The sequence below is a fragment of the Pelagibius sp. 7325 genome (genome assembly GCF_037652055.1).
Taxonomy (GTDB): Bacteria; Pseudomonadota; Alphaproteobacteria; order Kiloniellales; family Kiloniellaceae; genus Pelagibius.
This window is the reverse complement of the sequence record NZ_JBBKAH010000009.1, coordinates 113,547-169,119: the sequence shown is the minus strand read 5'-3', so window position 1 is coordinate 169,119 and position 55,573 is coordinate 113,547. Positions and strand designations below refer to the sequence as shown.

At 66.5% G+C, this 55,573-nt stretch carries 52 protein-coding genes and 1 tRNA gene (2 of these 53 only partly in view); 24 read left to right on the top strand and 29 right to left on the bottom strand.

Features of this window, described 5'->3' with window-relative positions; all coding sequences use genetic code 11:
- The 5 genes in view from WDC82_RS19185 to WDC82_RS19165 are tightly spaced (at most 50 nt apart) and all read right to left on the bottom strand, a layout consistent with a single transcriptional unit that may run on beyond the window.
- Window positions 1–211, bottom strand: partial view of a branched-chain amino acid ABC transporter permease gene (locus WDC82_RS19185; protein ID WP_340118999.1) — the beginning only. Its footprint begins 647 nt before the window's first position; 211 of the gene's 858 nt are visible here — the first part of the coding sequence; the start codon lies at window positions 209–211; its stop codon lies beyond the left edge, outside the window.
- A gap of 15 nt (window positions 212–226) precedes the next feature.
- Window positions 227–934, bottom strand: coding sequence for an ABC transporter ATP-binding protein (locus WDC82_RS19180; RefSeq protein ID WP_340118998.1), 708 nt, complete (start codon window positions 932–934; stop codon window positions 227–229).
- Window positions 931–1,650 (bottom strand): ATP-binding cassette domain-containing protein, encoded by a 720-nt coding sequence (locus tag WDC82_RS19175; protein ID WP_340118997.1) that lies wholly within the window; start codon window positions 1,648–1,650, stop codon window positions 931–933. Before WDC82_RS19175 ends, WDC82_RS19180 begins: the two co-directional genes overlap by 4 nt.
- 17 nt (window positions 1,651–1,667) lie before the next feature.
- On the bottom strand, window positions 1,668–2,414 hold the full coding sequence (locus WDC82_RS19170; RefSeq protein ID WP_340118996.1) for an isochorismatase family protein: 747 nt from the start codon (window positions 2,412–2,414) through the stop codon (window positions 1,668–1,670).
- Window positions 2,415–2,464: 50 nt separating this feature from the next.
- Window positions 2,465–3,649 (bottom strand): substrate-binding protein, encoded by a 1,185-nt coding sequence (locus tag WDC82_RS19165; protein WP_340118995.1) that lies wholly within the window; start codon window positions 3,647–3,649, stop codon window positions 2,465–2,467.
- Between the two features lie 214 nt (window positions 3,650–3,863).
- Between WDC82_RS19165 and WDC82_RS19160 the strand changes: the two genes are divergently transcribed.
- Both WDC82_RS19160 and WDC82_RS19155 read left to right on the top strand, forming a co-directional pair.
- Window positions 3,864–3,953: transfer RNA gene (locus WDC82_RS19160), tRNA-Ser, on the top strand.
- A 336-nt stretch (window positions 3,954–4,289) separates the two neighbouring features.
- Window positions 4,290–4,631, top strand: coding sequence for a hypothetical protein (locus tag WDC82_RS19155; protein WP_340118994.1), 342 nt, complete (start codon window positions 4,290–4,292; stop codon window positions 4,629–4,631).
- A gap of 37 nt (window positions 4,632–4,668) precedes the next feature.
- Here the strand turns inward: WDC82_RS19155 and WDC82_RS19150 are convergent, their stop codons facing one another.
- The 3 genes from WDC82_RS19150 to WDC82_RS19140 all read right to left on the bottom strand — a co-directional run bounded on the left by WDC82_RS19150 (window position 4,669) and on the right by WDC82_RS19140 (window position 8,509).
- A complete protein-coding gene (locus WDC82_RS19150) occupies window positions 4,669–6,210 on the bottom strand; it encodes a phospholipase D family protein (protein ID WP_340118993.1) in 1,542 nt (513 codons plus the stop codon).
- A 127-nt stretch (window positions 6,211–6,337) separates the two neighbouring features.
- Window positions 6,338–7,312, bottom strand: a complete 975-nt coding sequence (locus WDC82_RS19145; RefSeq protein WP_340118992.1) for a hypothetical protein — start codon at window positions 7,310–7,312, stop codon at window positions 6,338–6,340.
- A gap of 36 nt (window positions 7,313–7,348) precedes the next feature.
- On the bottom strand, window positions 7,349–8,509 hold the full coding sequence (locus WDC82_RS19140; protein ID WP_340118991.1) for a hypothetical protein: 1,161 nt from the start codon (window positions 8,507–8,509) through the stop codon (window positions 7,349–7,351).
- 351 nt (window positions 8,510–8,860) lie between these two features.
- On the opposite strand from WDC82_RS19140, the gene WDC82_RS19135 reads away from it, so the two are divergent.
- Window positions 8,861–9,649, top strand: coding sequence for a class I SAM-dependent methyltransferase (locus WDC82_RS19135; RefSeq protein WP_340118990.1), 789 nt, complete (start codon window positions 8,861–8,863; stop codon window positions 9,647–9,649).
- 47 nt (window positions 9,650–9,696) lie between these two features.
- Here WDC82_RS19135 and WDC82_RS19130 read toward each other — a convergent pair whose 3' ends face one another.
- Window positions 9,697–10,206 carry a PAS domain-containing protein gene (locus WDC82_RS19130; protein ID WP_340118989.1) on the bottom strand — a complete coding sequence of 170 codons (510 nt, stop codon included), beginning with the start codon at window positions 10,204–10,206 and terminating at the stop codon, window positions 9,697–9,699.
- Window positions 10,207–10,495: 289 nt separating this feature from the next.
- Here WDC82_RS19130 and doeA point away from each other — a divergent pair, with 289 nt between their 5' ends.
- On the top strand, window positions 10,496–11,674 hold the full coding sequence (gene doeA / locus WDC82_RS19125) for an ectoine hydrolase DoeA (protein WP_340118988.1): 1,179 nt from the start codon (window positions 10,496–10,498) through the stop codon (window positions 11,672–11,674).
- Between the two features lie 2 nt (window positions 11,675–11,676).
- On the top strand, window positions 11,677–12,672 hold the full coding sequence (gene doeB, locus WDC82_RS19120; RefSeq protein ID WP_340118987.1) for a N(2)-acetyl-L-2,4-diaminobutanoate deacetylase DoeB: 996 nt from the start codon (window positions 11,677–11,679) through the stop codon (window positions 12,670–12,672).
- 126 nt (window positions 12,673–12,798) lie between these two features.
- On the opposite strand, the gene WDC82_RS19115 is transcribed toward doeB, so the two are convergent.
- From WDC82_RS19115 to WDC82_RS19105, 3 genes are all read right to left on the bottom strand, one after another.
- A complete protein-coding gene (locus WDC82_RS19115) occupies window positions 12,799–14,592 on the bottom strand; it encodes a radical SAM protein (RefSeq protein WP_340118986.1) in 1,794 nt (597 codons plus the stop codon).
- 220 nt (window positions 14,593–14,812) lie between these two features.
- Window positions 14,813–15,253 carry a DUF4399 domain-containing protein gene (locus WDC82_RS19110; protein ID WP_340118985.1) on the bottom strand — a complete coding sequence of 147 codons (441 nt, stop codon included), beginning with the start codon at window positions 15,251–15,253 and terminating at the stop codon, window positions 14,813–14,815.
- Between the two features lie 89 nt (window positions 15,254–15,342).
- Window positions 15,343–16,206, bottom strand: coding sequence for a nitrilase-related carbon-nitrogen hydrolase (locus WDC82_RS19105; RefSeq protein ID WP_340118984.1), 864 nt, complete (start codon window positions 16,204–16,206; stop codon window positions 15,343–15,345).
- Between the two features lie 252 nt (window positions 16,207–16,458).
- Here WDC82_RS19105 and hydA point away from each other — a divergent pair, with 252 nt between their 5' ends.
- From hydA to WDC82_RS19060, 9 genes are all read left to right on the top strand, one after another.
- Complete coding sequence (gene hydA / locus WDC82_RS19100) at window positions 16,459–17,901, top strand: dihydropyrimidinase (protein WP_340118983.1); 1,443 nt, start codon at window positions 16,459–16,461, stop codon at window positions 17,899–17,901.
- Window positions 17,902–17,937: 36 nt separating this feature from the next.
- A complete protein-coding gene (locus tag WDC82_RS19095) occupies window positions 17,938–18,978 on the top strand; it encodes a BMP family protein (protein ID WP_340118982.1) in 1,041 nt (346 codons plus the stop codon).
- A 208-nt stretch (window positions 18,979–19,186) separates the two neighbouring features.
- Complete coding sequence (locus tag WDC82_RS19090; RefSeq protein ID WP_340118981.1) at window positions 19,187–20,767, top strand: ABC transporter ATP-binding protein; 1,581 nt, start codon at window positions 19,187–19,189, stop codon at window positions 20,765–20,767.
- Window positions 20,757–21,806, top strand: coding sequence for an ABC transporter permease (locus WDC82_RS19085; RefSeq protein WP_340118980.1), 1,050 nt, complete (start codon window positions 20,757–20,759; stop codon window positions 21,804–21,806). The genes WDC82_RS19090 and WDC82_RS19085 overlap by 11 nt, the downstream gene beginning before the upstream one ends.
- Before the next feature lie 23 nt (window positions 21,807–21,829).
- Window positions 21,830–22,771, top strand: coding sequence for an ABC transporter permease (locus tag WDC82_RS19080; RefSeq protein WP_340118979.1), 942 nt, complete (start codon window positions 21,830–21,832; stop codon window positions 22,769–22,771).
- 152 nt (window positions 22,772–22,923) lie between these two features.
- Complete coding sequence (locus WDC82_RS19075; RefSeq protein WP_340118978.1) at window positions 22,924–24,192, top strand: amidohydrolase family protein; 1,269 nt, start codon at window positions 22,924–22,926, stop codon at window positions 24,190–24,192.
- Between the two features lie 22 nt (window positions 24,193–24,214).
- Complete coding sequence (locus WDC82_RS19070) at window positions 24,215–25,456, top strand: aminotransferase class V-fold PLP-dependent enzyme (RefSeq protein ID WP_340118977.1); 1,242 nt, start codon at window positions 24,215–24,217, stop codon at window positions 25,454–25,456.
- A gap of 295 nt (window positions 25,457–25,751) precedes the next feature.
- On the top strand, window positions 25,752–26,525 hold the full coding sequence (locus tag WDC82_RS19065; protein ID WP_340118976.1) for a fumarylacetoacetate hydrolase family protein: 774 nt from the start codon (window positions 25,752–25,754) through the stop codon (window positions 26,523–26,525).
- A gap of 11 nt (window positions 26,526–26,536) precedes the next feature.
- A complete protein-coding gene (locus tag WDC82_RS19060; RefSeq protein ID WP_340118975.1) occupies window positions 26,537–27,544 on the top strand; it encodes a 2-dehydropantoate 2-reductase in 1,008 nt (335 codons plus the stop codon).
- Window positions 27,545–27,556: 12 nt separating this feature from the next.
- Here the strand turns inward: WDC82_RS19060 and WDC82_RS19055 are convergent, their stop codons facing one another.
- The 9 genes from WDC82_RS19055 to WDC82_RS19015 all read right to left on the bottom strand — a co-directional run bounded on the left by WDC82_RS19055 (window position 27,557) and on the right by WDC82_RS19015 (window position 38,838).
- Window positions 27,557–28,438 (bottom strand): transporter substrate-binding domain-containing protein, encoded by an 882-nt coding sequence (locus WDC82_RS19055; protein ID WP_340118974.1) that lies wholly within the window; start codon window positions 28,436–28,438, stop codon window positions 27,557–27,559.
- On the bottom strand, window positions 28,435–30,108 hold the full coding sequence (locus WDC82_RS19050; RefSeq protein ID WP_340118973.1) for a hypothetical protein: 1,674 nt from the start codon (window positions 30,106–30,108) through the stop codon (window positions 28,435–28,437). The genes WDC82_RS19055 and WDC82_RS19050 overlap by 4 nt, the downstream gene beginning before the upstream one ends.
- Before the next feature lie 444 nt (window positions 30,109–30,552).
- Window positions 30,553–31,572 carry an ABC transporter substrate-binding protein gene (locus tag WDC82_RS19045; protein ID WP_340118972.1) on the bottom strand — a complete coding sequence of 340 codons (1,020 nt, stop codon included), beginning with the start codon at window positions 31,570–31,572 and terminating at the stop codon, window positions 30,553–30,555.
- A gap of 50 nt (window positions 31,573–31,622) precedes the next feature.
- Window positions 31,623–32,672 (bottom strand): ABC transporter permease, encoded by a 1,050-nt coding sequence (locus WDC82_RS19040; protein ID WP_340118971.1) that lies wholly within the window; start codon window positions 32,670–32,672, stop codon window positions 31,623–31,625.
- Window positions 32,673–32,833: 161 nt separating this feature from the next.
- A complete protein-coding gene (locus tag WDC82_RS19035; RefSeq protein WP_340118970.1) occupies window positions 32,834–33,760 on the bottom strand; it encodes an ABC transporter permease in 927 nt (308 codons plus the stop codon).
- Window positions 33,750–34,589, bottom strand: coding sequence for an ABC transporter ATP-binding protein (locus tag WDC82_RS19030; RefSeq protein ID WP_370661566.1), 840 nt, complete (start codon window positions 34,587–34,589; stop codon window positions 33,750–33,752). Before WDC82_RS19030 ends, WDC82_RS19035 begins: the two co-directional genes overlap by 11 nt.
- Before the next feature lie 90 nt (window positions 34,590–34,679).
- Window positions 34,680–35,927, bottom strand: a complete 1,248-nt coding sequence (locus tag WDC82_RS19025) for a Zn-dependent hydrolase (RefSeq protein ID WP_340118969.1) — start codon at window positions 35,925–35,927, stop codon at window positions 34,680–34,682.
- Window positions 35,928–35,958: 31 nt separating this feature from the next.
- Complete coding sequence (preA, locus tag WDC82_RS19020; RefSeq protein ID WP_340118968.1) at window positions 35,959–37,236, bottom strand: NAD-dependent dihydropyrimidine dehydrogenase subunit PreA; 1,278 nt, start codon at window positions 37,234–37,236, stop codon at window positions 35,959–35,961.
- A gap of 243 nt (window positions 37,237–37,479) precedes the next feature.
- On the bottom strand, window positions 37,480–38,838 hold the full coding sequence (locus WDC82_RS19015) for an NAD(P)-dependent oxidoreductase (RefSeq protein WP_340118967.1): 1,359 nt from the start codon (window positions 38,836–38,838) through the stop codon (window positions 37,480–37,482).
- 204 nt (window positions 38,839–39,042) lie between these two features.
- Between WDC82_RS19015 and WDC82_RS19010 the strand changes: the two genes are divergently transcribed.
- The 5 genes from WDC82_RS19010 to WDC82_RS18990 all read left to right on the top strand — a co-directional run bounded on the left by WDC82_RS19010 (window position 39,043) and on the right by WDC82_RS18990 (window position 42,992).
- Window positions 39,043–39,756 (top strand): TetR/AcrR family transcriptional regulator, encoded by a 714-nt coding sequence (locus WDC82_RS19010; RefSeq protein ID WP_340118966.1) that lies wholly within the window; start codon window positions 39,043–39,045, stop codon window positions 39,754–39,756.
- Window positions 39,757–39,774: 18 nt separating this feature from the next.
- Window positions 39,775–40,089 carry an EthD family reductase gene (locus WDC82_RS19005; RefSeq protein WP_340118965.1) on the top strand — a complete coding sequence of 105 codons (315 nt, stop codon included), beginning with the start codon at window positions 39,775–39,777 and terminating at the stop codon, window positions 40,087–40,089.
- Window positions 40,090–40,093: 4 nt separating this feature from the next.
- Window positions 40,094–41,023: a glyoxylate/hydroxypyruvate reductase A gene (locus tag WDC82_RS19000; protein ID WP_340118964.1), complete on the top strand. Its 930-nt coding sequence runs from the start codon at window positions 40,094–40,096 to the stop codon at window positions 41,021–41,023.
- Between the two features lie 121 nt (window positions 41,024–41,144).
- The gene (locus WDC82_RS18995) at window positions 41,145–42,392 is read left to right on the top strand and encodes a D-alanyl-D-alanine carboxypeptidase family protein (RefSeq protein ID WP_340118963.1); all 1,248 of its coding nucleotides are present in this window, start codon (window positions 41,145–41,147) and stop codon (window positions 42,390–42,392) included.
- Window positions 42,393–42,422: 30 nt separating this feature from the next.
- On the top strand, window positions 42,423–42,992 hold the full coding sequence (locus WDC82_RS18990) for a sugar O-acetyltransferase (RefSeq protein WP_340118962.1): 570 nt from the start codon (window positions 42,423–42,425) through the stop codon (window positions 42,990–42,992).
- 324 nt (window positions 42,993–43,316) lie between these two features.
- Here the strand turns inward: WDC82_RS18990 and WDC82_RS18985 are convergent, their stop codons facing one another.
- Window positions 43,317–43,751, bottom strand: coding sequence for a DUF3574 domain-containing protein (locus WDC82_RS18985; protein ID WP_340118961.1), 435 nt, complete (start codon window positions 43,749–43,751; stop codon window positions 43,317–43,319).
- A 177-nt stretch (window positions 43,752–43,928) separates the two neighbouring features.
- Here WDC82_RS18985 and WDC82_RS18980 point away from each other — a divergent pair, with 177 nt between their 5' ends.
- The 3 genes from WDC82_RS18980 to WDC82_RS18970 all read left to right on the top strand — a co-directional run bounded on the left by WDC82_RS18980 (window position 43,929) and on the right by WDC82_RS18970 (window position 47,408).
- The gene (locus tag WDC82_RS18980) at window positions 43,929–45,206 is read left to right on the top strand and encodes a hypothetical protein (RefSeq protein ID WP_340118960.1); all 1,278 of its coding nucleotides are present in this window, start codon (window positions 43,929–43,931) and stop codon (window positions 45,204–45,206) included.
- Between the two features lie 169 nt (window positions 45,207–45,375).
- A complete protein-coding gene (locus WDC82_RS18975; RefSeq protein ID WP_340118959.1) occupies window positions 45,376–46,716 on the top strand; it encodes a selenium-binding protein SBP56-related protein in 1,341 nt (446 codons plus the stop codon).
- 2 nt (window positions 46,717–46,718) lie between these two features.
- On the top strand, window positions 46,719–47,408 hold the full coding sequence (locus WDC82_RS18970) for an SCO family protein (protein WP_340118958.1): 690 nt from the start codon (window positions 46,719–46,721) through the stop codon (window positions 47,406–47,408).
- 5 nt (window positions 47,409–47,413) lie between these two features.
- Here WDC82_RS18970 and WDC82_RS18965 read toward each other — a convergent pair whose 3' ends face one another.
- Window positions 47,414–49,036: a gamma-glutamyltransferase gene (locus tag WDC82_RS18965; RefSeq protein WP_340118956.1), complete on the bottom strand. Its 1,623-nt coding sequence runs from the start codon at window positions 49,034–49,036 to the stop codon at window positions 47,414–47,416.
- A gap of 110 nt (window positions 49,037–49,146) precedes the next feature.
- Here WDC82_RS18965 and WDC82_RS18960 point away from each other — a divergent pair, with 110 nt between their 5' ends.
- Window positions 49,147–49,815, top strand: coding sequence for an RraA family protein (locus WDC82_RS18960; protein ID WP_340118954.1), 669 nt, complete (start codon window positions 49,147–49,149; stop codon window positions 49,813–49,815).
- Window positions 49,816–49,820: 5 nt separating this feature from the next.
- Here the strand turns inward: WDC82_RS18960 and WDC82_RS18955 are convergent, their stop codons facing one another.
- The 3 genes from WDC82_RS18955 to WDC82_RS18945 are packed head-to-tail and all read right to left on the bottom strand — an operon-like array spanning window position 49,821 to window position 52,723.
- Window positions 49,821–51,122: a TRAP transporter large permease gene (locus WDC82_RS18955; RefSeq protein ID WP_340118952.1), complete on the bottom strand. Its 1,302-nt coding sequence runs from the start codon at window positions 51,120–51,122 to the stop codon at window positions 49,821–49,823.
- Between the two features lie 13 nt (window positions 51,123–51,135).
- A complete protein-coding gene (locus WDC82_RS18950; RefSeq protein ID WP_340118951.1) occupies window positions 51,136–51,651 on the bottom strand; it encodes a TRAP transporter small permease subunit in 516 nt (171 codons plus the stop codon).
- Between the two features lie 46 nt (window positions 51,652–51,697).
- A complete protein-coding gene (locus WDC82_RS18945) occupies window positions 51,698–52,723 on the bottom strand; it encodes a TRAP transporter substrate-binding protein (RefSeq protein WP_340118950.1) in 1,026 nt (341 codons plus the stop codon).
- Window positions 52,724–53,072: 349 nt separating this feature from the next.
- Between WDC82_RS18945 and WDC82_RS18940 the strand changes: the two genes are divergently transcribed.
- A complete protein-coding gene (locus WDC82_RS18940; protein ID WP_340118949.1) occupies window positions 53,073–53,186 on the top strand; it encodes a DUF2783 domain-containing protein in 114 nt (37 codons plus the stop codon).
- Here WDC82_RS18940 and WDC82_RS18935 read toward each other — a convergent pair.
- The 3 genes in view from WDC82_RS18935 to WDC82_RS18925 are tightly spaced (at most 34 nt apart) and all read right to left on the bottom strand, a layout consistent with a single transcriptional unit that may run on beyond the window.
- Window positions 53,183–54,409 carry an outer membrane beta-barrel protein gene (locus tag WDC82_RS18935; RefSeq protein WP_340118948.1) on the bottom strand — a complete coding sequence of 409 codons (1,227 nt, stop codon included), beginning with the start codon at window positions 54,407–54,409 and terminating at the stop codon, window positions 53,183–53,185. The two genes, WDC82_RS18940 and WDC82_RS18935, sit on opposite strands and share 4 nt — an antisense overlap.
- A gap of 34 nt (window positions 54,410–54,443) precedes the next feature.
- Window positions 54,444–55,016 (bottom strand): polysaccharide biosynthesis/export family protein, encoded by a 573-nt coding sequence (locus WDC82_RS18930; protein WP_340118947.1) that lies wholly within the window; start codon window positions 55,014–55,016, stop codon window positions 54,444–54,446.
- A protein-coding gene (locus WDC82_RS18925) for a hypothetical protein (protein WP_340118946.1) crosses the window boundary here: on the bottom strand, window positions 55,013–55,573 show its 3' portion. 195 nt of this gene lie beyond the right edge of the window; only the last 561 of its 756 coding nucleotides appear in the window; the start codon falls outside the window, past its right edge — the gene reads right to left on this strand; its stop codon occupies window positions 55,013–55,015. The genes WDC82_RS18930 and WDC82_RS18925 overlap by 4 nt, the downstream gene beginning before the upstream one ends.

The window sequence follows — 55,573 nt, the reverse complement described above, 5'->3', positions numbered from 1 at the left end:
CCAGCAGCGGCGCGGCGATCAGCCCGACCCAGTATGAGACGCCCGCCTGCTGCAGCATCACCAGGGTGTAGGCGCCGAGCAGGAAGAGCTCGCCGTGCGCCATGTTGATGACACGCATGAGTCCGAAAACGATGACCAGCCCCATGGCGACCAGCACGATGACCAGCACGTAGTTGGCGGCGTCGAGCAGCAGGAGCAGCGCCTCGTTCATCGTCGGATCGACCCCTCAGATTGCCAGGTGCCGGTGGAGGACGGAAGCATCGCGGCGCAGTTCGGCACTCGCGGCTTCGGCGACGATGCCGCCATTCTCGATGAAAAGACAGCGCGTGGCGACGCGCAGGGCGAGATCGACGTTCTGCTCCACGGTGATGAGGGTGAGCCCCTCCTCCGCCGCCTCGCGCTTCAGTGCCTCGGCCACCTCGATGACGATGGAGGGCTGCAAGCCCTCGGAAGGCTCGTCCAGCAGCAGCAGGCGCGGCTTGCCGGCGAGCGCGCGGCCGATCGCCAATTGCTGCTGCTGCCCGCCGGAGAGCGTGCCGCCGCGCTGATGCCGCCGCTCCGCCAGGATGGGAAAGCGCGCGTAGATCGCCTGCGGCACCGCGGCGCCGAGTCCGCCGCGCCCCATGGCGCCCAGCAGCAGATTCTCTTCGACGCTGAGGTCGGCGAAGATCTCGCGGCCCTGCGGCACGAAGGCAATGCCCGCGCGGGCGATCTGCTCCGGCCGCCGACCGTCGAGGCGGCGCCCCGCAAAACGAATCTCGCCCTTGGTCGCCGGCAGCAGGCCCATGAGAGTCTTCAGCAGGGTGGTCTTGCCCATCCCGTTGCGCCCCAGGAGCGCGACGCTTTCGCCTTCGGCCACCGCCAGGTCGATGCCGCGCAGGACGCGGCTGCCGCCGTAGCCGCTCTCCAGGCCGCGTACGTCAAGCATGCTCATGCCGGCTCCACCGCTCCGAGATAGACTTCGCGCACCAGCGGGTCGGCCTGCAGTTCCTCGTAGGAGCCGCGCCGCTCGATGCGCCCGCGGACCATGAGGGCGACCGGGCAGCCGAGCTCGCGCACGAATCCCATGTCGTGTTCGATGACCAGCACCGCACAGCCGAAGCGCCGGTGGAGGTCGCGGATCAGCGCGACGGTGGCCGCCGTCTCCGCTGCGGTCATGCCGTTGGTCGGTTCGTCGAGCAGCAGCAGGCGCGGTCGCCGCGCCAGCACCATGGCGATCTCCAGCCACTGCTTTTCGCCGTGCGCCAGGCGGCCGGCCTCTTGGCCGCGCTTGCCCTCAAGGCGCGCCAGTGCCAGCAGGTCGGCAAGGCGCGCGTCGCCCGCCTCCTCACTGCCGACGAGAGCAACGGTGAGATTCTCGGCGACCGAAAGCTCGGGATAGATGCCGGGCACCTGGAACTTGCGCAGGATGCCGAGGCGCGCGACCTGATAGGGCTCCAGGCCGATCAGGTCCTTGCCGGCAAAGCGCAGGCTGCCGCTGTCCGGCTTCAGCGCGCCGGTGACGAGGTTGAACAGCGTGGTCTTGCCGCAGCCGTTGGGACCGATGAGGCAGAGCATCTCGCCTTCGGCAAGGGTCAGCGAGAGGCCGGCGGCGGCGCGGACACCGCCGAAATCCTTCTCGACTTCGGCGACCTCCAGCAGCTGCGTCATGGAAGCTGTTCTGACGCTCAGCCGGGCAGCACGACGTCGCCGACGATCTCGGCGCCGCGCGAAGCCATGAAGTAGAGTCCCAGGTGGTGGGTGAGATCCTGCGGATGCGCCGCCGTCTCCGGCAGCCCGAGATGCGCCGTCACCTCTTTCGGCAGGTCGTAGGTGGCGCAGGCGCCGGCATGCACCGAGATGTCCTTCAATCTCGGCATGAGGTCGTGGTTGCGCGCCGACAGCAGCGTGAGGACGAAGTCCATGACGCAGATGTCGGTGCAGATGCCGACCACCAGCAGGCGCTCCAGCTTGTGGGCCTTCACCCAGTCGACCACGGCATTGCTGCCGTCCGGGCGGATGGCGCCGACGAAGCCGTTGATGCAGTCCTTGCGCACCAGGGTGGCGTTGGGGTCCTGCCCCAGCCAGGTCAGTTCAGGCACCAGGTCCTCCTCCCCGGTGCCGGCCTCGCAGTGCGGCGGATAGGGCGGCTCCGGCTTGCCCGGCACGTGGGTGTCGAGAAAGGCCAGGATCGGCCAGCCCTGCCCGCTGAAGGCGCGGGCCAGGCGCTCGGTCTCGGCCACCATGGCGGAGACCTGCGGATTGTGGACCGGCGGCGCCAGGTTGCCCGCACCGACCGTGGCGAAGCCGTTCACCTCGTCAACGATGACCAGGCCGACGGCCTGCGCGCCGGCCAATGTGAGGCGCGACGGCGCCACCGGCAGGGCGGCGGCCACCTGGCGGGTCAATTGCGGCAGATCGAAGCTGTCCGGCATATCGGGCCTCCTCCGACGGGGGTCGCGGGGTCAGTCTAACTGCAACCGGCCTAGCTGCAACCGGCCTCGGGCGCGATGCGGCCGAGATCCTGCACCGTCACCAGGCCCGCGCCCTCGGTCTTGGCGAGGAACATCGGCAGGGTGACGTGGTGGTCCACGCCGCCGATGCTCACCGGGCCGGTGGGCGTCGACACGGTGAGGCCCTCCAGCCCGTCGACCACGGCCTCGGCGCTCACGGCATCCTTACGGGTGAGCGCGTCGCGCAGTGCATTCATGGCGTTGTAGTGGGTCATCACGTAGTGGGAGATCGGCACGTCGTTGCCGGCCTGTGCGCGGATGCGGGCCACGAAGTCCTGCACGCCCGGCTGCTGGCCGGAGGCGACGAAGGGCACGGTCACCCACATATTCTGACCGCCGCCCGGCCCGAAGGCGCCGAGGTAGGTTTCGGCGAAGCCGAGGAACGCCACGGTCACGTTGTCGAACAGGCCGAAGGCCTCGGCCTGCTTGATGAAGGTGATGCCGTCGCCGCCGGGCAGCGCGAAGAGCAGCACCTTGGCGCCGCTGTCGGCGATGCGGCGGATGACCGGTGCGAACTCCTTCACCCCCCAGGGCGTGAACTCCTTGCCGGCCACGCTGCCGCCCAGTTGCCCGACGATGCCCTCGGCGGCGGCGAACATCTGCTGCGGCCAGACATAGTCCGCGCCGAACATGTAGGTGCTGCCGCCGAAATTCTCGTGCATGTAGGGCAGCAGTTTCGCCAGTTCCTGGTTCGGCACGGTGTTGAACGAGAAGATGTAGCGGCTGCAGGCGCCGCCCTCGTAGTTCGTCGCGTAGAGCAGCGGCACCTTGGAGCGCTCCACCGTCGCCGCCATGGCGTCGCGCGACGACGAGAGGATCGGCCCGGTCAGCGCGATGGCACCGTCGCGCCCGATCAGGCTGCGGGCCTTTTCCACCGAGGTCTTGGGGTCGGTCTTGTTGTCCTCGTAGAGGACCTCCAGCGGGCGGCCGAGGATGCCGCCGGCCGCGTTGATCTCCTGCATCGCCAGGTCGAGACCGAGCTTCGCCTGGTTGCCGAAGAGCTCCAGCCCGCCGGAGAACGGCAGCACCGCGCCGACCCGGATGGGATCGGCCGCCCAGCCGCGCGTCGCCAGGCCGGGCAATGCCGTCATGCCTGCCGCCACGCCGGCCGCCGCCGCACCGGACGCCAGAACCCGGCGCCGAGAAACCTTCACCATGACCGCACCCCCTGTTTTTTGGCGAATTTCGTTGCCCGAGTTTGGCCCGGTTCGTGTTGCGCTGCAACACCCTGACCGCGCTCCGCGGGCTTGGGGCGGCGATTCAGGGTTTGCAGCCGGCGGCGGCTTTGCTAACTCTCCGCCGTCTCTCGGCCCCTGCCCCAAGATCGGCGGCGGGCACTTGAGAGTCTTCAGGGCCCGTTCGGGCCCCGGAGGAGGGGTGGCCGAGCGGTTTAAGGCACCAGTCTTGAAAACTGGCATGGGTGGAAGCCCATCGTGGGTTCGAATCCCACCCCCTCCGCCAAATCAAAAGGCCCCGGCATGGTCCGGGGCTTTTTGATTTGGGTGAGCGGGTGCGGTGAACGGACCCAGGTTCGTGTCGGCGTCAGCAGGACGCCGGCGACGCGGAGCGCAGCGAAGCGCCCGCCGAGTTGGCGAGGCGGGCGGCGGTCAGCAGACCGCCGTCTAACCCACCCCCTCCGCCACATCAGAAAGCCCAGGCATTTCCCATTGCAAGATCAGCCAGCCGGCTTTTTCACCTTGCCGACAGACTGGAGTGAACGAAAACCCTCGGAAGACCTTGGGAACGTTGCAGGGAACACTAAGTCTTGCCTGTAGAGGTCACCGAGAGGGTTTCGCTATGAGATATGCTCTTCTGCAGCACTGCATCGGGCCCGCCGTCCTTGCCCTGGCCATCGCCGCGCTTCCTGCCACCTCGGCAGCCCAAACGGAGAAGTTCGCGGAGGCGACGGCGGAACGCCTCGCGGAACTGCGGATCAGCGATTCCGAGGTGCGGTCGATCGACTACAAGATCAAACGGAACATGACCGACAAGGCCGGGCCGCCCATTCGCGGCGCAAGGGCCTGGATCCGCCTCAACGGCTGCAGCGGGTGGCTGGTGATTGATATGAACCGTGCCGCCTACGTCAATCAGACCTATACCCGCGGCGACTGCCGGGTGGACGGCGTCCCCGCCTATTAGGCGTTTCGATAGGAACGCTCCATAGAGGCAGCGCCCCTCAATACAGCTCCTTCGGCATCGCCATGAAGATGAAGTCTTCGACACGCTGCCAGAAGCTGCGGGCCGGCTGCCAGCGCCAAACCTCGTCGTCGATGGTCCACAGCATTTGGCCGTCGGGCGCCAGGCTCACCTGCCAGGCGTTCTCCGGCTGCATGTCGCGCGCGATGGCGCTCTGCAGGTCGGCGGCGAGGCCGGTGCTCTCGACGATGACGCCCATCTCGCTGTTGATCCGCCACGAGCGCGGATCGAAGTTCATCGAGCCGATGAAGGCGCGTTTGCCGTCCACCACCACGGCCTTGGTGTGCAGCCCCATAAACTCGGCGGTCACCGGCGGCGTGTCGACCAGCAGCGGCTGGATGGCGGCATCGGGCCGCATCTCGTAGAGCTCGACACCGGCCTGCAGCAGGTCGCGGCGCCACAGCTTGTAATGCGCGTTCACGGCAGGCACATCGTGCGAGGCCAGGGAGTTCGTGAGGATGCGATAGCGCACGCCGCGCGCCGTCTGCGACTTCAGCCATTCGATCGTCGGTTCGCCCGGAATGATGTAGGCGTTGGTGATGAGGACCTCGTGCTCAGCGCTCTCCAGCAGCTCGCGGATCGCGTGCGGCATCAGGTGGTCGACGCCGTCCTCCTCCGGGCTGTCGGTGTAAACGCGGCTGGTGCCCGTGCGCAGCGCGTCCGGCAGCTCGGCGAGCTCGACCTGCCAGTCACGCGCTTCGATCGCGAAGTGCGACAGTACGGGTGAGGCGTCGAGCCGCCGCGTGACCAGCGCAACGCCCGCCTCCAGGTCCTCAGGTGTCGCCTCCAGGCCGAGGGCCCCGGCCGGGGCGACCAGTTCGCTGTTCCAGAAGCGGTCGAACACGCCCGAGGCCTGGCGAGCCACCGGGCCGATCCCGAGGGTATCCAAATCGTGGAAATTGAACTCGGGCGACAGCCCGAAGTACTCATTGCCGATGTTGCGCCCGCCGATCACCGCGGCGCGGTTGTCGGCGATCATCAGCTTGTTGTGCATGCGCTGGTTGACGCGTTCGATGTGAAGCACGGACTCGAAAACCCGCCCCACAAGACTGCGCGCGCGCCAGGGATTGAACAACCGGATCTCGATGTTCGGATGGGCGTCGATGACCGCGGCGGCACCGTCGCGCAGCTTCGGGTTTGTCGCATCGGCCAGCATGGTGCTTAGGTCGTCAACGATGATGCGCACCCGCACACCGCGGTCCGCCGCCATGATGACGCGCTTGATCAAAAGCGCGCCGGCCTCGTCGCCCCACCAGACGTAGTATTGCAGGTCGAGGCTGTGGCGCGCGGAATCGATCAGCGCCAGGCGCCAGCGCAGGCCTTCTTCGTTGGATGCGAGCAGGCGGAAACCGGAGACGTCGGGGCCGACGGGCATCGCGAAGGACTTTTCAACCGATGCGAGCAGTCCGTCCGGCTGCGGTGCCAGCGCGAATTCCTCCGGTCCCTGCGGCAGTTCTGCCGGCAGGGTGGCGCAGGCGGCCAGAAAAAGCACCAGCCCACAGGCCGAAAGCAGCCGCAACATGACGAAATCGCCCCCGCGATTGATTTCCAGCCGCAAGTGTTCGGCGACGGCCGGCGAGAATCAACCCTGCAAGTGCGTCCGCGTTCCGCAAACCGCCAAACTTCAGGGATGGCGGCAGAGGCGCAGGTCAGCTGGACGGGCACTCCAGCGCCTTCACCAGCTCGCCGTTCTGGTAGCAGTCGCGGCGTCCGGGGATCTGGGTGCCGTCGTAGACCGTCGGATGGATGATCATCCAGCCATGCAGCTGGCCGTCCTTCATCCGGTTTTCCTGCAGCAACTCAGTTCCTTGCCAGGTTCGCGTGTAAGTAAGCCGGGTGTCGAGATGCTCGGCGACCGTCGTCGTATAGGTGCCGATCGTGGGGTTGCGCCCGAAGCTCACCGTGTAGCGCGGCGTTCCATCCGCCTTGGGCACGAGGTACGTGTAGTTCGCGGAGGGCGCGTCGCGGATCTCGTTGAGGTAGTCCCAGTCCTGGATGTTCTCGGCCAGCTGCCCATCGCCGGTCTCCTTGAACTGGGCGGAACGGATGATGCTGATGATCGTCTGCTCACCGCGCCGCTGCCCCTCGGCCCAGGTCGCTTCGATCCGACTGACCGTGTCGGAGACCGTCACGGTGCTGTAACCCTCGCCGCGGTAGCGCGAGATGTCGCGGGTGGTGCCGACGATGACCGCCGGGCCTTGCGGCCCGTTCTCCCCGCAGAAGCCGGACAGCGACACCACCCGAACCGCGTCCGGATCGGAGATGCCTGTGTAGCCGGGGACCTTTGCGGCAATATCCAGCTGTATCTTCTGATAGGCCTCGTAACTCATGCCCTTCATCACCGTGAACGCGGTCGCCTTGCTGACCGGACAGGGCCGACCCTGGTCCAGGCCCAGCCGGTCGGCATCGACACCGATGACCGCGTAGCGGGCCTCGAAGTCCTTCACCACGGCCTGCAGCTGCGGGTCCGAGAACTGCGGGTTGCCCTGGGCGGCATAGCGTTCGGCGCGCGCCCGCGCAGCGCTTTCGGCCATGCCCTCACCCATCGACTGACAGGCGCCCAGAACGAAGACGGCGCAAAGCAGGGCGCTGCCCGCGAGCAAGGCGCGGCATCGGGTATTCATGTTTTCACTCCGTAGGAAAGCATCGATGTCTTGGGATTACTTCTCGGCACATTGGGCGTTGCCGCAGGCCTGCTGGCAGCGCTGGCCCGCCGCGGCGAAGTCGCCGATCAGGTTGCAGGAATAAACCCTGGCGAAATTCTTCATCGCCTCACCGCAAGCGGCCTGGCGGTAGCTGATCGGGATGGAATAGCTGGCTCCGCTGGGACAGGAAAAGCTGTAGCTCTCGCTCCTGGCCGGTCCGGCGCCGCCGGCGGAAGCGGACACCCCAGGGGATGCGGGAGCGGGCGTGGGTGCCGGGACAGCGGCACCCCCACCTCCACTCCCACTATTGCCGGCAGCGCCGACAGTGCCGCCAGCGCCGGCGCCGTTGCCCTGCATCAGGTTCGCGAGCATGCCGTTGAGGCCCGGCGCCTGGAAGTCCATGCCGCCGGAGAACAGCGACTCGCCGCCGGTCGCCCCCTGCATCGCGCCCATGAAGCTGCTCATCAGGGCGGTGCCGTCGCCGCCGCCCATCACATCACTGACGAAAGCCTGGCCGAGTTGCATCTTGTCGAGGCCCGGCAGGTCGGCGCCGCCGATAACCGCCGCGCCCAGGCCGAGGGCCAGGGCCTGGCCGAAGCTGAAGCCACCGTTTGCGGCCGCCTCGGCTTGCTGGCGACGGTAGGCGTCGGCGGCGCGGGCGTGGTGCCGCTCGAAGTCCGCCAGGTACTCCGGCGTCGCCTTGACGAAGCGCAGGGCAAAGCCGGCCACGGCGTCCTCGGCGATATAGATGCCGGTCTCCGCCTTGCCGTCCGGCGTCAGCTTCTTGCCGACCACGACGAAGCTGCCCTTGGGGAAGACGAAGGCGACGTCGGTCTGCGTCGGCTGGCCGAAATAGGTGAAGGTGCCGACGTAGGCCGCCTGGCCCGGCATCGCGTAGACGCCCTTGTCGTAGGTCACCAGGTCTTCGCCGATGTAGACATGGTGCGTGCGCTTGAAGCTGCCCTCGAAGTAGGGGTCCAGTGCGGCGGGGGCTACGGGGTCGTCGCGCACCTGGATGCCCTGGAGGGGGATGCCGGAGCGCAGCACGCGCGCGTAGTCTTCGTCGGCGATGGTCGCGGCGGGCGTCGGCGACAGGAAGCCAGCGGCTGGGTCGGCCGGTGCAGCGGCCTTCAGCCCGTCGGCCTGGTTCAGCAGGCGCAGGGCGTCCGCCGCCATCCCTGCCTTCTTGCCGTCATCCGGCGAGTCGGCTCGCGCTAACGAGGAAACAGAAAGAAAGACAATCGCAATGAGACAGCCGGCGCAACGCGCGGCGCGGCGAGACAAAAACACCCCTGAAAGCCCCTTCCGGTATTCAGCCCGCGGCTGGCCCGGCCGCGGCAATTCCCACACTGCAGGTTATGCCGCACGGCGCGCGATACGTCGACCCCCAGATGGGGACAGGATCGCCGGTCCGTTACTTGCGCACAAACAACATTCCGAACCGGCCGGCCCCTCTCTTTAAGTCGCCTTAATGACACTTGACCTCAACCCCCGGTTCGGTGCGCCTGTTGGGAGGCGGTGCAACCGATGGGGCGCAGGATGGATCAGACATTTTCGCAATCTGAGAGTGACCTGTCGCGGGTGGCGCGCGAGCGGGATTTTCATAACTCCCGTTTCGAGCATGACGACCGCGATGCCCAGCTGAAGTACTATGACGCCATCGGTGACTGTTTCCGCGCCTACGGGGCGCGGGTGCACGAACTCGCTGCCGATGCCGACATCCTGGAATACGGGTGTGGCTATGGCGACAACGCCCTGCGTCTTGCGCCGCGTGCCCGCACTGCCTGTGGAATCGATATCTCCGATGTCGCGATCGGGCGCGGCCGCCTTCGGGCGGCGGACAACGGCCTCAGCAATGTCCGTCTCGAAGCCATGAACGCGGAGGCGATGACCTTCCCGGACGACACCTTCGATCTGGTCTTCGGCAGCGGTATCCTGCACCACCTCGACGTCGAGCGCGCCTTTGGGGAAATCAATCGCGTCCTGCGGCCGGGCGGGCGCGCCGTGTTTGTCGAACCGCTGGGACACAACCCCGCCATCGGACTGTACCGGCGCCTGACCCCCGGGGCCCGCACCCCCGACGAGCACCCTCTGCTGAAATCGGATTTTGACCGCTTCGATGCGGCCTTCGGCGCGAGCGACTGCCGCTTCTACGGGCTGACGACCCTGGCGGCCGTTCCCTTCCGAAACAGCCGGGCGAAGGGTCCGTTACTCGCCGTGACGCGCAGCATCGACAAAGCGCTCTTCACCCTGCCCGCTTGCCGCTGGTGGGCTTGGTACGCCCTGATGGAGGCAACCAAGGTCGCCAAGGCCTGAAGCCGCAGCACCCGTCTGCAAGCGGGGGCCGGAAGCGGTGAGGCTCCTTAACCCGCCGGCGCGTGGGCGATGCCGATCAGCATGGTGACGTCGCCCGCCTCGTCCTGGAGCGGCGCCAGGATCACCTCGTAGTGCAGGTGGTCGCGGCCCTGCCAGTGCAGGGTCTCGTGGCGCACCCAGACTTTGCCGGCCGCCGCGTCATGGTATTGCTGCCACAGCACCCGGTAGGCCTCACGGTCGGGGAACATCTCGCTGAGCCGGCGTCCGGTATGCTCGCCCTCGATCTCCACGATCGCGGTCCCGACCAGGCGGAATCGGAAGTCCTGCGTCCCCCCCTCTTCCACCACGTCCAGCATGAAAATGTAGGGCAGCAGCCTGAGGATGTCCTCCGGCGCGATGTCGGCACGCGCGGGAAAGCCGCCGCCCGCCTCCGGCAGCGGACACTTGTCGTGCCAATAAGCTAGAAACTCGCGGCCGAGAGGCGAAATCGGCGCCTCCGCCTCAAGCCAGGCCCGCGCGTCAGTGCGCCGCATTTCCTCGCCGGGCACCTCAGCCATGCGGGTGGGCCCTTCGGGGGCGTTTGGCCAAGACAGACTCCCACAGCTTCACTAAAGACCTGCTCGTCGGCTTGTTTAGTCCCGCTTCGGCAAAGTATCACAGCCGCGCCCCAGGCTTGGCAAGAGGACCAAAGAACGGCGCTTTCCGCCCTCTTGCCGGCGCATACCGCCCGAAATCGACCCTACAGATTGTGGTAAGAGGCTTTAAAGCCGGCTACAGGTTCCCCTACAGTTGGCCTTTCGGCGGCCGCGTCGGCAGCAGCACGGCGGCGCCTTTGCAGGAGCAGGCATGACACCGACTTTGCATTTCAGCCGTGAGGAGTTCGCGGCCCGCGCCGACAAGACCCGCCAGGCCATGGAGAAGGCCGGCCTGGACGCCCTGATCGTCAGCGACCCTTCCAACATGGCGTGGCTGACCGGCTATGACGGCTGGTCGTTCTACGTCCACCAGGCCGTGGTCCTGCCGAGCGACGACGCACCGGTCTGGTTTGGCCGCCAGCAGGACGCCAACGGGGCCAAGCGCACCGCCTGGATCCCGCCCGAGCGCATCGAGAGCTACCCCGACCACTACGTGCAGTCCACCGAGCGCCACCCCATGCAGGTGCTGGCCGAAATCATCCGCCGGCGCGGCTGGGACAAGCGGCGCATCGGCGTCGAAATGGACAACTACTATTTCAGCGCCAAGGCTTTCGCGGTGCTGCAGCAGGAACTGCCCAACGCCAGCTTCCACGACGCCACTGCCCTGGTGAACTGGCAGCGCGCGGTGAAGTCGCCGCAGGAACTGGCCTACATGGAGAAGGCCGCGCGCATCGTCGAGCGCATGCACGACCGCATCTTCGAAACCATCGAACCGGGCATGCGCAAGAACGCCCTGGTGGCGGAGATTCTGCATGCCGGCGCCCTGGGCACCGAGGACGCCGGCGGCGACTACGCCGCCATCGTGCCGCTGCTCCCCTCGGGCTCCGATGCAGCCGCCCCTCACCTGACCTGGGACGACCGCCCGATGAAGTCCGGTGAGGGCACCTTCTTCGAAATCGCCGGCTGCTACCGGCGCTACCACTGTCCGCTGTCGCGTACCGTCTTCCTGGGCAAGCCGTCACAGCAGTTCGTCGAGGCCGAGAAGGCGGTGCTGGAGGGCATGGAGGCGGGCCTTGCCGAGGCGCGCCCCGGCCGGGCCTGCGAGGATATCGCCAAGGCGTTCTTCGCCGTCCTGGCCCGCTACGGTATCGCCAAGGACAACCGCACCGGCTACTCCATCGGGCTCAGCTATCCGCCGGACTGGGGCGAACGCACCATGAGCCTGCGCGGCGGTGATACCACCGAACTGCGGCCGGGCATGACCTTCCACTTCATGACCGGCCTGTGGCTCGACGACTGGGGTTTCGAGACCACCGAGAGCATCGTCATCACTGAAAACGGCGCCCGCTGCCTTGCCGAGGTGCCGCGCAAACTCTTCGTCAAGGACTAGCAATGGCCGTCAATCCGATCTCCTGCGCCCTCGATTTCGACCAGGACGGCGTCCAGCACGGCCACCTGAAGCTGCCCTACTCGCGCGACGATTCCGCCTGGGGCGCCATCCTCATCCCGATCACCGTGATCAAGAACGGCGACGGGCCGACGGCGCTGTTCGCCGGCGGCAACCACGGCGACGAGTACGAAGGGCCGATCGCCCTGCTCGACCTGGCCCGCACCCTGGAGCCCTCCGAGATCACCGGCCGCGTCATCCTGCTGCCGATGATGAATTATCCGGCGGTGCGCGCGGGACGGCGTACCTCGCCCATCGACGGCGGCAACCTGAACCGCCTGTTTCCCGGCAAGCCGGACGGCACCATCACCCAGAAGATCGCCGACTACGTCACCGCGACCCTGCTGCCGCAGGCCGACGTCGTGGTCGACCTGCATTCCGGCGGCAAGACCCTGGAGTTCGTGCCCTACGCGGCCTGCCACCGCCTGCCGCAGGATCCGGCGCTGGAGACACGCTGCGCGGCGGCCATGCAGGCCTTCAACGCGCCCTACTCGATGGTGATGCTGGAACTGGATGCCGTCGGCATGTTCGACACCGAGGCGGAAGCGCGCGGCAAGCTGTTCGTCACCACCGAGTTGGGCGGCGGCGGCAGCACGACGCCGCACACCGTCGAGGTCGCCAAGCGCGGCCTGCGCAACGTGCTGCACCACGTCGGCATCCTGCCGGGCGCCGTGGAGATGCGGCCGAGCGTGCAGCTCGACATGCCGGACGAGCGCTGCTTCGTCACCTCCGAGCATGCCGGTATCCTGGAATTCATGGTGGATCTGGGCGACAGCGTCACCGAGGGCGACCTCATCGCCCGCGTCTACGACACCGAGCGCAGCGGCTGGCGGCCAGTTGAGTACACCGCCTACCGCGACGGCGTGGTGGCGGGCCGGCACTATCCCGGCCTGGTGCAGAGCGGCGACACTCTCGCGGTGATCGCAGTATCGGGGGCGTAGTCGGTTGCCCTTTGAGAACGCTTTGCCTCGCCCTTCGAGACGGCCCCTCCGGGGCCTCCTCAGGGTGAAGCAATACTAGAGCCTCATGGTGAGGAGAAGCGCAGCGCCGTCTCGAACCATGACTGCCTACTCCGCCGCCGTCACCGCCTTGGCGTGTTTCTCTCGTGCGGCGGCCTCGCGCTGGGCCTTGGCGACGGCGGCCTTGGCGGACTCGGTGAGGGCGAACATTTCCAGTTCCTCCGCCTCGCCGTGGTCGACGACGGGGGTCAGCGCCTGGTCGGTGTAGCGCTGCGTTGCCGGATCGCGCTTGATGATCTGGCACTTCACCCAAAGCCTGAGCGCGAACCAGGCGAAGGGACCGTAGGTGGCGGCGATCTCCCACAGCCGGCGTGCATAGAACGGCAGTGGCGCTTCCAGCGGCAGGCCCGACCGGCGCTGGGTCCGCACCTTGCGGCGGAAATAGCCGCCCTGCAGCGGATGCACCTTCTCGTAACGGATACAGCCGGCGAACTGCAGCGCGTGCGCCCAGATGCGCTCCGGCTTGTTGCCGCTCACCACCATGCGCCTCATCAGCGTCTCGAGGTGATCTTCGGAATAGTAGAGCTCCCAGGCCGCGTCGTAGATTCCCTGCCACTCCGCCTTCGACATCAGCGCATGACCGGTGCAGACGTGCTCCAGGTCGTAGATGTTCATATCCGGGTCCATCGGCACCTGCTTCAAGGTGAGGTTCTTGTGGTCCTCCGAGCCCGGCAAGGGTGTCAGACAGAAGAACTCAAGGATGTCGATGGGCAGTTCCCTTTTGATCACCTCGATGTCGTGGGCGATCTTCTCCGGCGTGTCGGCCGGAAAGCCCAGGATGTAGCCGGCATAGGTGAGGATCTGGTGATTGCGCCACTCCTGCAGCATGGCGCGGTACTCGGTGATGCGGTTCTGCCGCTTCTTGGCGGCCATCAGGTTGTCGGGATTGATGTTCTCCAGGCCGATGAAGACCCGCGCCACACCGGCCCGCTTGGCCTTGGGGATGAAGTTTTGGATTTTGTGACAGAGGGTGTCGACCTGGATGATGATGGAGAACGGCCGGCCGGTCTCCTCCTTCAGGTCCCCCAGACGATCGAAGATCGCCTCCCAGTTCTTGTTGCGGGCGAAGTTGTCGTCGGTGATGAAGAAGCGGTTGATGCCCTGGGCGATGTTGGCGCGCACCAGGCGTTCGACATCGTCGGCGGTGCGGAAACGCGACTTCCGGCCCTGCACGTTGATGATGGTGCAGAAGCTGCACTGGAACGGGCAGCCGCGCCCGGCATCGAAGCAGGCGACCGAGCCGCCGTAGCGCCGCACCATCGCTTCGGGCAGGTAGGGCGTCGGCTGGTCGTCGAGCCCAGGCAGATCGCTCATGTAATTGTAGAGGGGCTTCAGGCGGCCGTAGAGGGCGTCGTGGTAGAACTCGTGCAACCGCCCCTCGCCCTCCCCGGCATAGAGGGTAATGCCGAGATCGAGCGCCTCCTGCAGGTCGGGCGGCAACTCCGGCAGCATGGCGATGCAGCCGCTGGCGTGGAAGCCGCCGATGGCAACCTGCAGGCCCGCAGCGCGGAACCGGCGGGCCAGGTCCATGGCGCGCGGGAACTGGTTCGATTGCACGCCGACCAGGCAGACCACCCCGGTGGTCCCGGGCGCCTGCAGGCGGGCGATGATGTCCTCGACCGGAATGATGGTGTTGGTCTCGTCGTAGCCGTTCAGCACGACCTCGACGTCCTCGCCCAGCAGCTTCCGGTCGATGACGTCCAGGGTGATGCCGTAAAGGCTGGAGAGCGTGTTCGACGGAACCCAGGCCTTGGCCCACTGAATCACGTAGCCGTCGTCGTCATAGTGCGACGGCTTGATAAGCTCGATCCCGAACCGCTTTTTGCGCCCGTTGGCCGTCATTGACGTCCCCCCAAGCAGGCCATAATCAAAAAGCGTAGCGGCTTTGGCGCCGCGGTGCCAAGAGAAACCGGGGAATCAGCGCAGAATCGCGCTTAATCGCGGTTGAATAACCCCCAAGAGGGCCATCACAGCGGCAATTTAGATAGAGAACGAACGAGAATGGGCCCCGGCGGCGGGATTCCGACGCCCGAGGCCCTTCAAGTTCCGGCCGCGCCGGGGGTTACTTCACGGTAATGGTGATTTTCGGCGACATGACCGGCGGATTGTGCGGGATATGGCTCCAGTCGCCCAACACCAGCTGCAAGGTGTGGGTCCCCGGCGTCAGCTCGATGGTGGTCTCGGTCTGGCCGCCGCCGAAGTGCTTGTGGTGGTCGTCGGCGGGGATCGGCTCGTCCAGCGCCGCGCCGGAGAGCACTTCGGTGTCGATCAGCAGGTGGTGGTGGCCGGTGTTCGCCTTGTCCTCCACCCCGGCCGGCGCGACGCCCATGCCCTTGAGGCCGAAGCGCACGGTGACCGGCGAAGTGACCGTCGCACCGTCCTGCGGCGAAATGAAATAGAGCTCAGCGCCGGCCGGTGCCGGGGTCTCACCGGCCAGGGCGGCACCGGCCAGGGTGGCACCGGCAACGAGCACGAAACCGGCGGCCAGAATTGCTGCACGCATCTTTGTACGCTCCCTCGATCTTCTTGAATTAATTCGATCTTCACTTAGACCAAAGATCCGGGAATGCAAGCTGCCGTGCACCGGCTCCCCTAAATCGCGGTCAACGGCCCATAGGTCTCAGGCCGGCGGTCACGGAAGAACTGCCAGAGATTGCGGACCTCGCGCACCTTGTCCATGTCCATGTCGGCGGTCACCAACTCGTCCTTGTCCGCGCTGGCCTCGACCAGGAACTCGCCGCGCGGACTCACCACATAGCTGGAGCCGTAGAACTTGCCGATGTTCCACGGCGCCTCCGTGCCGACCCGGTTCACCGCCCCGATGTAACAGCCGTTCGCCACCGCCGAGGCCGGCTGCTCCAGCTTCCAGAGATACTGGCTGAGGCCCGCCACCGTGGCCGAGGGATTGACGATATACTCGGCGCCGTTCAAGGCCAGCGCGCGCCAGCCCTCGGGAAAGTGTCGGTCGTAGCAGATGTAGACGCCGAGGCGGCAATAGGCCGTCTCGAACACCGGCCAGCCGGAGTTGCCGGGCTTGAAGAAAAACTTCTCGTAGAAGCCGGCGACCTGCGGGATGTGGGTCTTGCGGTACTTGCCCATGTAGGACCCGTCGGCGTCGATCACCGCGCAGGTGTTGTAGTAGACGCCGGTGATGTCCTCCTCGTAGATCGGCACCACGATGACCATGGAATACTTCCTGGCGTAGTCCTGCATCAGCTTCACCGTCGGCCCGTCGGGGATCTTCTCGGCGGCGGCGTACCACTTGGCGTCCTGGCTGGGGCAGAAGTAGGGCTGGTTGAAGACCTCCTGCAGGCACAGCACCTGCACGCCCTTCTTGCCGGCTTCGTCGATCAGCGGCAGGTGCGCCGCGTTCATCTTGTCGCGGATCGCCTGCGGCTTGTCGCCGGTGTCCGCCTTCAACGCCATCTGGATGAGTCCCGCCCTGACCGTCGCCATGTGTCGTCTCCCCTGTCGGAAGCGTTGTCGGACGCGTTTCGCGTGCTTGCCGAGATTTGACCATTTGGTCAGGATCGCTGGCAAGGGGCTTGTCCCGCCGAAGTCGTTCGTTGGCGTGTAACGCCCGGCGGAAAAGGGCTTCGCGCCCGAAAAGCGGACTCGCTTCGCTCCGCGACATCGTGCAAAATTGACCAAATGGACAAGTTTCAGATCCGAAAAGCGTGTAACAGGGAAGCAGGAGGGACAGGCATCATGGCGATCCTCATCAGGGGCGGCACCGTCGTCACCGCGGACCATTCCTTTCGGGCCGACGTGCTGACGCAGGACGACAAGATCGTCGCCATCGGCGAGTCCCTGGAGGCGCCGGCGGGCGCGGAGGTCGTCGACGCCGGCGGCGCCTACGTGCTGCCGGGCGGCATCGATCCGCACACCCACATGGAGTTGCCCTTCATGGGCACCGTCGCCTCGGAAGACTTCTACTCCGGCACCTCGGCGGGCATGGTCGGCGGCACCACCATGATCATCGACTTCGTCATCCCGAGCCCCAAGCAGGACGTCATGGAGGCCTACCGCACCTGGCGCGGCTGGGCCGAGAAGGCCGCCGGCGACTATTCCTTCCACGTCGCCATCACCTGGTGGGACGAGACGGTGAAAGCCGCCATGGAGACGCTGACGACGGAATGCGGCGTCAACTCCTTCAAGCACTTCATGGCCTACAAGGGCGCCATCATGTGCGACGACGAGGTGCTGGTGAACTCCTTCACCCGCGCGCGCGAGTTGGGCGCCATCTGCACGGTACACGCCGAGAACGGCGAGCTGGTGTTCCACCTGCAGAACGAGATCCTGAAGCGCGGTATCACCGGGCCCGAAGGCCATCCCCTCTCCCGCCCGCCGGAAGTCGAAGGCGAGGCCGCCAACCGCGCGATCCGGGTCGCCCAGGTCTTGGACGTGCCGCTCTACATCGTCCACAACTCCTGCATGGAATCGCTGCAGGCGATCACCCGCGCGCGCAACGAGGGCCAGCGCGTCTTCGGCGAGGTGCTGGCCGGCCACCTGCTGGTGAACGACGAAGTCTACCGCAGCAAGGACTGGGACTACGCGGCGGCCCACGTGATGAGCCCGCCGTTCCGCTCCAAGGAGCACCAGGAGGCGCTGTGGCGCGGCCTGCAGGCGGGCATGCTGCAGACCACGGCGACCGATCACTGCTGCTTCTGCGCGCCGCAGAAGCGCATGGGCCACAACAACTTCACGCAGATTCCCAACGGCACGGGCGGGGTCGAGGACCGCATGCACGTCCTCTGGCACCACGGCGTCAACTCCGGGCGTCTGACGATGAACGAGTTCGTCGCCATCACCTCAACCAACGCGGCCAAGATCTTCAATATCTATCCGCGCAAGGGCTCCATCTCGATCGGCGCCGATGCCGACATCGCGATCTGGGATCCGGAGAAAGAACGCACGATCTCCAAGGACACGCACCATCAGAACGTGGACTTCAACATCTTCGAGGGAATGACCGTCAAGGGCATCAACACCATCACGATCAGCCAGGGCAAGGTGGTCTACCAGGACGGCGACGTCCGCACCGTGAAGGGCGCCGGCCGCTACGTCGACCGTCCGACCTTCCCGTCCTACTACCAGGCCATAAACCGCCAGCACGAGGCCAAAGCCCCGGTGGCGGTCGATCGGATGTAGCTGAAACAACCAGTCAGAACAGGGAGTACAGGGGGCATGACGTCTCTCAACGAGGGGAATGGGTTCGCTTTGCGCCGCCGCGGCATGCTGAAGGCGGCCGCGCTGGCGCTCGCCGCATGCGCTTTCGTCGGACTCTCCGGCGAAGCGGCTGTCGCGCAGCAGAAGATCAAGGTCGCCGGCATCTACACCGTGCCGATCCAGCAGAAATGGGTCGGCACGCTGCACCGGGCGCTGACCGCGGCCGAGGAGCGCGGCGAGATCGAGTACAGCTTCTCCGAGAAGGTCTCCAACACCGACTACGTCCGCGTCATGCGCGAGTACGCCGAAGGCGGCGTCGACCTGGTCGTCGGCGAAGCCTTCGGCGTCGCCCGCGAAGCCCGCAAGGTGGCCGACGACTACCCGGAGGTCGCCTTCCTGATGGGCGATTCCGGTGGTCCGCACGGCTCCAACTTCGCGGTCTTCGACAATTGGATCCACGAGCCCTGCTACCTGATGGGCGTCGTCGCCGGCTCGATGACCAAGACCAACAAGATCGGCATGGTCGGCGGTCACGCCATCGGCGAGGTGAACCGCCTGTTCCACGCCTTCATGGCGGGCGCCAAGTCAGTGAACCCCGATGTCGAGTTCAAGGTGGCCTTCATCGGCTCCTGGTACGACCCGCCGAAGGCCAAGGAGTTCGCCTTCGCGCAGATCGAGTCCGGCGTCGACGTGATCTACGCCGAGCGCGCCGGCGTGGTCGATGCCGCCCGTGAGAAGGGCATCCTCGCCTTCGGCAACGTGAACGACATGAACAAGCTGGAGAACGGCACAGACGTGGTGGTCGCCTCCGCGCTCTGGCACATGGAGCCGGCGATCGACTACGCCATCGAACAGGTCAAGGCCGGCACCTTCAAGGCCGAGGACTACAAGGAATGGACGATGATGAAGGCCGGCGGCGCCTCGCTGTCGCCCTTCTATGAGTTCGACGGCAAGATCCCGGCGGAGACCAAGGCCAAGATCGAGGCCCTCGGTCAGCAGATCAAGGCCGGCGACCTGGTGGTCGAGATCAACGACGAAGAGCCGAAGTCGACATTCTGATCGCATAGGTTTCCGGACCCCCGGTTGTCATCCCGGACAAGCGAGCGTCCCAGAAGCGTTACCGGGAGAGCGCGATCCGGGATCCATGGCAGGGCTTGGCGCCCGCCCCCTGCCATGGACCCTCGGGTCCAGCCCGAGGGTGACAGTTGAGGGGTGGCGCCGTCGGTGCGATGATCCGGCCGTCTATGCCTGCGGGGGAACACTGGCGATGCCAGAAGTCGATGAACCAGCGCGTGCCGGCGGCGGCGCACCGGTCGTGCTGCGTCTGGACGGGATCACCAAGCGCTTCGGCGGGCTGACCGCCAACGACGCCATCTCGCTGGCGCTGAAGTCCGGCGAGATCCTCGCCCTGCTGGGAGAGAACGGTGCCGGCAAGACCACCCTGATGTCGATTCTCTTCGGCCACTACGTCGCCGACGAAGGGACCATCGAGGCCTTCGGCAGGCGCCTGCCGGCCGGCTCGCCCAAGGCGGCGATCACCGCCGGCATCGGCATGGTCCACCAGCACTTCACTCTCGGCGAGAACCTCTCCGTGCTCGACAATATCGTGCTCGGCACCGAATCGCTGTGGAAGCCGACGCAGGGCCGCGCCGAGGCGCGCGAGAAGGTTGAACACCTCGCCCGACACTTCGGCCTCGCCGTCGATCCCCGGAAGCTGGTGCGGGACCTCTCGGTCGGCGAGCGCCAGCGGGTCGAGATCCTGAAGGCGCTCTATCGCGGCGCCCGCATCCTGATCCTCGACGAGCCGACCGCGGTGCTGGCGCCCAAGGAGGTCGAATCCCTCTTTGCCACCCTCAAGGCCATGGTGGCCGAGGGACTTTCCATCATCTTCATCTCCCACAAGCTGAACGAGGTGATGGCGGTCGCCGACCGCGTCGCCGTGCTGCGCCAGGGCAGGCTGGTGGCCGGGATGCCGATCGCCGAGGCGAGCAACGAGAGCCTCGCCCACGCGATGGTCGGCCGCGCCATCGCGCTGCCCCAGCGCGAGCCGCTGGCGCCCGGCGAGATCGTCATGCAGCTGGCCGGGGTGTCGATGGCGGGAGGCGGCGGCCGGACCCCGCTGCAGGACCTTCACCTGCTGCTTTACGGACGCGAGATCCTGGGCATCGCCGGTGTCTCGGGCAACGGCCAGGGCGCGCTGGCGGCGCTGCTCTGCGGCCTGGCGCTGCCCGACGAGGGCAGCTTCGAGCTGCTGGGCGAAACCGTGACGACCACCTCGCCCGCCGGCATGCAGCGCCGCGGTGTCGGCCGCATCCCGGAGGACCGCCACGCCGTGGGCGTGGTCGGCGATCTGCCGGTCGAGGAAAACTTCATCCTGGAAGCCTCCGGCGACCGCCGCTTTTGCGGTCTCGGCATCCTCAAGGGCCGCGTCATCCGCCGCCACGCGCGTGCGCTCATCGAGCGCTTCGACATCCGCGGTGCCGACCCGACGACAACCACCCGGGCGCTGTCCGGCGGCAACATGCAGAAAGTGATCCTCGCCCGCGTGCTGAGCGCCAAGCCCCGCGTGATCCTGGCCAATCAGCCGACCCGCGGCCTCGACGTCGGCGCCGCCGCCAAGGTGCAGCAGCTGCTGTTCGAGGCGCGCGCCGAGGGTGCCGGCATCATCCTGATCTCCGAGGACCTGGAAGAGCTGCTGCAGGTCTCCGACCGCATCGCCGTGCTGTACCAGGGCCGCCTCTCGCAGCCGGTGCCGGCCGAGGAGGCCGACCTCACGGCGCTCGGTCTGCTGATGTCCGGCCACGGCGAGTTCGAGCGTTACCGCCGGGAGGCCGGCCATGCGGCTTGAACCGCGCGCTCACGCTCCCTTCTGGCTGAACCTCACCGCTCCCATCGCCGCCATCGGACTCGCGTTTGCTTTCTGCGCCCTGCTGATCCTGTGGAGCGGCGCACCGATCATCGACTCTTACGCAGCCCTGCTGAGGGGCGCCTTCGGGTCGACCTTCGCGCTCACCGAGACATTGACCCGCGCGGCCCCGCTGATCTTCACCGGCCTCGCCGCCGCGGTCGCCTTCCGCGCCAAGCTGTGGAACATCGGCGGCGAGGGCCAGCTCTACGCCGGCGCGCTGGCCGCCACCTGGGTGGGAACCGGCATGGTCCATCTGCCGCCTTTTCTCATGGTGCCGTTCCTGTTTCTCGTCGGTGCCGTCGCCGGGGGCCTGCTGCTGCTGCTGCCGGTCATTCTGAAGCTGAAACTGCGCGTCGACGAGGTGGTGACCACCTTGTTGCTGAATTTCGTCGTCATTCTCTTCGCCAACTACCTGCTGTTCGGCCCCTGGAAGGACCCGCTGGCCATGGGCTGGCCGCAGGCGGCGCCGATCATCGACGAAGGGATCCTCGGCACCCTGGTGCCGCGCATGCGCTTGCATTCCGGGCTCATCTGGGCGGTGGCCTTCGCGGTCTTCGCCTGGGCCTTCATTCGCTTCACCCGCTGGGGCTTCCAGATCCGCGCCGTCGGCTACAACCCGGAAGCCGCCGCCTTTGCCGGCATGCCGATCGGCGCCACGGTGCTGCGCACGGCGCTGCTCTCCGGCGGACTCGCCGGCATGGCCGGGGTCTGCGAGCTGGCCGGGGCAAAGGGTTATCTCACCATCGATATCTCGCCGGGCTTCGGCTACACCGGCATCGCCGTGGCCATGCTGGCGGGGTTGCATCCGCTGGGTGTGGTCGCCGCCGCGATCTTCGTCGCCGCCATCTACAACGGTGCCGACGCCATGAGCCGCGCCATGTCGATCTCCAACTACCTGGCCGACGTGCTGACTGCCACGGCCCTGCTGCTGGTGCTGGCGAGCGTGCTCTTCGTGCGCTTCCGGCCCCAGTGGCGCTAGGGCTGCGATAGGAGGGCGGCGGCATGGACATCCTCGAGATCTTCGTCACCCTCGGCTTCTGGGCCGCTCTGGTCCGCATGGCCACCCCGCTCATCTTCGGCACCCTGGGCGAGCTGATCTGCGAGCGTGCGGGCGTGCTGAACCTGGGCATCGAGGGCATCATGACCATGGGCGCCATGGTCGCCTGGTTCTGGGTCTACCAGGGCGGCGACCTCTGGACGGCGGTGCTGGTGGCGGCTGCCGCCGGCGCGCTGTTCGGCCTGCTGCATTCGGTCTTCAGCGTGTACCTGGGTCTGTCGCAGCACGTCACCGGCATCGGCATCACCCTGCTGGCGTCCTCGCTCAGCTACTTCGCCTTCCGCATGCTGCTGCCCAACGTCACCACGCCGCCGAAGATCGACCCCTTCAAGCCTTTCGCGATCCCGCTGCTGTCGGAAATCCCCTACCTCGGCACGGTGCTGTTCACCCAGAGCCCGCTCACCTATCTCGCCTTCGCGCTGGTACCGGTCGTCGGCTACGGCCTCTATCGCACGCCGCTGGGGCTTGCCGTGCGCATGGTCGGCGAGAACCCCCTGGCGGTGGAGGCCCAAGGCATCGACGTGCACAGGCTGAGAACCGCCGCCGTCATGCTGGGCAGCGCCTTCATGGCGGTCGGCGGTGCCTTCCTCACCATCTCGGTGTTCGATGCCTTCTACATCGGCATGATCAACGGGCGCGGCTGGATCTGCGTCGCCCTGGTCATCTTCGCCTCCTGGCGCCCCGGCAAGGCCCTGGCCGGCGCGCTGCTGTTCGCCGCCTTCGAGGCGCTGCAGATCCGCGTGCAGCAGGCGTCGTCCGCCTTCATCCCCTACCAGTTCTTCCTCATGATGCCCTATGTCCTCAGTATCCTCGCCATGATCGTCATGTCGCGCCGCGCGGCCTACCCCAAGGCCCTGCTGGTGCCGTTCAGAAAGGGGGAGCGGTGAGCCGGTTATCCATCCTTCGAGACACCGCTTGCGCGGCTCCTCAGGATGAGGGAGAGGTGACGGAAGAGAGTGAGCCTCACCCTGAGGAGGCCGCGCAGAGGCAATGTGGGCGGCCGTCTCGAAGGGCGAGGCTCCCGTAAGGAGAATTCTGAATGCTCGACCTCATCGTCCGCAACGCCACCCTGCCCTCCGGCGAAACCGGCGTTGACATCGCCGTCAAGGACGGCCGCATCGCCGAGGTGTGGCCCAACGTCGAAGCCGAAGCCGCGCAAACCATCGACGCCGGCGGCCATCTGGTGACGCCGCCCTTCGTGGACAGCCACTTCCACATGGATGCGACGCTGAGCCTCGGCCTGCCGCGCCTGAACCAGAGCGGCACCCTTCTGGAGGGCATCGCGCTCTGGGGCGAGTTGAAGCCGGACCTCACCGTCGCGGCGATCAAAGAGCGCGCCCTCGCCCTCTGCCGCTGGTCCGTCGCCCGCGGCACGCTGGCCATCCGCAGCCACGTCGACATCTGCGACGACCGGCTGCTGGCCGTGGACGCTCTACTGGAAGTGCGCGACGAGGTGAAGGACTGGATCGACCTGCAGCTCGTCGCCTTCCCGCAGGACGGCTACCTGCGCTACGGCAAGGCGCCGGAGAACCTCGCCAGGGCGCTCGACAAGGGCGTCGACGTGGTGGGCGGCATCCCGCACTTCGAGCGCACCATGTCCGACGGCGCCTTTTCCGTACGCCTGCTCTGCGAGATCGCCGCCGAGCGCGGCTTGCTGGTCGACATGCACTGCGACGAGAGCGACGACCCGCTGTCGCGCCACATCGAGAGTCTTTCCTTCGAGACCCAACGCCTGGGCCTGCAGGGCCGCGTCAGCGGCTCGCACCTCACCTCCATGCACTCCATGGACAACTACTACGTCACCAAACTGATGGCCCTCATGCGCGAGGCTGAGGTCCACGCCGTCGCCAACCCGCTCATCAACATCACCCTGCAGGGCCGCCACGACACTTACCCGAAGCGCCGCGGCATGACCCGGGTGAAGGAGCTCCTTCAGCAAGGGATCAACGTCGCCTTCGGCCACGACTGCGTCATGGACCCCTGGTACTCGATGGGCAGCCACGACATGCTGGAAGTCGCCCACATGGGCCTCCACGTCGGCCAGATGACGGGCGTCGAGGAACAAAAGGCCTGCTTCGCCGCCGTCACGGAAAACGGTGCCAGGGTGATGCAGCTGGAAGGCTACGGCCTCGCGCCCGGTTGCCACGCCGACATGGTGATCCTGCAAGCCGGCGACGTGCTGGAGGCCCTGCGCCTGAAGCCTGCTCGCCTCTTCGTCATCCGGCGCGGCAAGGTGATTTCGGAAATGCCGAAGGTGGAAGCTCGGTTGAAGGTCCTGGGCAATCAGGCTATCGATTTCCTCAAGTAATCCCCAATCCGAGGAAATTCCCGTGCCGCAGCTCGACCTCGCCTTCGTCCGCAATCAGTTCCCCGCCTTCTCCGAGCCCTCGCTCAAGAACTGGGCGTTCTTCGAGAATGCCGGCGGCTCCTATGCCTGCGGGCCGGTGATCGATCGCCTGACGCGGTTCTACCGAGAGACCAAGGTGCAGCCCTATGGTCCCTTCCCGGCATCGAAGCGCGCCGGCGAGGAGATGGACGAAGCGCGGGCGCGGCTCGCCGGCTACCTGAATGTCGCCACCGACGAGGTGCACTTCGGCCCCTCGACCAGCCAGAACAGCTACGTCCTGGCCCAGGCCTTCCGGCAGATGCTGCTGCCCGGCGACGAGATCATTGTCACCAACCAGGACCACGAGGCCAACTCTGGCGTCTGGCGCCGCCTCTCGGAAAGCGGCATCACGGTGCACGAGTGGCAGGTCGACCCGGAGAGCGGGCGGCTCGATCCCGCCGGCCTCGACGCCTTGCTCAGCGAGAAGACCCGGCTGGTCGCCTTCCCGCACTGCTCTAACATCGTCGGCCACGTGAACCCGGTGGCGGAGATCTGCGCCAGGGTGCGCGCCGCCGGCGCCGTCTCGGTGGTCGACGGCGTCTCCTATGCGCCGCACGGCTTCTCCGACATGAAAGCGCTCGGCCCCGACATCTATCTCTTCTCGCTCTACAAGACCTACGGGCCGCACCAGGGCCTCATGGTGGTGAAGAAGGATCTCGCCGAGCGGCTGCCCAACCAGGGCCACTTCTTCAACGCCGGCAGCGTGCTGAAGCGCCTGACGCCGGCCGGGCCGGACCATGCGCAGATCGCCGCCTCCGCCGGCATCGCCGACTACTTCGACGCCCTCTACGCGCATCATTTCGACAGCCGGGGCAAGGGCGTCACCGAGGCTGCGGAGCGCGGCCGCCGCGTCCACGCCCTGATGGAGGCGCAGGAGAAAACGCTGCTGGCGCCGCTGCTGGACTACCTCCGCCAGCGCAACGACATCCGCGTCCTCGGCCCGACCGACCCCGCCGAGCGCGCGCCCACGGTGGCGATCCACCCGAAGAACAAGCCGGCCGAGGCGGTGCTGGAGGCCTTGACCGCGCGCAGCATCGCCGCCGGGGTCAGCAATTTCTACGCCTACCGCCTGGTCCAGGCCCTCGGTCTTGATCCCGAAGCCGGCGTGCTGCGCCTCTCCTTCGTGCACTACACGGCGCCGGAGGAGATCGAGAAGCTGATGAAGGCGCTGGACGCGTCGCTGTAAGGGCGCTCTACCATTGCCATTCAAAGGATGTCGTCCCGGCACTTGATGCCGGGACCCATTGCCCCATCCGCGTGCACAATCGTCGCCACACCAACCTGGGATGTTGCACATGAGACGCCAATGGGTCCCGGGGGTCAAGCCCCGGGACGACAGCCGTTTGCGGCAACAGGGTGCGCGCCTGCCGGGTGGGGGAAATGTGACCCTCCGGTCTGTTTTTCAAGCCGCTTCAATTGTCGGCAGTCGGCAATTCCGGTGCTAAGCTGAAAAGAAAAAACGGCACATGAGGGAGGAAAGCATGCGGTGGGTCCGTTTCCGCCGGGGTGGCCACGTGGGTTATGGCCAACTCGACGGTGAGAGCATCAAAGTCTATTCAGGCAACATCTTCGACGGTGCGGCGCCGACCGGACAGACCGTAAAGCTGTCCGACGTCGAACTGACGATGCCCTGCGAACCTTCCAAGATGATCTGTCTGTGGAACAACTTCCACGCCCTGGCGGCCAAGCTGGAGGTCGCCGAGCCGCCCGAACCCCTGTGGTTCCTGAAAGCACCCTCCGCCTTCACCGCGGCGGGCACCACGATCCGGCGGCCCAAGAGTTACGACGGGCCCGTGGTCTACGAGGGCGAACTCGGCATCGTCATCGGCCAGGCCTGCCGGGAAATCTCCGAGGACGAGGCCGCCGCGCATATCTTCGGCTACACCTGCGTGAATGACGTGACGGCGGCCACGGTGATCCAGAAGGATCCGACCTTCGCCCAGTGGGCCCGCGCCAAGAGCTACGACGGCTTCGGTGCCTTCGGCCCGGTGATCGCCACGGACATCGACCCCATGACGCTGTCGGTACGCACCGTGCTGAACGGCGACGAGCGGCAGAACTACCCGGTCAGCGACATGATCTTCCCGCCGCACCGGCTGGTGAGCCTGCTGTCGCACGACGTGACGCTGCTGCCCGGCGACATCATCGCCTGCGGCACCTCGATCGGCGTCGGCTCGATGAAGCAGCCGACCAACGAGGTGACGATCGCCATCGAGGGCATCGGCGAACTCCACAACACCTATGTGAACGAGTGAGGAGCCAAGCCATGAGAATCTGTGTGGTAGGCGCCGGCGCCATCGGCGGCCTGATGGCCGCCAAACTTGCGCTGGCCGGCAACGACGTCACCGTCATCGACCAGGGCGCGCACCTGGCCGCGATCCAGAAGGACGGCCTGAAGCTGATCTGGGAGGACGGCAGCGAGCATGCCGCGAAAATGAAGGCTGTTGGCTCCGCCGCCGCGGCGGGACCGCAGGACCTGGTGATCTTGGCGGTGAAGGCACACTTCCTCGACCAGGTCGCGCGCGACGTTGAGAAGCTGCTGGACAAGGACAGCATGATCGTCACCGTGCAGAACGGCATGCCCTGGTGGTACTTCCACCATCTGAAAGGGCCACTGGAAGGCACCCGCCTGAAGAGCCTCGATCCCTCCGGCGTACTCACCAAATCCATTCCTTCGGAGCGCATCGTCGGCTGCGTCGTCTATCCCGCCGCCGCGGTCACCGAGCCCGGCGTGGTGAAGCACGTCGAGGGCGACCGCTTCCCGGTCGGTGAGCTGGACGGCTCGATGAGCGACCGTGCCCAAGCACTGCATGATCTCTTCGTCGCCGCCGGGTTCCGCTCGCGGGTGCTGGACGACATCCGCTCGGAGATCTGGCTGAAGGCCTGGGGCAACCTCTCCTTCAATCCGATCAGCGCCCTCACCCATGCCACCCTGGAGGACATCTGCACCTTCCCGGAGACCCGCAGGCTGGCCGCCACCATGATGGCTGAGGCCCAGGTGATCGGCGAAAAGCTGGGCGTCACCTTCCGCCATACCATCGAGAAGCGCATCGAAGGCGCCCAGTCGGTCGGCCAGCACAAAACTTCCATGCTGCAGGACGTCGAGGCCGGCCGCTCGCTGGAGACCGAGGCGCTCATCGGCGCGATCCTGGAGATGGGCAGCCTGGTCGAGGTGCCGTCGCCCGCCATTGAGGCGGTCTATGCCTGCGTGAAGCTCTTGAACAAGACCATGCTGATGGAACACGCTGGGGTGACGCTGCAGAAGGCGAGCTGAGGGCGCTTCCCGCTATTCCGGTATGGCGTAGAGCCGATAGAGGCCCAGGAGCGCCTCGTTGGGCTCCTTGCCTTCGAAGTGCCGCTTGAAGATGCTGAGTATCTGCTTGCTGCGATAGAGCCGCCCGATGGCCTTGTTGGCGGCATGGCGCAGTTCCACGTTCCGGCCCTTGGCAAAGGGCAAGGCATAGGGTTCGTAAGTGAGAAACTTTCCACCAACGACGAACTCATCGGCATTCCCCGAGCGCGCGACCATTGCCTGCAGGATCTCCCTGTCTCCGAAGTAAAGGTCGACCTCGCGCTGGACCAGGGCACGGAAGGCATCCTGGTGTGTCGTCTTGGGCTGGATCGATACCGATGTGCCCAGCAGGGTCTCGACGAGTTCCTTCGTGGTGGTTTCGTTCACCACGGCAACCTTCATCGTCTCCTCCGCCGGCGCTTTGGTGGCACGCGGCAGCAGCGTTTCCACCTTGCGCAGGGCGACGACCCCTGCCCCGCCGGTGAAGGTCAGGAATGAAAAGTCGAAATCCTTCAGCCGGGACTCGGTGACGGAAAATGCGCCGCAGACCGTATCGACTTCGCCGCTGATGATTTTCTGCTGGCGGTCGCCGGCCGTCACTTTGACGTAGCCGTCTTCGATGCGGCGCTCCGGAAAGAGCTCGGCGAAGACCTTCTTCACCTCATCACAGATGTCGATCGAGTAGCCGCGCAGCACGCCTTCGGGGTCTTCGTAGGACATCGGCGGGGCATCCGTGCGGGCGCCGAAGCGGATCGGCCGGCCGTCCTCGGCCAGCACCGGCCCGGCCAGAGCCGACACCAGAACCAGGCCCAGAACCACCCCGGAGACCCGATCGAAGCCACGCCGATGCCGTTGGATGGTGCTCCGCCGCGTCATGCCCGCGCGGTCTCCACGGCCGCAACCGCAGGCGCCGACTCGCGAGGCTGCGGGCGCAGGCTGAGGAAGACGGCGATGAACCCGAGTATTCCGGCCGCGACCCCGGTGGTGAAACCGACCTCGGTGATGATCTGCCAGCCGATCTCCATGCCTTCCTGACCCATCGCCTGCAGCGACACGGTAATGAAGAGCGCCGCCGCGGCGGTGGTGACGGCCTGGGCGACGACCTGCACTGCCTTGCGGGGCAAGGCGGCGTGCTGCTCATGCACGATGTCGAAGTCATAGGCCACCCAGAAGGCGGTCAGGATTCCCACTGCCCCGTATGCGGGAATCCAGATCTGCTGAATGGAGATCTGCGGCCATGTGCCGACCGTGAAGAGACTCATCAGGACGTACCAGGCCACCAGCGCCGCGGTGCCGAAGAGGTACCCGCGCCAGGCCACCCGGAGATACTGCAGCATGGGCAGATGCCCTTCGCTCGGCTGCAGCGGCTCCCACTCCTTGGAGCGCGCGCGCTTCAGATAGAACCGCCACGCCGAGAGCGCCGCGGCGCCATGGAGGAGGAAGGCCCCGCTGGCCCACTGAATGGCCGTCAGCGGGTCGCCCCGCATCAGGTAGACGAGGAACAGGACGCCGAAGAACAGCGAGATGAGCGCAAACAGCACGCGATTGAGCAGGGTGTTGTCCTCCACCTCGCCCGGCTTCAGCCGCAGGGCATCGGTAATCTCCTTGACGCGCGCGGTCTTCTTGTAGACCGGGCACAGTCCGACGGCGATCAGGGCGTGGAGGTCATGCAGAGTATCGTCCACGCGGGCGATGACGATCGCGCGCCGGTCGCGATCCGTGGCGCTGAGCCCGATGGGTTCGGCGACGATCAGGCGCAACTGCTCGGGTTCGCTGCGCAAGGCAGCGAGCGAGCTGTTGATGTCCGCCCAGACAGGGCTGTACTCCTGGCGGATGATGACTCCGAAGCCGGCCGGAAGATCCTTGGCCTCCATCATATGGTGAATGAAGGTCAGCCGCAGCCAGCGGCGTAGCGCATCGTTCGTCGAGATGGCGTCGTTGACCACGTCCATCGCTTCGGCGTCGTCCTGCGTCACCTGATTGTAGGCCGAGATCAGCAGCTTGCGCTCCGAGCTCGACAGCATGTCCAAGTTGATGCGGCGGTCGCGGATGTTCGCCGCGAGGCTCTCGACGTTCTGCGGAATCCCGATCAGGCGATGAGTCAGGCGGCGCGCCCAGAACTCGATCTGATTCAGCATGCGGTAGTGGGTCGCGCCGCCGGTCAGGATGACGAGGACCGCAAGCGGCACCCAGGCGGGCACGACCACCGGCGCCGGCGCCAGGATGGAACTGGCGTCGGGCTGCGTTCCGCCCTCCGGGAACGGCGCTGAAGCATCGATCACGCCCATGGCGGCGAAGACGTGCGGCCCGACCGCCGACAGTCCGGTGTAGACCACCGCCATGATGGTCACGTAGATGACGAAGCTCTGCGTGTACTGAAAGCCGTTGGAAACGGCGCGCGGCACCAGTGCCTCGATGAAGGAGCCGCCCGTATTCGTGGGCAGGTTGAAGCGCTCGATGCAGAACAGGATCAGAATGATCAGGCCGCAGGCATAGGCCACCAGGAAGTCCGTCTGCAGAATCAAGGATTCCGTTCTGATAACCATCGAAGTTCTTCCCTCCTTCGATCGGCTGGCTGGACTATGGGAATGAAGGCTTCTGCGCGACGCCTGCTGTTCGCCCGTCCAACGGGGGAGAACGAAAGAAGCCGTCGCCTCTCCTCTCGGGTAGCCCTCCATTGCGCGACGGCGGACGCAATTAACCAAATAGAGTACTCAAAATTAACATAGATCGTTACAAGAGTGCGAGAAAAGGGGGAGTACCCCAGGGGAAGTAATGAAGCCTCTTATGCGGAATTACTTCCTCCACCCGCATATGCGCACCACGTCATCCTGGGGTTGAAAGTAAAACGCTTCTGAATGCGCAAAGCGCTCTGTCACGACGCAAGCATCGCCAGGCGCAAAAAAGGGGGCGCCCTGCGGCGCCCCCCTTCCCGGAACCTCAACCGGCCTTGTCCGCCGCTCTTCACAAACGACGGGTTACATCCCCCATCACATCCCCTGGGCCTTGTCCCAGACTTCGTGAGTCCAGGCGCCTTCGGGCTTCTTGGTGATGACCGGCGTGGATGCATTGGCGAGCAGGGTATCCACCGTGCGCTCATAGGCGGCCGGGTCGAGGTAGCCCAGCTTCTCGTTGCCCAGCAGCTTGGCGATCTCGCCCATCATGCGCTTCTGGTGCTTCTCGGTCTGCGCACCGGTGGCGTCGTTCTCCAGCACGATGTCGGCCGCCTCGCCCGGATTCTCTCGGGCATAGTCCCAGCCCTTCATGGAGGCCTTCACGAAACGCGCCATCTTGTCGACGAAGGCGGGATCCTTGAGGCTGTCCTCCAGCACGTAGAGGCCGTCCTCCAGGGTGGCAACGCCCTGGTCCTCGTACTTGTAGACGATGAGATCCTCTTCTGTGAGGCCGGCGTCGATGATCTGCCAGTACTCGTTGTAGGTCATAGTGGAGACGCAGGCCGCCTGCTTCTGCAGGATCGGATCGACGTTGAAACCCTGCTTCAACACCGTGACGCCCTTGTCGCCGCCCTCCGTCGGGATGCCCAGCTTGGCCATCCACGACAGGAAGGGATACTCGTTGCCGAAGAACCAGACACCCAGGGTGTGGCCCGGGAAGTCCTCTGGCGATGTGATCCCGCTGTCCTTGCGGCAGGTCAGCATCATGCCCGACTTGTCGAAAACCTGGGCGATGTTGACCAGCGGCACGCCCTTCTCGCGCGACGCCAGCGCCGAGGGCATCCAGTCGATGATGACGTCGGCGCCGCCGCCGGCGATCACCTGCGGCGGAGCGATGTCCGGGCCGCCTGGCTTGATCGTGACGTCGAGTCCGGCTTCCTCATAGAAGCCCTTGTCCTGAGCCACGTAGTAGCCGGCGAACTGCGCCTGGGTCACCCACTTCAGCTGGATCGTTACAGCATCGGCCGCGACCGCCGTGCCGGCGGCCAGCAGCAGCCCCGCCCCTGCCGCCGCGCCCAAGGCCCCCGCGCGCGCTTTCGTAAGCAACTTACTCATCTAGCCTCTCCTCTTCTTGTGAAGGTTCATTGTAATTTTCGGCCTCATCCTCACTGCCGATAGGACGGGTGCCAGAAAGTGGAGGCCCGCTCGGCAAGCGCCAGCAGGCCGTAGAACAGCGATCCGGCGACTGCGGCGACGGCAATGGTCGCCCACACCATCTCCACGTTCATGCGGCCGATCTCGGTGGAGATCCTGAAGCCCATGCCGACGGTCGGCGTGCCGAAGAATTCGGCCACGATGGCGCCGATGAGCGCCAGGGTCGAGTTGATCTTCAGCGCGTTGAAGATGAACGGCAGCGCGTTGGGCAGCCGCACCTGGAGGAGCGTCTGCCAGTAGTTCGCGGCGTAGCTGCGCATGAGGTCGCGCTCCATCGCCTGGGTCGCGTGCAGCCCGGCGATGGTGTTCACCAGCATCGGGAAGAAGGTCATGATGACGACGACGGCCGCCTTCGACTGCCAGTCGAAGCCGAACCACATGACCATGATCGGCGCAACGCCGACGATGGGCAGTGCCGAGACGAAGTTGCCGAGCGGCAGCAGGCCGCGCTGCAGAAAAGGAATGCGGTCAACAAGGAGCGCCACCAGGAAGCCGCTGCCGCAACCCAGCGCGTAGCCCGAGAGCACCGACTTCAGGAAGGTTTGATAGAAATCGGCCCAGAGCGTCGAGGTCGACGCCGCGAAGACGGTGGCGATCAGCGCCGGCGACGGCAGCAGCACCGAAGGCACGCCAAAGCCGGTCACCAGCACCTGCCAGAGATAAAGCAACCAGGCACCGAACAGCGCCGGCACCAGGATGCCGAGGGCGCGCGGCGCATCCCGCTGCGAGGCTGCCTGCGAGAGCAGGCTCAGCGCCCGCCAGACCAGGAAGCCGAGACCGATGACATAGAGCCAGATACCCAGTGCGCCATGACCGATAGCGGAATCCAGAGAAGCGGGGTCCGTGAAGTCGATAAAACCGCGGAAGACATGCCCGATAGCCAGGAGCGGCGGCAAGGCAGCCAGCGCAGCGGCGACGATCAGCAGAACCGAGGCAGCAAAAACGTTCGGACGCTTCCACAGATAGAAAGCAATAAGAGCGAAAGCCGAGAAGATCGGCAACGCCAATGCTCCTCCGCCATTCACTCCCTCGAACCAACCCAACGGGTATTGCCGCTGACCGCCGTCGAGCCGGACAAAATCCACCGGAAGCAAGAAGGCCACCAAAGCGAAAGCAACGTAAAGTAGGCAGCAAAGGTCGACCCGCAGGCGTCCGGCGATGCTCATGCCCGCACCCCCATGCGCCGGTTCACCAGCCGCTCCAGCCCGCCCATGGCGGCGACCAGCAGGCCGGCCATGGCGGCGGCGGTCAAGAGCGCCGCCCAGATCTGCACCGTCTGGCCGTAATAGGAGCCGACCAGCAGGCGCGCGCCGATCCCCGCCTGGGCACCGGTCGGCAGTTCGCCGACGATGGCGCCGACCAGGGAGATGGCGATGGCGACCTTCAGGCTGGCAAAGAGGAAGGGCAGCGAGGACGGCCAGCGCAGCTTCCAGAACACCTGGTTGGTGCTGGCGCTGTAAGTGCGCATGAGGTCGCGCTGCAGCGGGTCGGGGGCGCGCAGCCCCTTGACCATGCCGATGGTGACCGGAAAGAAGCAGAGGTACATGGAGATGAGCGCCTTGGGCACCAGTCCCGTAAAACCGATGTTGCCCAGCACCACGATGATCATCGGCGCGATGGCGAGGATCGGGATGGTTTGCGAGGCGATCACCCAGGGCAAGAGGCTCCTGTCCAGGGTCTTCACGTGGACGATGCCGACCGCCAGGACGATGCCCAGCAGCGTGCCCATGACGAAGCCCAAGAGCGTCGAGGAGAGCGTCACCCAGGCGTGGTAGACGAGGCTGCGCTTGGAGGTGATGCTGGTGCCGAGGATGGTCTTGTCGAGCTCGGCGACCACCTGGTGCGGCGCCGGCAGGATCGGGCGTTCCATCGCCATGGCGTCGCCGGCAAGCTGCGAGAACGACCAGTCGACGTCGCGGCGTTCGTAGCCGTCAATGAGCACTGGCGCGTTCAGCCACACGGCGCCCGCGTACCACAGCACGATGATGGCGAGAATGACGACGGCAAGGGGACCGCTGCGGCCGGCGAAGGCGCGGGCGAGCAGCCCCCGCGCGGAGACAGGAGGCGTGGCGAGCGCCTCAGTCGTCATAGCTGTGCCCCGCGCGCAGCCCCTCGCGCACCCGGTGGGCGATCTCGGCGAAGGCCTGACTCTCGCGGATGTCGAGAGTACGGTCGCGCGGCAGCTTGCAGTCGATCACGTCGATGATGCGGCCGGGACGCGGCGACATGACGACGATCTTCGACGACAGGAACACCGCCTCCGGGATCGAGTGGGTGACGAAGACAACGGTCTTGCCGGTGCGCTCCCACAGGCGCAGCAGCTGCTCGTTCAGGTGATCGCGGGTGATCTCGTCGAGGGCGCCGAAGGGCTCATCCATCAGCAGCAGGTCGGGCTCGAAGCAGAGCGCGCGGGCGATGGAGACGCGCTGCTGCATGCCGCCGGAAAGCTGCCAGGGGAACTTCTTCTCGAAGCCCTTCAGGTTCACCAGGTCGAGGTAGCGCGCGGCGCGCTCTTTGCGCTCGGCCGCGCTCATCCCCATGATCTCCAGCGGCAGCATCACGTTGCGCTCCACCGTGCGCCAGGGATAGAGCGCCGGGGCCTGGAAGACGTAGCCGTAGGCACGCTTCAGGCGGGCCTCTTCCGGCGTCACGCCGTTGACCGAGATCCGGCCGGCGGTCTGGCGCTCGAGGTCGGCGATGACGCGCAGCAGGGTGGTCTTGCCGCAGCCCGAGGGGCCGATGAAGGAGACGAAGTCGCCCTCGTCGATTGTGAGCTTCACCTCGGAGAGAGCGTAGACGGGACCGTCGGCAGTCTCGAAGGTTAGCGACAGGTCTTCAACCTGGATGACAGGTTTACCGGTTCCGGTCTCCGGTGCCGCCGCCGCCTCGCTCTGCCGCATCACCGCCTCTAGCGCCATGCCCTACGCCCCTTTGCGGGGGTGGCGCCATTGCGACGCTTTCCAGCCGAAAGGTCAAGCATCCGCCCAAGCTCAAGCACTCTCTCGAGGTCAAGCACTGGCGCGCTCCAGCATGGCGTACATCAGCACGTTGCAGCCTGCGGCAAGGTCCTCGGGCGTGGCGCTTTCGACCTCGTTGTGGCTGATGCCGTCCTCGCAGGGCACGAAGATCATCGCCGTCGGCGCCACGCGGCTGACATAGCAGGCATCGTGCCCGGCGCCGGAGACGATTTCCATGTTGTCGTAGCCGGCCGCCGTCGCTGCCTGCTTCACCGCGCCGACGCAATCCTTGTCGAAGGAAATCGGCGGCGAGTACCAGATCATGTCGATGTCGGCCTCGATCTTCGCCGGATCGCAGATCTCGGCACAGGCGACGCGCAGCTCCGCTTCCATGGCGCTCAGGGTGTGGTCGTCGGGGTGGCGGAAGTCGATGGTCATGAAGACGCTGCCCGGGATGGTGTTCCGCGAGTTGGGACTGACCTGCATCATGCCCACGGTGCTGACCGCATGGGGTGCGTGGGCGAGCGCGATCTCGTTCACCTTGGTGACCAGCTTCGCGGCGGCGACCAGGGCATCGCGGCGGCGGTTCATCGGGGTGGTGCCGGCATGCGATTCGGAGCCGGTCAGCGTCACCTCGAACCAGCGCTGGCCCTGGGCACCGGTCACGACGCCGATGGTCTTCTTTTCGGCTTCCAGGATCGGGCCCTGCTCGATGTGGGCCTCGAAGAACGCGCGGATCGGATGATCGCCCGGCGTCTGCTCCCCCAGGTAACCGATGCGCTTCAGCTCGTCGCCGATGGTCTTGCCGTCGACGTCGGCGCGCGAGTGTCCGTACTCCAGCTCGAAGACACCGGCAAAGACGCCCGAAGCGATCATCGCCGGGGCGAAGCGCGAGCCCTCTTCGTTGGTCCAGACCGCCACCTCGACCGGCGCCGCCGTCTCGATGTCGTTGTCGTTCAAGGTGCGGATGACCTCAAGGCCCGCCAGCACGCCGAAGACGCCGTCGAACTTGCCACCGGTCGGCTGAGTGTCCAGGTGGCTGCCGGTGGTCACCGGCGGCAGCGAAGGGTCCGAACCCGGGCGCCGCGCGAAGATGTTGCCCATCTTGTCGACGGTGATCGAGCAGCCGGCCTCCTCGCACCAGCGCACGAAGAGGTCACGGCCCTCGCGGTCGAAGTCGCTGAGCGCCAGGCGGCAGTTGCCGCCGGCCACGCCCGGGCCGATCTTGGCCATCTCCATCAGGCTGTCCCACAGCCGGTCGCCGTTCACCTTCAGGTTCTTCGGGTTCATCGTATCCATGACTGACCTACTCCGCCGCCTTTTGATGTCTCTATTCAGCCGCTTTGCGGCTCATGGGGTTGCGCGGGTCTTCCTTCCAGTTCAGGTAACCCTTGCCGTTGTCCACCTCGACCATGGAGATGCAGCCTTCCACCGGGCAGACGTGCATGCAGAGGTTACAGCCGACGCATTCCTTGTCGATCACTTCATAGCGCCTCAGGCCATTTTCTTTCAACGCCGAGATGGCCTGGTGCGAGGTGTCCTCGCAGGCGATGTGGCAGAGGCCGCACTTGATGCAGAGATCCTGATCGATCTTCGCGACGATCTCGTAGTTGATGTCGAGGTACTGCCAGTCAGTCACGTTAGGAATGGCGGCCGCGCGGAAATCGTCCAGCGTTCGGTAGCCCTTCTCGTCCATCCAATAGCCGAGGCCGTCGATCATATCCTCGACGATCTTGAAGCCGTGGTGCATGGCCGCGGTGCAGACCTGCACCGAGCCGGCGCCCAGGGTCATGAATTCCGCCGCGTCGCGCCAGTTGGAGATGCCGCCGATGCCGGAGATCGGCAGGCCGGCGCAGTCGGCATCGCGGGCGATCTCGGCGACCATATGCATGGCAATGGGTTTCACCGCCGGACCGCAATAGCCGCCATGGGTGCCCTTGCCGCCCACGATCGGGGTCGGCGCCATGACGTCCAGATCGACCGACATGATCGAGTTGATGGTGTTGATGAGGGAGACCGCGTCGGCACCGCCGTTCTTGGCCGCGCGGGCCGGCCCCAGCACGTTGGTCACGTTGGGCGTCAGCTTCACGAAGACCGGCATGCGGGTGTGCGCCTTGCACCAGCGCGTCACCATCTCGATGTACTCCGGCACCTGGCCGACCGCCGAGCCCATGCCGCGCTCCGACATGCCGTGCGGGCAGCCGAAGTTCAGCTCCACGCCGTCGGCGCCGGTCTCCTCGACCGCCGCCAGGATGGCACGCCAGTTCTCCTCTTCGCAGGGCACCATGAGGGAGACCACCATGGCACGGTCGGGCCAGTCGCGCTTCACCTGCTTGATCTCGCGCAGGTTCACATCCAGCGGCCGGTCGGTGATCAGCTCGATGTTGTTGAAGCCGGCCATGCGGGTACCGTTGTAGCTCATCGCCCCGTAGCGAGAGGAGACGTTCACCACCGGCGGGTCCTCGCCCAGGGTCTTCCACACCACGCCGCCCCAGCCCGCCTTGAAGGCGCGCACGACGTTGTATTCCTTGTCGGTCGGCGGCGCCGAGGCCAGCCAGAAGGGATTGGGCGACTTCACGCCGGCGATATCGCAACGAAGGTCAGCCATGGCTCTTCTTCCCGGTTTGTTTTGGGAGCAGGCTTCTTACCCTCTCCCCTCGCGGGAGAGGGTTGCGCAGTCTTAGCGAGCGAAGCGAGCTTAGACGCAGCTGGGTGAGGGGGATGCGGTGGCGCCAACGAGCTTCCGCCAGACGCCGCAGCAAGTTGGGCTGCCCCCTCACCCTCCCGCTTCGCGGGCCCCTCCCTCTCCCGCGAGGGGAGAGGGATTTTTGGGGCGCCTTCATCCTCTGTCTCATCGCTCGCCTGCCTTCAGAAAAGCGTCGATCGCTTCGGCGGCCAGCTTGCCATCCTGCACGGCGGCCACCGTCAGGTCCTCGCTGATCGCGACGCAGTCGCCGCCGGCCCAGACATCCGGCAGGGAGGTACGCCGGTCCGGGCCGACGGCGATGCGATCGCCCTGCATCTCCAATTGCTCGCTGCCGCCGTTTGCCTGAGGCAACGGATTCATGGTCTGGCCGATGGCCTTGAACAGCATGTCGGCCGGCAGCGCGAAGGTTTCGCCGGTGCCTTCCAGGCGGCCATCCGCCCCGAGCCGCGTGTACTCGAAGACCACCTCGGCGATGTGGCCGTCGCGGCCCTGCAGGGCATGCGGCTGCGCCCAGTGCTTGATCTTCACGCCGTTGGTCTGTGCAAACTCTTGCTCGTGGTGCGTGGCCGCCATGGCCTCGGCGCCGCGGCGGTAGACCAGGGTGACGTCTTCGGCGCCCAGGCGCTTCGTCTGCACGGCGATGTCGATGGCGGTATTGCCGCCGCCGATGACCACCACCTTGCGGCCGACCGGCAGGGCCTTCAGTTCGGCGCTCTGGCGTAGTTCGGCGATGAAGTCGACGGCATTGTAGACGCCCTTCAGGTCCTCGCCCTCCAGGCCGAGCGCGCGCACGCCGCCGAGGCCCATACCCAGGAAGACGGCGTCGTAGTCGCGCCGCAGATCGGCCAGGGTGAAATCGCGGCCCAGCGCCTGGCCGTTGCGGATCTCGATGCCGCCGATCTCCAGCACGAAGTCGACCTCGCGCCGGGCGAAGGCGTCGGGCAGCTTATAGGCGGCGATGCCGTACTCATTGAGGCCGCCAGCCTTGGGCCGCGCCTCCAGGATCGTCACCGCGTGCCCCAGCATCGCCAGTCGATGGGCACAGGCGAGGCCCGCCGGCCCCGCACCGATCACGGCGACCTTCTTGCCGGTCGGCTCGGCGCGGCTGAAGGGATGCACGCCGCTGTCCATCACCGCGTCGGTGGCGTAGCGCTGCAGCAGGCCGATCTGCACCGGCTTGGCCTCCTGCGCGTTGCGCACGCAGGCCTGCTGGCACAGCACCTCGGTCGGGCAGACTCGGGCGCAGGCGCCGCCCAGGATGTTCTCTTCGAAGATATCCTGCGCCGCGCCGCGGACGTTGTCCGTGCCGATCTTGCGGATGAAACTCGGAATATCGATGCCCGTCGGGCAGGCTTCGATGCAGGGCGCATCGTAGCAGAAGTAGCAGCGGCTCGCTTCGACCAGCGCCGCCTTGCGGTCCAGCGGCGGATGCACGTCGCTGAAATTCTCCGCGTAGGCGGAGTCCGGCAAACGCCCGGCACGGATGTCCGGTTGGTTCCCCATCCTTGATCTCCCCGATCATGCGGACATCAGTCGCTCTTGCGGCGTCTTGCGTCCTTGTTGCCAATGACTGTAGCGTTGTCCTGACCAGACGGTCAATTAAATTTGACCAAGTGGTCAGGTTTTGAGTTACAACAAGGCAGCGGCGATCATCGCCGGGAATCAAGAGGATAGGCGCAACGGGCGCGCGCGGCTGTAGGAGTACGAATGTCGGATACGGTGGCCAAGGGGAGCGAAATCAAGGACGTCCCCGCCAAGGAAACGGGCGACAAGGACGAAGCCCTGAAAGATGACTCCGGGCCGGGTCACATCCGGGTGCGCAACCGCGCCCTCATCCTCGCCGCCGCCGAGGAGGTCTTCGCGACCCAGGGCTACCGCGGCGCCACCACCGCCGCCATTGCCAAGAAGGCCGGTCTGCCCAAGGCCAACGTGCACTACTACTTCGGCACCAAGGAGGCGCTCTACGCCGCGGTGCTGGAGGACATCCTCGGCCTCTGGCTCGGCGAACTGGACCGCCTGACCGAGGCGAGCGATCCGGCGACCGCGCTGGCCGACTACATCCGCGCCAAGATCCGCCTCTCGCGCGAACGCCCCCTCGCCTCCAAGGTCTATGCCAACGAGATGATCCGCGGCGCGCGCCACACCCGCGACTTCCTGAAGAACGAGCTGCGCAATCTGGTGAAATCCAAAGCGAAAGTCTTGGAAGCCTGGGCCGCGGCGGGCAAGATAGAGCCGGTCGACCCGGTGCACCTGTTCTCGGTCGTCTGGGCGGCGACCCAGCACTACGCCGACTTCGAGGTACAGGTCGGCGCGCTGCTCGGCCGGCGCCAACTGGCGGCCAAGGACTACGACGAGGCGGCCGAGACCATCGTGCGCCTTGTGCTGCGCGGCCTGGGCCTGAAGTACAGGCCCGGGGAATAGGAAAGAGAGCGAGACGCGATGATCAAGGCGGTGATCCTGTTGAAGCGCAAGGACGGCATGAGCCTCCAGGACTTTTCAGACTGGATGCTGAAGGAGCACGTGCCCATGGCCCTGAAGCTGGAGGGCCTCAAGCGCTACCAGGTGAACATCGCCAAGGACGCCGACGGCGACTACGACGGCGTCAGCGAGCTGTGGTTCGACAGCGAGGACGCCATGCTGGCGGCCTACGGCACCGAGCACGGCAAGGCGGTGGCCGCCGATTCCATGGCGCACGTGAAGACGCGCAAGCGCCTGGTCGTCGCGGAGCATCCCTTCACCCCCACCGGGGGCTGAGCCCATGGCCCTGGTCGTGCGTGTCGGCGCCGCCCGCGCCGCGTGGTGGCGTGACATCCTGCAGTCCCTCCTGCCCGAACTCGAGGTGCGGCTGTGGGACGACCCCGGCGACAAGGCAAAGGTCGACTACGCCGTGGTCTGGCAGCCGCCGCCCGGCGGCCTCAAGACCTTCCCCAACCTGAAGGTCATCGTCTCGATGGGCGCCGGCATCGACCACGTGCTGCGCGACCCGGAGCTGCCGGGCCACCTGCCGATCATCCGCACCGTCGGGCCGGACCTCACCCAGCGCATGCGGGAGTATGTCATTCTCCACGTGCTGCGCTTCCACCGCCGCCTGCCGGAGATCGAGGCGTCCTCCGCGAAGAAGGAGTGGAACCAGATCATCACGCCGACGGCGCCGAACCGCAGCATCGCCGTCCTCGGCCTCGGCAACATGGGCGCCGACTGCGCACGCCACCTCGCGGCCATCGGCTTCGAGGTGCACGGCTGGTCGCGCCGCCCCAAGGAAGTCCAAGGGGTCACCTGCCATCACGGCCCGGCGGGTCTTCGCGATCTGCTGAAGCGGGCCGAGATCCTGGTCTGCCTGCTGCCGCTGACGCCGGAGACCACCGGTATTCTCAACAAGGACCTCTTCGCGCAATTGCCCCAGGGTGCCTGCGTCATCAACGTCGGGCGCGGCCAGCACCTGGTTGAGGAAGACCTCATCCCGGCGCTCGACTCAGGCCAACTGGGGGGCGCCACCCTGGACGTGCTGCACGTCGAGCCGGCCGCCGAGGATCATCCCTTCTGGACCCACCCGAAGATCCTGCTGACACCGCACATCGCCAGCCTCATCGACCCCGAGGCCGGCGCCAAGATCATCGCCGCCAACCTGAAACGCTTCATGGCCGGCGAGCCCGTCCCCGACATGGTGGATGTGGCCCAAGGGTATTAGGGCCCAAGGGTATTAGTCAGCGGGTTCAGGGGTAGTAGAGACGAGGGTGGCGCTTCCCCCGCCGGGCCCGCCGGTCTAAGCTCCCCCCTTGCCGCCGGAAAGAGCCAAACGGGGAGAGGCCATGCGGGGGCCCAGTCCGAAGCAGGGTTTCGTACAGATTTTGAAAGCGGCCGGTCTGGCCGCGCTGCTGCTGCTCGGCCTGGCGGCCGCGCCTGCGCGCGCGGCCGAGGCGTCGCCGGGGCCGCCCTACATCGTCATCGATGCGGATACCGGGGCCGTGCTGGCCTCGGACAATCCCAACCATCCCTGGTATCCCGCCTCGGTCACCAAGGCGATGACCGCCTACATGGTGTTCCAGGCCCTGGCCGAGGGCCGGCTCCAGGAGAACCAGAAAGTCACCATCTCCGCCAAGGCCGCCAGCCAGCCGCCCGGCAAACTGGGCCTCGGCGCCGGCACGAAGGTCAGCGTGAAGCTGCTGCTGGAGGCGATGATCGTGCGCTCGGCCAATGACGCCGCCGTCGCCCTGGCCGAGGCGGTGAGCGGCAGCGAGGCCGCCTTCGCCACCGCCATGACGCGCCAGGCCCAGAAGCTGCGCATGAGCCAGACGGTCTTTTCCAACGCCTCCGGCCTGCCCGACCCGGCCCAGGTCACCACGGCGCGCGACCTCGCCATGCTGGCGCGCGCGCTGATGAAGGACTTCCCGGATCGCTTCGGCCTGTTCAGCAAGACCCACGTCGTCTTCGGCGGCCAGTCCCGCCCCACCATCATGAGCTGGCTGGGCGCCTACAAGGGCGCCATCGGTATCAAGACCGGCTTCACCTGCGGCTCCGGCTACAACCTGCTTGCCGCCGCCGAGCGCGACGGCCGCCGCCTCATCGGCGTGGTGCTCGGCGCGCGCACCAGTGGGCAGCGCAATACCCTGATGCGCAAGGTCATGGACATCGCGTTCTCGCAGCCGGCCGATACCTCGGGCGCCCTGCTGGTGGCGGCGCTGCGCGGATCGCCCCGCATCATGACACCCTATGTGCTGCCCGCCGGCACCTGCGCCGCCGGCATCAGTCCCGGCACCGAGATGATGGCCAAGGGCGAGCTGCCCGGCTGGGGCCTCGTCTTCGGCTCCTTCATCAGCAAGGCAGAGGCCAGCGCGCGCATAGCCGAGAACCGGGAGGCGCTGAAGAAGGTCGTCAACGCCGGCAAACCGACCATCGTCGCACGCACTTCCATCGCCACCCACCGCTACAGCGCGCTGCTTGTGGGACTGGAGCCTGATGATGCCGGCTCCGCCTGCCGCCACCTCCAGAGCCTCGGCGTCTACTGCCTTGCCGTGCCGCCCAAGCTGCTGAACAATCCGCAAGCGCTCTGGCGATAAGGGGCGCTCTGGCGTTAGAGGAAATCTCCGGTGAGTGAAGCGATGACCGCCGCCCAGAAGATGCTGGCGGGGCTGCCCTACGACATCATGGATGCCGAGCTGATCGCCCTGCGCGAGGCGGCGCGGCGCGCCTGCTATGCCTACAACCGCGCCGACCCGATGGAGGCGGACCCGCCGAGCGCGATCCTGAAAGGCCTGCTCGGCGGCTTCGGAGAGGGCGTGTTCATCGAGGCGCCCTTCCGCTGCGCCTACGGCATCAACACCCACATCGGCGATGGCGCCTTCCTCAACACCGGCTGCGTCATCCTGGACTGCGCGCGCGTCGAGATCGGCGCCAAGACCCTGCTTGGCCCCTGCGTGCAGATCTACACGGCGATCCATCCGCTGGACCCGGCCGAGCGCGCCGCCGGCATCGAAACCGCCAAACCCGTCGTGCTGGGCTACAACGTGTGGATCGGAGGCGGCGCCATCCTGCTGCCGGGCGTTACCGTCGGCGACAACGCGGTGGTCGGCGCCGGCAGCGTGGTGGTGAAGGACGTCGCCGCCAACACCGTGGTCGCCGGCAATCCGGCGAAGGTGATCCGCCGCATCGGGGCCTAGCGGGCGGCGCATACTTCGAGACACCGCCTGACGGCGGTTCCTCAGGATGAGGTCGATCTTTTGGACTCTGCCTCATCCTGAGGAAGCCGCGCAGCGGCTGTCTCGAAGGATCGGCCACGGGCCGGGCGCCATCTTTCGCCGCCCGCCGGAGCCGGTCGCCACTTTTTGCCACGGAAGGATGGCCCGCCCCGGCCGTCTAGCCCCTATACCTCCGACCCTGTATGCCTCCCGAGTGTCCGCCCGGGATACTCGCCTGGGCCGGGCCACGCAGTGGCCCGGCCCTTTTCTTTTGCCGGCCCCGGCATCAGGCGGAGAGTGGCCGCCTTAGAACGACACGCATTGCATCCCGGCATCGACGCGCATGACGCTTTCCTGGTCGAAGCGGTCCTTGTAGGCGGCGCGGATGTCCTCGATGGCCGTCTCCTTCTCTTCCGAAGGCTCGTAGAGAATAACCAGCACCGCCGAGGTCTCCTTGGTGACGACGCCCTGGCTGTTGCGCCACTGGCCGTTGCCCGTCAGCACCGTCAGGCCGTCGGGAAAGCGCGGCGTCACCTCCTCGTCCAGGAAGGCCGCCCACTCCGCCTCGGTCACCGGCGCGCCGCCGGGCTTTTGCGTACCGAAATAGAGCTCCAGCCGCGCCAGAGGAAACGCGCCCTCGGCGCAGGCTGGCTGGGCCAGCAGCGGCAAGGGGGCCAGGGCGCCCGGCAGTGCCAGGGCGAGCGCGAGAAGCACGGGAACGAGCACGCGGGGCGACGTCATCAAACCACTCCAGGGTTGCCGTGTAAGCTGTTCGGGTCGTTGAGTTTTGGCCTTTCCAGGCGATCGCGCAAGGGGGCACGCCCGCCGGCGAGTCACGGTGTTGTCGCTTGACGGGCAGCGGGAAGGCACGGAAGCATGACGGCAACAACCAACAACACCGCGATGGGGAGGTTCGTCATGCCCAGGCTCCTGCTTGCCGTCCTTGCCGCCGCCCTCGCCGCCAGCCTGCTGGCCGGCGCCCTTCCCGGTGCCGCGCGCGGCCAGTCCGCCCAGGGCCAGTCCGCTCTCCCGGAAGGCCACGGTCGCGACGCGGTCGAAAGCGTCTGCACCGCCTGCCACCAGACCAACCAGATCACCCGCAGCATGGGCTACACGCAGGACGGTTGGCGCGAGCTCACCGGCACGATGATCGATCTCTCGGGCAATCCGGACCTGCGGGAAGAGATCATCGGCTACCTCGCCACCCACTTCCCGCCCAGCGGCAACCGCGCCGCCACGCTGGTGCCCGGCCCTCATACGGTCAGCTTCACCGAGTGGCAGGTGCCGACCCTGGGCCAGCGCTCGCGCGATCCCATCGAGGCCGCCGACGGCACCATCTGGTGGGCCGGCCAGTTCGCCAACCTGATCGGCAAGATCGATCCTAAGACCGGCGCGATGACCGAGTACCTGCTGCCCGACGGCGCCTATCCGCACAGCGTCACCCTCGATACCGAGGGCAAGGTCTGGTACACCGGCAACAAGAACGGCACCGTCGGCTACCTCGATCCGAAAACGGAGAAGATTACCGTCTTCGAGATGCCGGACCCGGCGGCCAGGGACCCGCACACGGCCAAGTTCGACGCCGACGGCATCCTGTGGTTCTCGCTGCAGCACAGCAACATGATCGGCCGGCTGGATCCGGCTACGGGCGAGATCAGGCTGGCGACGCCGCCGACGCCAGATTCCAAGCCCTACGGCGTGAAGATCGACCGGGACGGCAATCCCTGGGTCGCCTGCAACGGCGCCGCTTGCCTGCTGAAGGTCGACCCGCAGACCATGGCGATAACCGAGGTGAAGCTGCCGATCCCGGGCACCACCGTGCGCCGCCTCGACATCGCCGAGGACGGCGTGATCTGGTACGTGAACTCCGGCATGGGCAAGCTGGGGCGCTACGACCCGGCCAGCGGCGACATCCGGGAATGGGACTCCCCTTCCGGCGCGGCATCCCATCCCTACGCCATCGCCGTGGTCGACGGCATCGTCTGGTACAACGAGTCCGGCGTGCGGCCCGACCCGCTGGTGCGCTTCGATCCCGATACCGAGCGATTCCAGTCCTGGCCGATCCCCTCGGGCGGCGTCCACGCCGGCATCATCCGCCACATGCGCGCGACCAAGGACGGCAACCTGCTGATCCACCAAAGCAGCACCAACCGCATCATCCTGGTGAACCTGGAGAGCGCGGCAGCGACGCAGTAGGGTGGTTTCGGCCGACAGACGTTCAACCATCGCGACCTAACTCTTTTAACGGAGTGGCGCCCCGTCGGAAAATTTGTTTACATACATTTACCGCAATGACTGGTGGGCGTCCCGGCCCGCGGTGGCGGTCCGGTCACTGACGCCCTTGAACGCACCTGGAGGCGTCGCGATGACTCAGCAGTTCGCTGCTCGTAAGTCCCATTCTTCTCGCTGCAAAAATCGTCTTCCGGCCGTTCTTGTTGCCGCCGGCACGGCCCTCGCACCGTCGCTCGCCTGGGCCGACGAAACCTGCCAGTCGCCCTACATGGCGAAAATCACCGGCGAGGAAGAATACGTCTATATCTGGACCCTCGGCATGGAGGGTGTCGGCGACGGCTCCGACAAGGTCGTCACCGTCGACGTGCGCAGCGGTTCGCCGACCTTCGGCAAGGTGGTCGACGTCGATTCCGTCGGCGGCCGCCACGAGGCGCACCACGGCGGCCTCACCGACGACCGGCGCCTCTTCTGGGTTTCCGGTCTCGACGACAGCAAGATCTTCATCTTCGACATCGCCAGCGATCCTGCGAACCCGACGCTGGTGAAGACGATCGACGACTTCGTCGAAAAGAGCGGCGGCGTTGTCGGCCCGCACGGCGCCTATGCCCTGCCCGGCCGCGTCCTGATCTCCGGCCTCTCCAACACCGACAAGACAGGAGCCACCGGCCTGGTCGAATACACCAACGACGGCCAGTACATCGCAACCCACTGGATGCCGACAGCCAAAGAGCCAAACGGCGCCGCCAATGCCGAGAAAGCCGACGGCTACGGCTACGACGCCCGCGTGCTGCCGCGGCGCAACGTGATGCTGAGTTCCTCCTTCACCGGCTGGAACAACTACATGCGCCCCCTGGGCGAGGTGGTGAACGACCCCGAGGCGATGAAGGCCTTCGGCGGCACCATGGTCCTGTGGGATTTCCACGCCCGCAAGCCGCGCCAGGTCTTCGAGGTGCCCGGCGTACCGCTGGAGGTGCGCTGGGCCTGGGGACCAAAGAGCAACTACGCCTTCACCTCGACGGCGCTCACCTCCCAGATCTGGCTGGTCTACGAGGACGAGGCCCAGAAGTGGCACGCCAAGTCGGTGGCGACGATCGGCGATCCGGCGCAGCTGCCGCTGCCGGTCGACATCAGCCTCTCGGCCGACGACTCAACGCTGTTCGTCAACAGTTTCATGGATGGCATGACGCGCGTCTACGACGTCAGCGATCCGCATGCACCCGAGCAGATCTACGAGAAGAAGATCGGCAGCCAGGTGAACATGGTCTCCCAGAGCTGGGACGGCAGGCGGCTCTACTACACCTCCTCGCTGCTCGCCAACTGGGACAAGACCGGCGACGACAACGAGCAGTTCCTCAAGGCCTACACCTGGGACGGCAAGGAACTCGCGCCGCGCTTCGAGATCGACTTCCTGGCCGAAGAACTCGGGCGGCCGCACCTCATGCGTTTCGGCTCGTCGGCGCTCTACAATTATTGAGCATGCGCCGCTTCGTCCTGCCGCTGGGCCTCGCGCTGGCTGTCACTGTGCCGAGCCTCGGCCTTGCCCATGACCCGGCCCTTCACCCGCCGACAAAGGTCGAGGGGCCGGCCGACGACTACGTCTACGAACTGGCGGCGCCGGGAAGCTACGATCTGCCGCGCATCAGGCCGGCCGCCGCGGCGCGGCTGCTCGACGAGTCCGGCGCGGCGGTCGAGCTCTCGGCGCTGTTTGCCGGCCGCCTGACGATCCTGGCTTTCATGTACACGCGTTGCGGCGACGTCTGCCCGCTGGCCGCCCTGCGTCTCGCCGACCTGCAGCGCCTCGCGGCGGAAGACGCGCAGCTCTCACAGCACCTGCGGATCGTCTCGCTGAGCTTCGATCCCGCCTTCGACACCCCCGCGATCATGGCCGAGTACGGCGCCATGATGCGCCTGCCCGATGCCGCGGCGCCGCCGTGGCACTTCCTCACGGCACCGGACCGCGCGGCGATCGGCCCCGTGCTGGCCGCCTACAACCAGCCGGTCGCCCGCAAGGCCGATCCCGGCGACGCGGCCGGGCCGTTCAGCCACCTGCTGCGCGTGTTCCTGATCGATTCCGACGGCGTCATCCGCAACATCTACAGCGCCGACTTCCTCGATCCGCGTCTGCTGATGAACGACCTCAAGACGCTGCAGATGGAAGCCCCCTAAGCTTCTCAAGCCCGCGGCGTCTGCGCCTTCACGCCTTCCTCGGCAAGGCTGAAGGGGGCCGGCGTCGCCGCGCCGGCAATCGGTGAGGAGACGTCGGCGATGCCCCAGCACTGACCCGACTGCGGATCGCGCGAGACGCCGGCGGGGCAGGAATAGAGCTTGGGAAAGACCATCTGCTGGGCGACTTCCAGGGTGAAGACCTTCTGCAATTCGGCGAGCGCCGCTTCGCCCATGCGCGGGTCGGCGCGCACCGAGCCCCGACCCGAGGCGTCGATGCGCGGCGTGTGGAAGGCCTCTTCCAGGCTCATCCCGTAGTCGAGCAGCAGCGCGGTGATCTGCGCCGTGCAGGGTACGATGTGGTTGGCGCCGGACGCGCCCACGGCAAAGATCGCCTCGCCGTTCCGGGTCGCGATGGTCGGGCACATGTTCGACGAGTTGATCCGCTTGCCGCCGGCCAGCGAAACTGGATTGCCCGGGCGCGGATCGAAGTAGGCGATGGAGTTGTTCATCAGCATGCCCGTGGACGGCAACACCACGCCGCTGCCGAAGCGGTTCAGCAGCGTATAGGTCAGCGCCACCATGTTGCCCTCGGCGTCCACCGCGCTCATGTGCGAGGTGCAGCCGCCCACCTGCTCACCACCTACCCGCTCGCCGCCTGGCTGGTCCAGCCCGACCTTCTTCTTGTGCGTGGCGAAGGCCGAGTCCAGGCCGCGCGCGTAGGCGATCCAGGTCTCGGCGCCGACCCTGTCGCCGGGATCGAGGTTCTGCGCCACGTAGCCCAGCATTTCAATGAGGCGCAGGCCGCCCGACATCTCGCCCGCCGTGTGCACCTCGGCGCCGCGGTGGCGGCCGCTTAGGGCGTCGTGCTCCTCCACCGCGTAGGCGGCGAGATCCTCGACGGTAATTTTCGAGCCGCCGGCCTTCAGGTCGCCGGCGATCTTCGCCGCCAGCGGTCCCTCGTAGAACGCGGCGGGGCCTTCGGCCGCCAGGGTCGTCAGAGTCTGCGCCAGCGCCGGCACGGCGAGCGTGCGCTCCGGCGCCGCCGGAACGCCGTTGGGCAGGTAGAGCGCCGAGGCCGCCGGGTCGCGGCGCAGCAGGTCCATGGCGAGGCCGATCTGCAGGCTGGCGTGCCAGTCGACCGGGATGCCGCGCCCGGCGAGCGCGATGGCCGGCGCCAGCAGGCGCTCCCAGGCCAGCCGGCCGAAGCGCTCCGAGGCGCGCCCCAGCCCGGCGACCGCGCCCGGCACGGTGATCGAGCCGTAGCCGCGCTCGTTGGCCTTGTCCTTCACGCCCGGGTAGAGCATCAGCGAGAGCGGCTCGTTCGGATCGAGCGGATAGTCGGCATTGTCGATGGTCTGCGGCAGCACGCCCTGGAAGTTCAGTACATGGGCGCGCTTCTCCTTCGCCAGCCACACCACCATGAAGCCGCTGCCGCCCAGGCCGCACATCCAGGGCTCGACCACGTTCAGCGCCATGGCGCAGGCGACGGCGGCATCCACCGCGTTGCCGCCCTCCGCCAGCATCGCCGCGCCGGCGCGCGCCGCCAGCCAGTGCTGCGAGGCCACCGCGCCCTTGTCCGAGGTCACCGCGTCCTTGCGGACCCGCCACTGCTCAACGTTCTCGTTCACCCTGCTGCCCTTCCTCTGGCTGGCATCTGCCATGCGAAATGTTATCTGTGCAATCCGCGCCCATGCCCGCTATGAAGGACGCGGGCAGACATTAGCGGGAGCACTCATCGATGACCTATGTGACCAATCCCATGCCGGCACAGATCGCCGGCTCCCTGCTGGAGAAGGCCGCGCGCGCCGAGACCGCCACCATCGGTCACCGCCGCCACATGGGCTTCGTCGACAAGGCCGTGCAGTGCGTGCTGCCGGGCCGGCGCATTGCCGGCACGGCGGTCACCCTCGCCATTCCCGGCCAGGACTCGACCCTGCTGCACCACATCATACAGTTCCTGCGGCCCGGCGACGTGCTGGTGATCGACCGCCTGGGCGATCTGAAGCATGCCTGCCTGGGCGGCGGCGTCGCGGCGGCCATCAAGGCGACCGGCTGCGCCGGCGTGGTCATCGACGGCCCCTGTACCGACGTGCCGGAGATCGAGGAACTGGACCTGCCGGTGTGGTGCCGCGGCACCTCGCCGATCACCACCCGGCTCTACAACATCGGCGGCAGCTTCAACGTGCCGATCGCCTGCGGCGGCGCCGTGGTGATGCCGGGCGACGTCGTGCTGGCCGATTTCAGCGGCGCCCTCGTCATGCCGCCGTCCGAGGCGGAGGCCGACATCGACTGGGCGCTGGGCAAGGCGGCCGTCGAGCCGGAGGGGCACAAGCGGCTCCTGGCCGGCGAGAAGCTGGGCGAACGCACGGGTGCCTCCGCCATGGTCATGGCCAAGCAGCAAGGCTAGCACCCTCACCGCATGATGATCGAGGTGTCCGGGCCGAGCACCAGGTCCGGCAGCCAGAGGGTCAGCGCCGGCACGTAGGCGATGAGGATCAATACCACGATCAGCGGGATGAGGAACGGCAGCACCGCCATGGTCACCTTCTCGAACGGGACCTTGCCGACCTCCACCATAATGTAGAGGCCGATGCCCATCGGCGGCGTGGCGATGCCGATCAGCAGGGCGAGCTGCAGGATGATGCCGAGATGCACTCGGTCGACGCCGAACTGGTCGGATACCGGCAGCAGCATCGGAACGAGCATGAGTTTGGCCGGCACGCCCTCCACCACGCAGCCGATCAGCAGCACGAAGACCATAACCAGCGCCAGGAAGACGGCGCGGCTGTCGGTCAGCGAGAAGATCGCGTCACCGAGGATCTGCGGCACCTGTTCGATGGCCAGCAGCCAGCCCATGGCGATGGAAAAGCCGATGATGATCATGATGACCGAGGTCATCAGCATGGTGTCGGTCAGCGCCTGCCACAGCTTGGCAGCGGAAAGGCTGCGGTAGGCGACGCCCAGCACCAGGGTGTAGAGGCAGGCCAGCACGCCGGCCTCGGTCGCCGTCACCAGCCCTCCCAGGATCGAGCCGAGGATGATGCCCGGCGCCACCAGGGCCAGCACGCCGTCGGCGCCGGTCTTCACGACCGTCGGCAGATCGGCGCGCGGCTGGGTCGGAAAGTCGTGCTTCACCGCCAGGATGCGGTTGAAGACCATGAGGCCGAAGCCGACGATGAGGCCCGGGATCAGCCCGGCCAGGAACATGCGCTCGATCGACTGCTGGGCCAGGAAGGCATAGACCACCAGGCCGATGGAGGGCGGAATGATCGGTCCGACCACGGCGGAAGCAACGGTGACCGCGGCGGCGAACTCCGGCTTGTAGCCGCGCTCCTTCATCGCCTTGATCTCGATGGTCCCGAGGCCGGCGCAGTCGGCCACCGCCGCGCCGGAAACCCCGGCGAAAATCATCGAGGAGAGCACGTTCACCTGCGCCAGGCCCGCCTTGAAGTGGCCGACCAGGGCGTTGGCGAAATTGAAGATGCGGTCGGTCATGCCGACCACGTTCATCAGGTTGCCCGCCATGATGAAGAATGGCACGGCGGCGAGCGAGGGCTTGTTGACGCCCTCCAGGATCTGCTGCGGGACGATGTAGAGCGCGTCGGAGAAGTCCGAGACGGCGAAGGCCAACAGCACGGCCGCGCCGATCGCCATGGAGACCGGCACCCTCAACAGGATCAGCGCGATGAAGGCCGCGAAAAGGACGAATGCCATGAGATGGTGATTCCTAGCTGTCGACGGCCGGCAGGCTATGCGGCTCCGGCCAGCGGAAGCAGGCCTTCAGGAAATCGAGCAGCGCGTTGGCGAAGATGAGCAGACTGGAGACGCCGAGCGGAACCGAGAGCGTGTAGCGCGGCAGCTCGCCCCAGGGCGTGGTGACGGCATCGATGACGCCGACCTGGGATTCGATGATGGTCGGCATCTGCCACAGGATCGTGCCGGTGACGGCCAGGGTCACCAGCGCGGCGAAGTAGCGCGTGCCGGTCATCGCCCAGCCGCCCAGCCGCATCGCCACGAAATCGACGGCGATGTCCTTGCGGAAGCGATAGACGGCATAGAAACCGAAGAAGGCCATCCAGACGAAGAACTGCATCGTCCAGGGCCAGATCCAATAGAACGACAGGTGGAACGGCCGCAACACGATCGTCGCCGCCGTGCCCAGCAGCATGAGCAGAAGACAGAGGTTGGCGATGACCAGGAAGAGGCGCCCGAGCTGCTCGAGCGCCCCGTCCAGGCGATACAATACGGCCGGCCCCTGCCCCGGCGTCTCCCTGGTTGTCACAGCCGGGTCAAGGCGCGCGGGTCGCGGCGACGGCGGCGAGGAAGCCCTTGGGCAGCTCGCCCTGCTCCTCCATCTGCTTGTAGAAGCTGGCCATAGACTCGATGAAGGGCTTGCGGTCGATTTCCATGAAACTGACGCCGTTGGTCTTCATACGCTCGATGGACTCGTCGGCCGACTTGCCCATCAGTTCCTGGCTGTAGGCACCGGCATCCGCGTGGGCCTTCAGCAGGGCCGCCTGCAGCTTCTCCGGCAGCTTGTCGAAGGCCTTCTGGTTCATCATGAAGGCAACCGACTGGTAGTACTCGTCATGGCGGATGATGTGCGGCGCCACCTCGTAGAAGCGCATGCTCTCCACCAGCGCGATGGGGCTGTTCACCGCGTCGACGATCTTCTTGTCGATGGCCTGGTAGGTATCCGTCCAGGCCAGGGTCTTCACCTCGGCGCCCAGGTGGGTCCAGGTGTCGATCGCCAGCTTGGAGGGGTGCATGCGCAGCTGCACGCCCTTCATGTCATCGAAGGACTGGATGTCCTTGTTGGCGACCATGACGCGGTAGGGTCCGCGGATGATGGCGGTGGGATCGCCCAGCACGCCGACGCCGGCCTCCTCGCGCACCTGTTTGAACCAGCCCTTGGCCATCTCGCTGTTCACGAAGCGGTTCCAATGGTCGTAGTCGTCGAACAGGAAGGCGGCGCTGATCCAGCCGATGTCGTCGACCCATTTCTTCATGTAGGTCGAGCCCTCGGCGTACATCTGCACGGTGCCGATCTTCAGCTGCTCCATGACAGCGTCGGTCTTGCCGAGCTGCTCATTGGGGTAGACCTTGATGGTCATCTCGCCGCCGCTGTACTCCTCGGCGAGGTCGGCGAACTTCTGGAACACCAGCCCCTCCGGACTGTCCGGCGGCATCTTGTGCGCCAGCCGCCAATCCTCCGCCGCCGCCGCGCCCGGCAACAGCAGGCTGCCCGCCAGGACGCCTAGCGCCAGAACGCCGGCCATCGACAGGCCGGGAAAACTCCGCTGCATGAACTTCATCGCTGCCCCCTTCTGCGCCCTGCCCGCTCGGGAGTGTCCAGGCGCCATGGTGGTCGGGTGCGGCCCGCGGCCGGGGACTGGAAGGAACGCGCAATGCCGCGATCTGTCGCCCGGAGTCGTGCCGCCCTTCGCTCTTCAAGTCTTGCGATTAGATCGCAAGGTTAAAGCACTGGTCAAGTTGGCAGCTTCGACTAGCCGACCTGGAGTAGATATCTGCAAAGGACTTTGCCCCTTATACAGGCAGAATCACTCCCCGCGGGCCTTGACCGTTGCATCGGCGCCGCCACCATACTGCGAGAACACCAACAATTCCCGGCCCTTGCGGCGGGCAGAACTCTCAGGAGCGGAAATGAGCGCCAAGGCCAACGCAAAGCTGGTCCTGCAGCAGGCCAACCCCATCGGCGACGCCGACGTGCTGGTCGAGGCGCTCGCCCTGGCGCGGCCGAGCGCAGAAGGAATCTAGAACCGGGTCTTCAGGCCCACGGTTATCAGGTTGCGGCTATAGTCCTGGTTGTCGGCGTCCGACCAGCGCTGTTCGTAGCGGTATTCGGCCGCCACGGAAACGTAGCGGTTCAAGAGGTACTCCGCGCTGAGGTCCAGCTGGGCGCGGTTGTCGACGCGGTCGACCTCCCGGAAGTCGTCGTTGATGTAGCGGACCTCGCCGCCCAGCAGGACGTTGCGCATCAGCTCGTGCTGCACCTCGACGCCGGCGCTGCTCTGGGTCTTCGAAGAGGAGCCCGGCTGGCTGGTGGCAATGTCGCGGCGCTCGGCCCGCGCCTTCAACGTGGTCATCTCCGTCGCATACCAGATCGCCTCGCCGCCGAAGATCAGGTCGACGCTGTCGTCGAATCGCGAATCCTCGTAGTCGTTGGCGACGAAGCCGACGTCGAAGTTCAAGTGCACCAGGCGCGTGAGTTCGGTATCCAAGCCGACCGTGGCGCCGGCCGCCTGGGCGTCGCGGTCGGCGCCGGTCGAGTCGAGTTCGTCGAAATCGCGCAGGCGCACGAAGGGCTCAAGCGTCACGTCGGTGATGGCGGAAACCTCGTAACCGACCGGCAGGCCGAAGCGGTATTCATTGCGATCGCGATCGTCGTCGCCGCCGGAGATATAGTCGTCGCGCCGGGCCTCGGCATTGAAGCCGAAGAACACCCGGTTGACCCGGTGGATGTACTCGCCGCCGGCGAGGAAGCGGTTGAACTCCGTCGGCTCTTCGTCGCCGGCGTCTTCCGGGTCGTCACGCCCGACCACCCGCCGGCTTTGCTCCGCGTTGAAACGCGCCGTGTCGCGCTCGCCGAGGTCGAGCCGCAGGGCCGGACGCAGAAAGTATTCGGTGCGGTCCTGGTCGCTGTTGTCGATGAAGGCTTCATGGCGCACCCGCGCGTCCACCTTCACTTCATGCCGCGACCATTCGCTTTCGGCGAGCAGCGCGGCATCCACCGCCGTGATGAAGTCGTCTTGCTCGTTGCTTTCGTCGGCGAAAATATTGTCGTCGTAGGTCTCCGACACCCCCGCCCGGGGATAGAGGCGGAAGCCGCCGAGGTCGATGCCCTTGGGATCGAAGGCCGGGCGTGAGCGGTCGAATACCGCCACCGGCTGGTCGCCTTCCTGGGCACGGGCCGCCCCTGCCGGCAGCACAAGCCCCAGCATAATAGAGGTCAGCGCCGTGCCTGCCAGCAGACGCCGCATGCCCTATGTTCCCCCGGCTGAAATCAAACCCGTCCTAGAAGAAGCGTTCGTGAACGTTGATCACGTCGCCCGGTTCAACCATCGACAGCGGATCGGCACGGAACTCCGCCATCTGGCCGTCGACCAGGCGGGTGACCGACACCGCGTCCTGCTCCGCGCGATAGGTGAAACCGCCGCTCATCGAAACCGCCGAGAGCACCGTCATGCGCGGCACGTAGGGATATTGCCCCGGGGCCTTGGTCTCGCCAAGGATGAAAAACGGCCGATAGGCCACGATCTCCGCCGTCACGTTGGGATCGACGAGGATGCCGTTGCTCAGTTCGCCCGCCACGGCTTCCTCGAGGCCCGCCAGCGTCTTGCCTTGCGCGTCGACGGAGCCGATCAGCGGCACGGTGATGACGCCGGAATCGCTGACCAGGTACTCCTGGCTCAATTCCTCCTGACCGAACACCTGCAGGCGGATGCGGTCGCCGGCGCCCAGGGTATAGGGCCCCTGCGACGACTGCGGCAGCGCAGGCAGGGAGGAAAGCTCGCCGGCACAGCCGGCCAGCACGACGAGAAGTGCGACGGTCGCCCCGAGGCGCGGCAGAAACCCCAGCTGCATCATTCGCCGGCCCCCAAACCCGAAACACCGAGTTCTGCGGCGACCGCGACGGGACGCCGCGCCCGCACGGTCGGCGCCTCCGAGGACGGCACCAGCGGCGTGGCCCGGTCGCCGCCTTCCGGCCGGCGCGCCCAGTCGCCGGCCTTCGCCTTCACGGCGGTCACCGGCCAGGCCTCTGCCAGCAGCAGCAGGGCCCCGGCGATGCCTCCCTCGGGATCTTCCTCCAGCACATCCAGCACCGCGGGCTGCAACAAGTAGCGCCCGGCGGCAGCGCGGGAGATGGCGGCAAAGCGGCCTTCGCGGCCGAGCACGCCGTTGTCCTCCACCGCCGCCAGATTGCCGCCGTTGGCCGCATAGGCCGCCAGCATGCTCGCCGTCGTCCCTTCGCCGCCCGCGCGCATCTCGCCGGGCAGCAGCACGACGAAAGGCTCTTCGAACAGCAAATGCCGGATCTCGCACAGCGCCTGGCCCAGGCTGCGCGCGGCGAACTGGCGGGCGATCACCACCCGCTCCGGCCGGGCATTGCCGAAGCCGTCCACACCGAAACTCCCGACGCCAAG

Excerpts from the sequence above, each read along its gene's own strand:
- WDC82_RS19180 (WP_340118998.1), bottom strand. The coding sequence starts at position 934 with ATGAGCATGCTTGACGTACGCGGCCTGGAGAGCGGCTACGGCGGCAGC.
- WDC82_RS19175 (WP_340118997.1), bottom strand. The coding sequence starts at position 1,650 with ATGACGCAGCTGCTGGAGGTCGCCGAAGTCGAGAAGGATTTCGGCGGT.
- WDC82_RS19170 (WP_340118996.1), bottom strand. The coding sequence starts at position 2,414 with ATGCCGGACAGCTTCGATCTGCCGCAATTGACCCGCCAGGTGGCCGCC.
- WDC82_RS19165 (WP_340118995.1), bottom strand. The coding sequence starts at position 3,649 with ATGGTGAAGGTTTCTCGGCGCCGGGTTCTGGCGTCCGGTGCGGCGGCG.
- WDC82_RS19155 (WP_340118994.1), top strand. The coding sequence starts at position 4,290 with ATGAGATATGCTCTTCTGCAGCACTGCATCGGGCCCGCCGTCCTTGCC.
- WDC82_RS19150 (WP_340118993.1), bottom strand. The coding sequence starts at position 6,210 with ATGTTGCGGCTGCTTTCGGCCTGTGGGCTGGTGCTTTTTCTGGCCGCC.
- WDC82_RS19145 (WP_340118992.1), bottom strand. The coding sequence starts at position 7,312 with ATGAATACCCGATGCCGCGCCTTGCTCGCGGGCAGCGCCCTGCTTTGC.
- WDC82_RS19140 (WP_340118991.1), bottom strand. The coding sequence starts at position 8,509 with ATGGCGGCGGACGCCCTGCGCCTGCTGAACCAGGCCGACGGGCTGAAG.
- WDC82_RS19135 (WP_340118990.1), top strand. The coding sequence starts at position 8,861 with ATGGGGCGCAGGATGGATCAGACATTTTCGCAATCTGAGAGTGACCTG.
- WDC82_RS19130 (WP_340118989.1), bottom strand. The coding sequence starts at position 10,206 with ATGGCTGAGGTGCCCGGCGAGGAAATGCGGCGCACTGACGCGCGGGCC.
- doeA (WP_340118988.1), top strand. The coding sequence starts at position 10,496 with ATGACACCGACTTTGCATTTCAGCCGTGAGGAGTTCGCGGCCCGCGCC.
- doeB (WP_340118987.1), top strand. The coding sequence starts at position 11,677 with ATGGCCGTCAATCCGATCTCCTGCGCCCTCGATTTCGACCAGGACGGC.
- WDC82_RS19115 (WP_340118986.1), bottom strand. The coding sequence starts at position 14,592 with ATGACGGCCAACGGGCGCAAAAAGCGGTTCGGGATCGAGCTTATCAAG.
- WDC82_RS19110 (WP_340118985.1), bottom strand. The coding sequence starts at position 15,253 with ATGCGTGCAGCAATTCTGGCCGCCGGTTTCGTGCTCGTTGCCGGTGCC.
- WDC82_RS19105 (WP_340118984.1), bottom strand. The coding sequence starts at position 16,206 with ATGGCGACGGTCAGGGCGGGACTCATCCAGATGGCGTTGAAGGCGGAC.
- hydA (WP_340118983.1), top strand. The coding sequence starts at position 16,459 with ATGGCGATCCTCATCAGGGGCGGCACCGTCGTCACCGCGGACCATTCC.
- WDC82_RS19095 (WP_340118982.1), top strand. The coding sequence starts at position 17,938 with ATGACGTCTCTCAACGAGGGGAATGGGTTCGCTTTGCGCCGCCGCGGC.
- WDC82_RS19090 (WP_340118981.1), top strand. The coding sequence starts at position 19,187 with ATGCCAGAAGTCGATGAACCAGCGCGTGCCGGCGGCGGCGCACCGGTC.
- WDC82_RS19085 (WP_340118980.1), top strand. The coding sequence starts at position 20,757 with ATGCGGCTTGAACCGCGCGCTCACGCTCCCTTCTGGCTGAACCTCACC.
- WDC82_RS19080 (WP_340118979.1), top strand. The coding sequence starts at position 21,830 with ATGGACATCCTCGAGATCTTCGTCACCCTCGGCTTCTGGGCCGCTCTG.
- WDC82_RS19075 (WP_340118978.1), top strand. The coding sequence starts at position 22,924 with ATGCTCGACCTCATCGTCCGCAACGCCACCCTGCCCTCCGGCGAAACC.
- WDC82_RS19065 (WP_340118976.1), top strand. The coding sequence starts at position 25,752 with ATGCGGTGGGTCCGTTTCCGCCGGGGTGGCCACGTGGGTTATGGCCAA.
- WDC82_RS19060 (WP_340118975.1), top strand. The coding sequence starts at position 26,537 with ATGAGAATCTGTGTGGTAGGCGCCGGCGCCATCGGCGGCCTGATGGCC.
- WDC82_RS19055 (WP_340118974.1), bottom strand. The coding sequence starts at position 28,438 with ATGACGCGGCGGAGCACCATCCAACGGCATCGGCGTGGCTTCGATCGG.
- WDC82_RS19050 (WP_340118973.1), bottom strand. The coding sequence starts at position 30,108 with ATGGTTATCAGAACGGAATCCTTGATTCTGCAGACGGACTTCCTGGTG.
- WDC82_RS19045 (WP_340118972.1), bottom strand. The coding sequence starts at position 31,572 with ATGAGTAAGTTGCTTACGAAAGCGCGCGCGGGGGCCTTGGGCGCGGCG.
- WDC82_RS19035 (WP_340118970.1), bottom strand. The coding sequence starts at position 33,760 with ATGACGACTGAGGCGCTCGCCACGCCTCCTGTCTCCGCGCGGGGGCTG.
- WDC82_RS19030 (WP_370661566.1), bottom strand. The coding sequence starts at position 34,589 with ATGGCGCTAGAGGCGGTGATGCGGCAGAGCGAGGCGGCGGCGGCACCG.
- WDC82_RS19025 (WP_340118969.1), bottom strand. The coding sequence starts at position 35,927 with ATGGATACGATGAACCCGAAGAACCTGAAGGTGAACGGCGACCGGCTG.
- preA (WP_340118968.1), bottom strand. The coding sequence starts at position 37,236 with ATGGCTGACCTTCGTTGCGATATCGCCGGCGTGAAGTCGCCCAATCCC.
- WDC82_RS19015 (WP_340118967.1), bottom strand. The coding sequence starts at position 38,838 with ATGGGGAACCAACCGGACATCCGTGCCGGGCGTTTGCCGGACTCCGCC.
- WDC82_RS19010 (WP_340118966.1), top strand. The coding sequence starts at position 39,043 with ATGTCGGATACGGTGGCCAAGGGGAGCGAAATCAAGGACGTCCCCGCC.
- WDC82_RS19005 (WP_340118965.1), top strand. The coding sequence starts at position 39,775 with ATGATCAAGGCGGTGATCCTGTTGAAGCGCAAGGACGGCATGAGCCTC.
- WDC82_RS19000 (WP_340118964.1), top strand. The coding sequence starts at position 40,094 with ATGGCCCTGGTCGTGCGTGTCGGCGCCGCCCGCGCCGCGTGGTGGCGT.
- WDC82_RS18995 (WP_340118963.1), top strand. The coding sequence starts at position 41,145 with ATGCGGGGGCCCAGTCCGAAGCAGGGTTTCGTACAGATTTTGAAAGCG.
- WDC82_RS18985 (WP_340118961.1), bottom strand. The coding sequence starts at position 43,751 with ATGACGTCGCCCCGCGTGCTCGTTCCCGTGCTTCTCGCGCTCGCCCTG.
- WDC82_RS18980 (WP_340118960.1), top strand. The coding sequence starts at position 43,929 with ATGCCCAGGCTCCTGCTTGCCGTCCTTGCCGCCGCCCTCGCCGCCAGC.
- WDC82_RS18975 (WP_340118959.1), top strand. The coding sequence starts at position 45,376 with ATGACTCAGCAGTTCGCTGCTCGTAAGTCCCATTCTTCTCGCTGCAAA.
- WDC82_RS18970 (WP_340118958.1), top strand. The coding sequence starts at position 46,719 with ATGCGCCGCTTCGTCCTGCCGCTGGGCCTCGCGCTGGCTGTCACTGTG.
- WDC82_RS18960 (WP_340118954.1), top strand. The coding sequence starts at position 49,147 with ATGACCTATGTGACCAATCCCATGCCGGCACAGATCGCCGGCTCCCTG.
- WDC82_RS18955 (WP_340118952.1), bottom strand. The coding sequence starts at position 51,122 with ATGGCATTCGTCCTTTTCGCGGCCTTCATCGCGCTGATCCTGTTGAGG.
- WDC82_RS18945 (WP_340118950.1), bottom strand. The coding sequence starts at position 52,723 with ATGAAGTTCATGCAGCGGAGTTTTCCCGGCCTGTCGATGGCCGGCGTT.
- WDC82_RS18940 (WP_340118949.1), top strand. The coding sequence starts at position 53,073 with ATGAGCGCCAAGGCCAACGCAAAGCTGGTCCTGCAGCAGGCCAACCCC.
- WDC82_RS18935 (WP_340118948.1), bottom strand. The coding sequence starts at position 54,409 with ATGCGGCGTCTGCTGGCAGGCACGGCGCTGACCTCTATTATGCTGGGG.
- WDC82_RS18930 (WP_340118947.1), bottom strand. The coding sequence starts at position 55,016 with ATGATGCAGCTGGGGTTTCTGCCGCGCCTCGGGGCGACCGTCGCACTT.